The sequence below is a fragment of the Bradyrhizobium sp. KZN70725 genome (genome assembly GCF_055264925.1).
Genome location: NZ_JBUYWT010000013.1, coordinates 54,837 through 109,489, shown reverse-complemented (window position 1 = coordinate 109,489; position 54,653 = coordinate 54,837). Strand labels below are relative to the sequence as shown.

Sequence of the window (54,653 nt, the reverse complement as noted above, 5' to 3'; positions counted from 1 at the left end):
CGACGGATTTACGGATATGGATTGGGACAAGCTGAAGGTCTTTCACGCGGCGGCGGAGGCGGGCAGCTTCACGCATGCCGGCGAACAGCTTGGCCTGTCGCAATCGGCAGTCTCCCGCCAGGTCAGCGCGCTGGAGCAGGAGCTCTCGGTGTCGTTGTTTCACCGCCACGCCCGCGGCCTAATCCTCACCGAGCAGGGCGACCTCCTGTTCCGCACCGCGCATGACGTGTTCATGCAGCTGCAGGCGGCCCGCGCAAAGCTCACCGACAGCCGCGAGCGGCCGAGCGGCGACCTCAAGATCACGACGCCCCCGGCGCTCGGCATCAACTGGCTGATCCCGCGGCTCGACGAGTTCACCGCGCTCTATCCCGACATCCGGATTTCGCTGATCGTCACCGACGAGGATCTCGACCTCTCGATGCGCGAGGCCGACGTCGCGATCCGCACCCGCAAGCCGACCCAGCCGGACCTGATCCAGCGCAAGCTGTTCTCGATCGGCTTCCATGCCTACTGCTCGCCGGAATACATCAAGCGCTTCGGCACGCCGCGCACGCTCGATGATCTCGACTCGCACCGCATCATCATGCTCGGCGACTCGCAGGTGCCGGCGCATCTGCAGAACCGCAGCTGGCTGATCGATGCCGGCCGCAACGGCTCCGGTCCGCGCGAGCCCTACTTCAAGGTCAACAACATCCTCGGCCTCGTGCGCGCCTGCCAGCAGGGCCTCGGCATCGCCGCGCTGCCGGACTATCTGGTCGAACAGAACAACCTCGTGCAGCTGTTCGGCGAGTCCGACTCGATCGCGCTCGACACCTACTTCGTCTATCCGGAAGAGCTGAAGACGGTGGCCCGGGTGCAGGTGTTCCGCGACTTCGTGGTCAGCAAGGCGCAGCGCTGGCCGTCGTGATTAAGCCGCCCTTATAGGGCTGCTTTATAGGGATATCCGTGCTGCCCCCGGTCTCCGCATGACTGACATGCGACCTGGATAGTTGCTGCAAGCCGTCGATGGGGATCATAGTGCTTACACGCTGAGCGTTCGCGTCGCGCATATGTCCCCCTCCTCCAGTGGCGCGGAAGTTCAGTAATCCCTCTTGGAAGGTGATTGTGTCGGCCTCACGTGGCCAATACCTTAAGCCGGGCTCACTCGAGCCCGGCTTTTTTTTCATCGCCGTGCCTTTTCACCTCCATGGCATGCGCAAAACGCGCCGCACGCGCCGGTCAGCATGTGCATTGACAACAACCTCGCAGCGCAGCATCATCATCCCATGATCACGACTTCGTGCGCCGTTCTGTCGTCGAAAAAAGCTCCCCTCCCGGGGACACGAGATCGCGCGCGATAAGATCACCTTCGCATTCAGACCGATCCCGAAACCCCGCCGCCTGGACGGGGTTTTTTGTTGGTCCCGTCTCCGGCTTTGCCTTCTTAAGGAGATGGAACATGACCGATCTACATCAGCAATTGCAGGGCCTCTGGCTGCCTTTGATCACGCCATTCCGTAACGGCGAGCTCGACGTCACGTCGCTGCGGCGTCTCGTACGGCACTACGCCAATGGCCCCGTCGACGGGTTCATTCTCGGCGCAACCTCCGGCGAGGGCACGGCGCTCAGCGTGGACGAACTGGGGGGGCTGGTGAGCGTCGTGCTCGACGAGCTCAGTGCCAGCTCCCGCCATTTGCCGGTCTGTCTCGGGCTCTCCGGCGCCTCGACCGCCCGGATGAAGGAAGTGCTGGATGATACGGCCGACTGGCCGATCAACGGCTATCTGATCGCCAGCCCCTATTACATCAGGCCCTCGCAGCGCGGGCTCGTGCAGCACTTCAACGCGCTCGCCGATCACGCGTCGTGGCCGATCGTGCTTTACAACATTCCCTATCGCACGGCGGTGAACCTGACCAACGAGACGCTGCTGGCGCTCGCGGACCATCCGAACATCGCCGGCATGAAGGATTGCTGCGCCGACCGCGCGCAGTCGATCGACTTCCTCAACCGCCGGCCGGCCGGCTTTCGCGTGCTGACCGGCGAGGACGCGCAAACCTTCGATGCGCTCTCGGACGGCGCCGACGGCGCGATCCTGCTGTCCGCACATCTGGAAACAAACACCTTCGCTGCGATCCGCACGCTGCTGCAGCAGGGCCAGCGCGACGCGGCGCTGGCCGCCTGGCAGAGCGTCGTCGGCCTGACGAGGCTGCTGTTCGCCGAACCGAGCCCCGCGCCGGCCAAGCACTGGCTGTGGCGGCAGGGGCTGATCGACAGCCCCGAGGTGCGGCTGCCAATGGTCGCGGTCAGCGAGGATCTCGCAACCTGGCTCGACGCCGAGATGGAGCGCCGCGCGCAGCTGCTGCTGCCAGCGTGATCGCTCCGCTCCCTCTCCCCGTTCTTACGGGGAGAGGGCTGGGGTGAGGGGCTGCTTCCGCACAAAAGGCGAGAGACAGACTCGTGGAGAGTCCCCCTCACCCGGATCGCATTTTGCGATGCGATCCGACCTCTCCCCGCAAGCGGGGCGAGGTAAGAGACGCCTAGTCCAGCTTCACCTGCGAAAGCCGCAGCGCATTGCCGATCACGCTGACCGAAGACAGCGCCATCGCGGCGGCGCCGACCATCGGCGACAGCAAGATGCCGAACAGCGGATACAGCACGCCGGCTGCGATTGGCACGCCGGCGGCGTTGTAGACGAACGCGAACGCCAGGTTCTGGCGGATGTTGCGCATGGTCGCGACCGACAACCGCCGCGCGCGCACCAGGCCCATCAGGTCGCCGGTGAGCAGCGTGACGCCGGCGCTCTCGATCGCGACGTCGGTGCCGCCGCCCATCGCGATGCCGACATCGGCGGCGGCGAGCGCCGGTGCGTCATTGACGCCGTCGCCGGCCATCGCGACGGTGCGCCCCTCGCCGCGCAGCCGCTGCACGACCTCGCTCTTGCGCTCCGGCAGAACGCCGGCCTGGACGTCGTCGATGCCGAGCGTCTTTGCCACCGCCCGCGCGGTGGTCTCGTTGTCGCCGGTCAGCATCACGATGCGCAGGCCCTCGGCGCGCAGCGCCTGCAACGCACTGGTCGCGGACGGCTTGACCGGATCGGCAATCGCGATCACGCCGGCGATGCGGCCGTCGACCGCGACATAGATCGCCGTCGCGCCGTCCCGCCGCGCGGCCTCGGCCGCCTCGTCGAGCGCTGCCGTCGCGATCTTCAACTCGGCCATCAGCACCGCGTTGCCGAGCCCAACCTGCCTGCCCTCGACCGTGCCGGTCGCGCCCTTGCCGGAGGGCGAGGCAAAATTGCCGACGGCGGCGGATGCGAGCTTGCGCTCCCTGGCAGCCGCGATAATCGCCTGCGCCAGCGGGTGCTCGCTGCCCTGCTCGACGCTGGCAGCAACGCGCAGCAGATCGCTCTCGTCGAATCCTTCGGCGGCAATGACGCGCACGACCGTCGGCTTGCCCTCGGTGAGCGTTCCGGTCTTGTCGATGACCAGCGTATCGATCGCCTCCATCCGCTCCAGCGCCTGCGCGTCGCGGATCAGGATGCCGGAATGCGCGCCGCGACCGACGCCGACCATGATCGACATCGGCGTCGCCAATCCCAGCGCGCACGGACAGGCGATGATCAGCACCGTGACGGCGGCGACCAGCGCGAAGGTCAGGCGCGGCTCGGGGCCGAACACCGTCCAGGCGATGAAGGCGAGCACGGCAGCGGCGATCACCGCCGGCACGAACCAGCCGGCGACACGATCGGCCAGCCGCTGGATCGGCGCGCGTGAGCGCTGCGCCTTAGCCACCATGTCGACGATCCGCGACAGCATGGTGTCGCGGCCGATCTTCTCGGCGCGCATCACAAGACCGCCGCTCTGGTTGACCGTACCGCCGATCACGCTCGCGCCTTCGGCCTTCGTGACCGGCATCGACTCGCCTGTGACCATGGACTCGTCGATGACCGCACTGCCCTCGACGACGACGCCGTCGACCGGAACCTTCTCGCCCGGCCGCACGCGAAGGCGGTCGCCGACCTTGATCGCATCGATGTCGATGTCCTCGTCGCCATGATCGGTGATACGCCGCGCGGTCTTCGGCGCGAGACCGAGCAGCGCGCGGATCGCGCCCGAGGTCTGCGCGCGCGCGCGCAATTCCAGCACCTGGCCAAGCAGCACCAGCACCGTGATCACCGCCGCCGCCTCGAAATACACCGCGACCGCGCCATGCATGTCGCGGAACGCGGGCGGGAATAGCTGCGGCGCCAGCGTCGCGACCACGCTGTAGACATAGGCAACGCCGGTGCCCATCGCGATCAGCGTGAACATGTTGAGATTGCGGGTGACCAGCGACTGCCAGCCGCGCACGAAGAACGGCGCGCCGGCCCACAGCACGACCGGCGTCGCCAGCACGAGTGAGACCCAGTTCGACCAGTGCTGCGGCACCAACTGCATCAATCCGAGATGGCTGCCCATCTCGAGCACGAACACCGGCACGGTCAGCGCGAGGCCGATCCAGAACCGCCGCGTCATGTCGATCAGTTCGGGATCGGGACCGTCGTCGAGCGAGACCTGCTCGGGCTCCAGCGCCATGCCGCAGATCGGGCAGCTGCCGGGGCCGACCTGGCGCACCTCGGGATGCATCGGACAGGTGTAGATGGTGCCCGCGGGCGCCGGCGGCTCCTCCTCGCGCGGCTTGAGATACTTCTCAGGGTCGGCCTCGAAACGCTCGCGGCAGCGGCCGCTGCAGAACAGGTACTCCTCGCCCTGGTAGCTGAAGCGATGCTTGGCGGTCGCCGGGTCGACCTTCATGCCGCAGACCGGATCGATCGCGAACGCCGTCTCGGCCGGCGGCGTGTCGTGATCATGCTTGCCGCCGCAGCAGGAATGCGCGGCCGCGCCATTGTGGTGATGATCCGCGTGCGAATGGTCGTGCTTTGCGTGTGCCACGAAACTCTTCCCGGCCGGTAACCCGACCTCTTGATTTAGATACCCTAGGGGGGTATATGAGACCTATGAGAGACGAGGTCAAGACATCCTGCTTAAAACGGCTCAAACGGATCGAAGGTCAGATCCGCGGATTGGCCGCCATGGTCGAGGACGACCGCTATTGCATCGACGTGGTGACGCAGATCGCGGCCGCGCGCGCGGCGCTGCGCCGCGTCGAGGAAGAGGTGCTGCGCGATCATGTGGCGCATTGCGTCGAGCATGCGATCTCGTCCGGCGACAAGGCCGACCAGCGGCGCAAAATCGCCGAGCTGATGGACGTGATCGGCCGTGCGGATAGGTGATCTAAGCGCCACCCCATACTCGATGTCGTCCCTGCGTTCGCAGTGCGAAAGCAGGGACCCATAATCACAGGACGCCGGGACGGAGCGAGCTAGGCCACAGCTCGCTTCAACAACGCGACCCTGTGGTTATGGGTCCCGGGTCGCGCTTCGCTTGCCCGGGACGACGTGGGAAAGAGCGGCACCCGCACATTCAGCGTCGTCCCGGCCTTCGCCGGGACGACGTGGGGAAAAAGCTCTCTCGAAATCGATGCTCAGGTATTGAATCTGAAATGCATGACGTCGCCGTCGGCGACGACGTACTCCTTGCCTTCAAGCCGCAGCTTGCCGGCATCGCGCGCGCCGGCTTCGCCGTTGCCGGCGATGTAGTCGGCATAGGCGATGGTCTCGGCACGGATGAAGCCCTTCTCGAAATCGGTATGGATCACGCCGGCGGCAGCGGGCGCCTTGGTGCCGCGGTCGATGGTCCAGGCGCGGGCTTCCTTCGGGCCGACGGTGAAATAGGTGATGAGATCGAGCAGCCGGTAGCCGGCGCGGATCAGCCGATCGAGGCCGGCCTCTTCCAGACCCAGCGTCTCCAGGAAGTCAGTGCGTTCCTCACGCGACAACGTCGCGATTTCGGATTCGATCTTGGCCGAGATCACGACCGCGACCGCGCCCTCCTCCTTGGCGCGCTCGAACACTGCCTTGGAGAAATTGTTGCCGTCCTTGGCCGAGCCTTCCTCGACGTTGCAGACGTAGAGCACGGGCTTCGAGGTCAAGAGCCCGAGCATGCGGAACGCACGCTCCTCCTCCGGCTTGCGTTCCAGTCCGCGGGCAGGCTTGCCGTCGCGCAGCAACACCAGCGCGCGGTTGACCAGCTCGAGCTGCTCCTTGGCTTCCTTGTCGTTGCCCTTGGCCTTCTTCGAGAGGTTGTCGACGCGCTTCTCGAGGCTGTCGAGATCGGACAGCATCAGCTCGGTCTCGATGGTCTCGATGTCGGCGAGCGGCGCGATCTTGCCTTCGACATGGGTGATGTCGGAATCCTCGAAGCAGCGCACCACATGGGCGATGGCGTCGACCTCGCGGATGTTGGCGAGGAACTGGTTGCCGAGACCTTCGCCCTGCGACGCGCCGCGGACGAGGCCCGCGATGTCGACGAAGGTCAGCCGGGTCGGAATGATCTGCGCGGACTTCGCGACCGCCGCGAGCTTCTCCAGCCGCGGATCGGGCACCGCGACCTCGCCGACATTCGGCTCGATGGTGCAGAACGGATAGTTCGCCGCCTGGGCGGCCGCCGTCTCGGTCAGCGCATTGAACAGCGTCGACTTGCCGACGTTAGGCAGCCCGACGATCCCGCATTTGAATCCCATGTCTTCCTCGATAATCTCTGGTTCGTCATGGCGGGCTCGTGCCGATGACGGATAAGGGAGATCAGGCCGGCTTCTCGCCGCCGTTCTCACCCTTGTCGAAAAACCCCTTGGCCTGCATCGTCAGATGCACCTTGTTGGCGAACGACGCGTCGTGCCCCGCAGCCAGCAGGCCGGCATTGTCGGCGACGGCCTGGCACAGGGCCTCCACCCACGCCCGGTCGCTCTTGGCGAAGTCGGACAGCACGTGGCTGTGCACGAGCTCCTTGACGCCGGGATGACCGATCCCGAGCCGCACCCGCCGATACTCGTTGCCGATATGCGCGGAGATCGAGCGCAGGCCGTTGTGGCCGGCGATCCCGCCGCCGATCTTGACCCGCACCTTGGCGGGCGGCAGTTCGAGCTCGTCCTGGAACACGGTGATGTCGGAGGGCGCGAGCTTGAAGAAGTTCGCCGCTTCCTGCACCGCGCGCCCGGACTCGTTCATGTAGGTGGTCGGCTTCAGCAGCACGACCTTCTCGCGATCGACGACGCCCTCGGAGGTCTCGCCCTGAAAGCGACGGCGCCATGGTCCGAAACCATGACGCCGTGCAATCTCATCGACCGCCAGGAAACCGATATTGTGCCGGTTGCTGGCGTATTTCGCGCCGGGATTACCGAGACCGACAAAGAGGCGCATGGCGCGGCATCCCGCGTCGGCGCGCCATCAGACGATCGCGCGCCGACCTGATCGATTACTTCTTCTTGTCGCCACCGGCGGGAGCCTTGGCACCCGCGGCCGGAGCCGCAGCACCCGCAGCCGGAGCCGCCGCAGCGGCCGGAGCTGCAGCACCCGCGGCCGGAGCAGCGCCACCGGCAGCAGCCGCAGCCGCGGCCTTCTGCTCTTCGGCGTAGCCGGACGGCGGCACGAGGGTGACCAGGGTCGCGTCCTCGCGGGTCAGCGACTTCACGCCCTTGGGCAGCTTGATGTCGGTGAGATGCAGCGAGTGGCTGATCTCGAGGCTGCCGACGTCGGCTTCGATGTATTGCGGAATGTTGTCGACCGCGCATTCGAGTTCGAGCGCGTGGGTGACGATGTTCACGGTGCCGCCGCGCTTGACGCCGGGGGCGGTTTCGGCGTTCACGACGTGCAGCGGCACGCTGACGCGGATGGTGGCGCCTTCGCCGAGCCGCATGAAGTCGACATGGACCGGGAAGTCCTTCACCGGGTCGAGGTGGTAGTCGCGCGGAATCACGCGATGCTTCTTGCCCTCGAGATCGATGTCGAACAGCGTGGTGAGGAACCGGCCCGCCAGGATGCGCTGGCGCAGTTCACGATCGTCGACCGAGATGGTCACCGGGGGCTGGTTGTCTCCGTAGATCACTCCGGGAACTCTCCCGGCGCGACGCTCTGCCCGGGCGGCCCCCTTGCCGCTCTTCGGACGCGCGGTCGCCTTCAATTCCTTGACGGTCGCCATAGCGTTAAGTCCTTGTATTTAAAAAGTTAAAGGCCGCAGCGCGGCCCATGCTCAGGTCCACAGCAAGCCTCCAGGGGTGCGGGGGCCGCGGACGTGGCGGGCTTTTAGCCCCAAAGGGCCGAAATGACAAGGAAATGAAGGGATTTTTCTCGGGTTACCGAGCGAGGATCGTAGCCCGGATGGAGCGAAGCGAAATCCGGGACCACTGCCTCTGCGGGCCGGCCCCGGATTGCGCTTCGCTCCATCCGGGCTACGGGACTGCGCTCCGGGCCGTATCAGCCGGCCGTACCGCCGAGCTTGGCCTCCAGCGCCGCGATCCTCGCCTTCAGCGCCTCGTTCTCCTCGCGCGCCAGGCGGGCCATGTCCTTGACCGCGTCGAATTCCTCGCGCTTCACCACGTCGAGGTCGCGCAGGATCCGTTCCGCCTGGTTGCGCATGACCGTGTCGACCTCGCGCTTGACGCCCTGGGCGGCGCCCGCGGCATCGTTCATCAGACGGCCGATCTCATCGAAAAACCGGTTGCTGGTCTGGGTCATTTCGCAAAACTCTCCGCGTTCACTGCCTCGCGCCAAAGACAATGGCGATCTCAGCCATCCGGTTCAAGTCCGCCGCGAATGGCAGGCCTCCCGAGGCTTGCCTTGTCATGCTCCGGTTTCCTTGCAATCGTATGAACTCACAACAGAAATCGCACACATAACGCGAGCAGAAACGCCATGATCGACCAGACCGTCGAGATCCCGACCAAGGACGGCAAGACCACCACCTTCATCACCCATCCCGAGCGCGGCGGCCCCTTCCCCGTCGTCATCTTCTACATGGACGCGCCGGCGATCCGCGAGGAGCTGCGCGACATGGCGCGCCGGCTCGGCACGTCAGGCTATTATGTGATGCTGCCCAATATGTATTACCGCGCCGGCGTGATGGAGCTCGGCCCGATCAATCCCGATCCGGAATCGCCCGAGCGCAAGCGCATGTTCGAGCTGATGCACTCGCTCAACATCCCGCTGGTGATGGAAGACACCAAGGGCCTGCTCGCCTATGCCGAGACGCAGAAGGCCGCCAACACCAGGATCATCGGCACTGTCGGCTATTGCATGAGCGGCCGCTATGCGGTGAACGCGGCGACGCATTTCGGCGATCGCGTGAAGGCCGCCGCCTCGGTCTACGGCACGCATCTGGCGACCGACCAGCCCGACAGTCCGCATCTTGCCGCGCAAAAGACAAAGGCCGAACTCTATTTCGCCTGCGCCGAGACCGATATCTACGCGCCACAGGACATCATCGAGCAGGTGAAGGCCGGCATGAAGGGATCGAACAACGAGGTCGAGATCTATCCCGGCACGCATCACGGCTTTGCGTTCCCCAAGCGTCCGGTCTATGACCGCGACGCCGCCGAACGCCATTGGGAGCGGCTCCTCGCGCTTTACCGGCGCAACCTCGTGGGCTGAGCCTCAAGACGCACGATGCCGTTCCTGCTGATCGACTTTCCGGTGTTCAATCCCGTCGCGCTCTCGCTCGGGCCGATCGTGATCCGCTGGTATGCGCTGGCCTACATCGTCGGCATCGTGCTGGGCTGGATCTACGCCCGCTCGCTGATCAAGAAGGAGCGGCTGTGGGGCGGCCCGGCACCGATCACGCTGCCGCAGCTCGACGATTTCATCCTCTGGGTCACCATCGGCATCATCGTCGGCGGCCGCACCGGCTATGTGCTGTTCTACAATTTGCCCTTCTTCATCGCGCATCCGGGCGAAATCCTCGAATTGTGGAAGGGCGGCATGTCGTTCCACGGCGGCTTCCTCGGCTGCGTCGCCGCGGTGATGCTGTTTGCCCGCCGCAACAACATCCCGATCCTGTCGCTCGGTGACATCACCACCGCGGTCGCGCCGATCGGGCTGTTCCTCGGCCGGCTTGCCAATTTCATCAACAGCGAATTATGGGGCCGTCACGCCGATCCGAGCCTGCCCTGGGCCATGATCTTCCCTAATGGCGGGCCGCTGCCGCGGCATCCGAGCCAGCTCTACGAGGCCGGGCTCGAGGGCATCGTGCTGTTCGCGGCGCTGGCGATCATGATCCGGATGGGTGCGCTCAAGCGTCCCGGCCTGATCCTCGGCAGCTTCATCACGATCTATGGCGTTGCCCGAATCATCGGCGAGCACTTCAGGGAGCCCGACCCGCAACTCGGATTCCTGTGGGGCGGACTAACCATGGGCATGCTGCTGTCGGTGCCAATGATCATCGTGGGCGTTATCATCATCACGGCCGCCGTCCGCCGCAGGGCGAACGGTCCGGCACCGAGTTCAACCTGAACAGGTTCAATCCAAAGCAAGTGCAATCCAAGGAAGGCCGTGAACGAACCCTCCCCGCTGCTGGATGAGATCAGGAAGCTGATCAAGCTGTCCGGGCCGATGCCGGTCTGGCGCTACATGGAATTGTGCCTGATGCATCCGCGGTACGGCTACTATCTGTCGCGTGATCCGCTCGGCCGCGAGGGCGATTTCACCACGGCGCCCGAGGTCAGCCAGATGTTCGGCGAACTGCTCGGGCTGTGGAGCGCCTCGATCTGGCGCGCGATCGGCTCGCCGGAGACGTTCCGCCTGATCGAGCTCGGGCCCGGCCGCGGCACCATGATGTCCGACGCGCTGCGTGCGCTGCGCGTGCTGCCGCCGCTCTACCAGTCGCTCAGCATCCACCTCGTCGAGGTCAACCCGGTGCTGCGCGAGAAGCAGTACGCCACGCTGACGGGCGTGCGCAACATCACCTGGCACGATAGCATCGACGACGTGCCCGAGGGACCGGCGGTGATCCTCGCCAACGAATATTTCGACGTGCTGCCGATCCACCAGATGGTCCGCCGCGAGACCGGCTGGCACGAGCGGACGGTCGGGATGGATGCCAATGGCAACCTGTATTTCGCGCCCGCGCCCGAGCCGACACCGCATTTCGAGGTGCTGCTGCCGCCGCTGGTGCGCGCCGCGCCACTCGGGGCAGTGTTCGAATGGCGGCCCGACAACGAGATCATGAAGCTCGCCACGCGGCTGCGCGACCAGGACGGCGCCGCGCTGATCATCGATTACGGCCATCTGCGCAGCGACGCCGGCGACACCTTCCAGGCGATCGCGCGCCACAGCTTCGCCGACCCGCTGAAGAACCCCGGACAGGCCGACGTGACCGCGCATGTCGATTTCCAGGCCCTGGCGCGGGCCGCCGAGGATGTCGGCGCGCGCGTCCACGGACCGGCGACGCAGGGCGACTTCCTCAAGCGTCTCGGCGTCGAGGCCCGTGCCGCCGGGCTGATGGCGAAAGCAAGCCCCGAAGTCTCCGCCGACGTTGCCGGTGCGCTGAAGCGGCTGACCGATTCCGGGCGCGGCGGGATGGGCTCGATGTTCAAGGTCATGGCCATCTCCGACCCGCGCCTCACCTCGATCGCCGGATTGAGCGATCAGCCTGACGAGACCGAACAATGACATTGGGATCACCGCTGCTGTCGGCCATTCCGGGCCTGCGCCATGCCTTCTTCTCGCGCGAGGGCGGCGTGTCGGAGGGCATCTATGCCGCGCTGAATGGCGGGCTCGGCTCGCGTGACGATCCAGCCAAGGTCGCGGAGAACCGGCGGCGGATGGCGGCGCAGCTCGGCGTGCCGCTCGATCACCTCGTCAGCGTGCATCAGGTTCACTCGCCTGACGTCGTGGCCGTGACCGGTCCATGGAATGGCGCCGCGCGCCCGAAGGCGGACGCGCTCGTCACCCGCACCGAGGGCCTTGCGATATCGGTCACGACGGCCGACTGCGGCCCAATCCTGTTCGTCGATCCCAATGCGCGGGTGATCGGCGCGGCGCATGCCGGCTGGAAGGGCGCGCTGACCGGCGTGCTGGAATCGACCATCGACGCGATGGAGAAGCTCGGCGCCGAGCGCGGCGGCATCGTCGCCGCCATCGGCCCGCTGATCCGCAAGGAATCCTACGAGGTCGGCAACGAATTCGTCGAACGCTTCATCGAGGCCGATGCGGAGAACGGCATGTTCTTCATGCCCGCCGAACGCGACGGACACGCGATGTTTGATCTTGCCGGCTTCATCCGCATGCGGCTGGAAAATGCCGGCGTGCTGATGATCGACGATCTCGGCATCGACACCTATTCCGACGAGCGCTGCTTCAGCTACCGCCGCTCCGTGCACCGCAAGGAAGCCGATTACGGACGACTCGTTCACGCCATCGCGCTGGAAGGCTGACGCCGGGCATCCAACGCGTTTTCCCGCGAAGTGGATACCGGTTCGCGGTGAAGAAAACGCGTCAAGATAAAATCTGGCGATTTTTGTGCGACAAGCGTCTTGACTCTCCACCTGCTGGAGACCGGACAAGCGGCGCATGACACAACGCACCTACAGCATCGGCGAGGCGGCACGGCTCAGCGGAATTTCCGTCCGCAAGCTCCGCTTCTATTCGGACCAGGGGTTGCTGCCGCCGGCCGGCCGCACCGCGAGCGGCTATCGCGTCTTCACCGACGACGAACTGGTTCGCCTCGACCTGATCCGCTGTCTGCGCGATGCGGGGCTCGGTCTCGATGCTATCCGCGAGGTCCTGACCAAGGAACTCTCGCTGGTCGAGGCGCTGCAGCTTCGCCTCGAGACGCTGGAAGCGGAGATCGCGGCACAGCGCCGCGTCGCCTCGGCCCTGCGGGCTGCGTTGCGTTCACCGCAACTCACCGAAGCAGACTTGAGGAGATTTTTGACCATGACGCAGCTGTCCCGCGCCGAGCGCCGCAACGTCGTCGAACGCTTTTTCGAGAAGGTGTCCGACGGTATCAACATCGACCGGAAATGGATCCGGCAGATGATCGAGACCAGCGTGCCCGAATTGCCCGACGAGCCGACGCCCGAGCAGTGCGATGCCTGGATCGAGCTTTCGGAGATGCTCAACGACCCTTCCCTCGTCGCCAACATCCGCGCCAACGCGGAGGACGTCTGGAATCACCACGTGCTGGATCTCACCGCCTGGCAAGCGGCCAACGAAACCGTGCTGGCGAGAGCCAAGGAGATTATCGCGACCGACCTCGGCCCGACGTCGGAGGTGGGCCAGGCGCTGGCCCGCGACTGGCTGGAAACATCGGCGCGATTGCAGCGAAAACCTGATCTGGAATTCCGCAACTGGATCCGCGGCAAATATGCCCTGCACGACGCCCGTGCGGCGCGCTATTGGGAGCTCGTCGCCATCATGCGCGGGCAATCGCCGGACGCGAGCCCGAACCGCGAATGGGCCTGGATCACTGCAGCCATGCGGCACCATCTCTCTGACTGAGCAGGGAAATCCGAAACCTCGCGGCGCGCCGCCCGGATCGGTTAAGCGCTGTGGCCGTCCTGCCCTAGACGTTAAGCCGTTTTAACGATATCGCAGGACGCAATGAGGGAAGCGTCGAACCGCCAGTTTCAAACTGGGACAGCCGTGCGTGCCGCGATCGCATGCTCGTGGCTCGCGATCGCGTGCGCGCTTGGCGGCTGCGCGGCCGGCGGCAACGTGGCCGATTCCTACGCCATGGCCACGCCGGCAAGCAGCGGCGCAACGGTTGCGTTCGAATCGATCGACGGCCCGCCGCCCCAGGTGTTCGACCGCATGGTCGGCGTGCTCGACAGCGAGTCCAAGCTGCGCAGCCTGTCGATCGTGTCGCGCCAGGGCGCTGCCGCCTATCGCGTGCGCAGCTATCTGTCGGCTCAGGTGGTGCGCGGCCGCACCATGATCGCGTGGGTGTGGGACGTCTACGACAGCAACCAGCAACGCGCGCTGCGGCTCTCCGGCGAGGAGCCCGCCGGCAAGGCCGGCCGCGACGCGTGGGCCGCCGCCGACGACCTGGTGCTGCGCAAGATCGCCAAGGCCGGCCTCAGCGGCCTGTCCGGCATGATCAATGGCGGCCCGGCGGACGGCCCCGCGCCCGCCCCGGCACCGGACCTCCGCGGGCCCACGGTGGCAAGCGCCCCGGCCGCCGCCGCGCCCGAGACCGTGGCGCTCGGCTATTCCGCCGACTAAACCCCGTTATCGCCCGGGGAAATGCGTTTTTTGCCCAGGAAAACGGCGGCCAAGCCCGGCTAATGGGTTGCCATCGGATGCGCCTGCCTGATATTCCCTCGCGCACCGAAAACCCGCCGGTTCTGTAAGGACTTGAGATGCTGAACGTCGTATCCAGCAAGGCGCGGGGGGAAGCATCGATGTCGGCAAAGAACGGATCAATCAAACTCGTCGCCGGCAACTCCAATCCTGCGCTGGCGCAGGACATCGCCAAGGGACTTGGCATCGAACTGACCAAGGCCGTGGTCCGGCGCTTCGCCGACATGGAGATCTTCGTCGAGATCCAGGAGAACGTCCGCGGCTCGGACATGTTCATCCTGCAGTCGACGTCGTTTCCGGCCAACGACAATCTGATGGAACTGTTGATCATCACCGACGCGCTGCGCCGCTCCTCGGCGCGCCGCATCACCGCGGTGGTGCCCTATTTCGGTTATGCCAGGCAGGATCGCAGGTCCGGCTCGCGTACGCCGATCTCGGCCAAGCTGGTCGCCAACCTGATCTCGCACGCCGGCGTCGACCGCGTCATGACGCTCGACCTGCATGCCGGCCAGATCCAGGGCTTCTTCGACATCCCGACCGACAACCTGTTCGCGGCGCCCCTGATGGTGCGCGACATCAAAGAAAAGTTCGACCTCGCCAAGGTGATGGTGGTGTCGCCCGACGTCGGCGGCGTGGCGCGTGCCCGCGGCCTCGCCAAGCGCATCAACACCCCGCTCGCCATCGTCGACAAGCGCCGCGAGCGCCCCGGCGAGTCCGAGGTGATGAACGTGATCGGCGACGTCGCCGGCTACAACTGCATCCTGGTCGACGACATCGTCGATTCCGGCGGCACTCTGGTGAATGCGGCCGAGGCGCTGATCGCGCACGGCGCCAAGGAAGTCTCGGCCTACATCACCCACGGCGTGCTGTCCGGCGGCGCCGCCGCGCGCATCGCCTCGTCGCGTCTGAAGGAACTGGTCATCACTGACTCGATCCTGCCGACGGAAGCCGTCAACAAGGCACCGAACATCCGCCAGATCTCGATCGCCGGACTGATTGCCGAAGCGATCGGCCGCACCGCGGCGGAAGAGTCGGTTTCCAGCCTGTTCGATTAAGCCCCACTGTCGTCCCGGCGAAAGCCGGGACCCATAACCACAGGCCTCCATTGTGGAGAGCCACTGTGGCCCCAGCTTTCGTGACAACAAACATTCGTGGTTATGGGTCCCTGCCTTCGCATGGACGACACCAAGTATGTGGCGCCAGACGCGTTAGAACCCCGGCCGTGGAACGTGGCTCATCAGCGTCCGCGCATAGCCGCCATCGACGATGATCTCCTCACCATTGACGTATGACGAGCGGTCGCTGGCTAGGAACAGGGTCGCGTCCGCCATGTCCTGCGGTGCTCCGATCCGGCGCATCGGCACCACGGCGGTGCGCCGCTCGGTGACCCCTGGCGTGTCGTAGAAGGCCTGGCTCATCGGCGTCACGACAAGGCCGGGGCTCACCACATTGCTGCGGATGCCATGCGGCCCCCATTCGGCGGCGAGTTGCTGCGAGAGCATGACGACCGCGGCCTTGCTGACGCTGTAGGCGCCGCTCTGCCCCTGCGCATTGCTGGCAGCGATCGAGGCGACGTGGATGAGGCTGCCGCGTCCGGCCTTGCGCATCTGGCGGCCGAACGCCTGGGCGCAGATGAAATAGCCGGTGAGATTGACCGCCAGCACCGCATTCCACTCCGCGAGCGGCAGCGTGTCGAGCCCGCCCGGGCGCAGCACCGCCGCGGTGTTGACGAGGATGTCGCAAGCGCCGAGCGTGCGCGCGACGGCGTCGGCGGCTGCCGCGACATTGTCCTCGCTGGTCGTGTCGCAGGTCGCGACGAGATGACCGTCGCCGAACTCGCCAAGCTTTGCCTTGGTCTCCGCGAGGGAGCGCTCGTCGCGATCGAGCGCGGCGACGCTGGCGCCGGCCCGCGCGAAACTGACCGCGGTAGCGCGGCCGATACCGCCGCCTCCGCCGGTGACGACGGCAACGCGGCCCGACAGGCCGAGCCAGTCGGAGGAATGTTGTTCGGTCATGGGGCGCCTCCCGCGCGTTTTGGTTTTATGCCGCAAGCATAACCGAACGCGCCGCGGGCGAGAGCGATCCCGGCACGCATGCCGGAATCGCTTTTCCGCCGATGCTAGCCGGGAATCCCCGCCGCGACCTGGCCGCGCAGACGCTCGAGGCTGAGCAGCGTGTTGGCGCAGGCTTCCGCGACCTCGATCCCCTTGATGACGAAGTGCTTGCGGAAGAACTCGTAATGCACCTCGGTCTCGTGGAATTGCTGCGGCGTCAGCACCGCCGAGAACACCGGCACCTCGGTGCGCAATTGCACATCCATCAACGCCTTGATCACGGTGTCGGCGACGAATTCGTGGCGGTAGATGCCGCCATCGACGACGAGCCCGGCCGCGACGATCGCGGTGTAGCGGCGGGTCTTCGCCAGCAGCTGGGCATGCAGCGGGATCTCGAACGAGCCCGGCACCTCGAACACATCGACATTGGTGATGTGCCTCGCCTCGATCTCCTTCAGGAAGGAGATGCGGCACTCTTCCACCACGTCCCGATGCCAGGACGACCGTACGAAGGCAACACGCTGCGGCTTTGCGAAGTGCGGATGCTCCGGCGTCGGCGGAATGGCCGGCGTATCGGGAGCGCTTTCTGCCTGGGGGGTTTGGACTTGAGAAGCTTGAACGTCTTGGTCTTGCAACATCTGATTCATGGCTTTCCTCTTTCAGGACCAGAATCAGGGCACACGGACAACGACACGAGCCCACGCGAAAATCGCGTTGGCTGCCGCAACCGTTCTCTTTCATCCGGACTGTAACCGTCGGCTTCGGAATTGCACCGAATCTGCTGACCCTTCTCCCGGCTTCGCGGAGGAAGGCGCTCGCGGGCTTGGGCTCATCACCCTTACCGCCGGTGGGGATTTTCACCCCGCCCTGAGAACTCGGCACGCCCGGGATGGACGTGCCTGAGCAGAAATATGACCAAAGCGCGACAGCCGGGCAAGGCCTTTGGCATGGGGAAACGGCATGTCCCCATGAGCGCGTTGCGGCTCTGCAAGGTTGATGCGAGGGCCCGACGGCTGATTCACGGGCGCGGCGAAGCGCCGGCAAATGGTTAACAAAGCGTTACGCGAACGCTTAGATTCCGATTTGTTCTCAAAATCACAGATGTGGCGGAGATCAGCTGTGGACGATGCGCGCTTTGGCTGTGGACGGACTCGGCGTGCGGTTGCGCGGATTCCGCAAATCACATCACTTCATCGGCGTCAGGTCCAGGGGCATCCGGAAGCCCGGTCAAGGAACTGCACTCGGCCACGACGCAGTATGTCGCAAGTGCCGGCTTCCGTGTGCGTATCAAGCGATCATAAGAACAAGGTCCGAGACGGCATGTCCCTCCTCGAAAGCATTATCGATTCCCGGAATAACCCGCTTGCGGTGGTCGAAGATATCGCCACCGACAACAACTGGGCGTTCGAGCGTTCCGGCGAAGACGAGGTGACGATCGTCTCCAAGGGAGACTGGATCGATTATCAGCTCTCGTTCACCTGGATGGGCGAGATCGAGGCGCTGCATCTCGCCTGCGCCTTCGACATGAAGATGCCGCAGGCGCGCCGCGCCGAGGTGCAGCGGCTGGTCGCCGCGATCAACGAACAATTGTGGGTCGGCCATTTCGATCTGTGGACCCACACCGGCATGGTGATGCATCGTCAGGCGCTGGTGCTGCCCGGCGGCCTCACCGCCTCCACCGCGCAGTGCGAGGCCATGGTGGTCAACGCGATCCACGCCTGCGAGCGCTACTACCCGGCGTTCCAGTTCGTGGTGTGGGCCGGCAAGTCGACCGCCGAGGCGATGGCCGCGGCGATGTTCGATACCGAGGGCGAGGCGTAAGGATTTCGCTCCAGCGCTCCCACACGCTCGGCGTCGTCCCGGCGAAGGCCGGGACCCATACTCCGCGGCCCCTGGGCTTAAGCAAACTGCTTGTGGCTGATCGCGTGCCTCACTAGAACCGCCTGTGGTTATGGGTCCCGGCCTTCGCCGGGACGACGTGAGAGTTTGCGGAGTCACCTGTGAGCACATCCAGCAGCGCACTGACGAATACTTCCGGCACCATCGCGCTCGCGGGCGCGGGCAAGATGGGCGGCGCCATGCTGACCGGCTGGCTCGCGCAGGGCCTTGCACCCGAGCGCGTCGCGGTGATCGACCCGCATCTCTCGCCGGAGATTTCCGCGCTTGCCGCAAAGGGCGTGCGGCTCAATCCGCAAGCGAAGGATCTCGGCACGGTCGACACACTTGTCGTCGCGGTGAAGCCGCAATCGTTCCGCGACGCCGGCGCCGCACTGAAATCCTTCGTCGGTCCCTCGACACTCGTCGTCTCGATCATGGCCGGCACGACCATGTCAGCGCTGGAAGAGGTTGTCGGCGGCGCGGTGGTGCGCGCGATGCCGAACACGCCGGCAGCGATCGGCCGCGGCATCACCGTCGCTGTACCGTCGAAGCGCGTCACCGCCGCGCAGCGCGCGATGACCGATGCGCTGCTGAAAGCGACCGGGCTCGTCGAATGGGTCGACGATGAGAGCCTGATGGACGCGGTGACCGCGGTCTCCGGCTCGGGCCCTGCCTATGTGTTCCTGCTCGCCGAGGAGCTGGCGCGCGCCGGCGTTGCGGCCGGCCTGCCCGAGCAGCTTGCGACCACGCTGGCGCGGGCGACCATCGCCGGCTCCGGCGAATTGCTGCATCGCTCGGATCTGCCGTCGGCGACCCTGCGGCAGAACGTCACCTCGCCCGGCGGCACCACCGCCGCGGCGCTCGAGGTGCTGATGGCCAATGACGGCATGCAGCCACTGATGACCCGCGCGATTGCCGCCGCGGCAAGGCGCTCAAGGGAATTGGCGAAGTAGCGCATGCACCGTCATTGCCGGGCTTGACCCGGCAATCCATCGAACAAGGACGCTTTCTTCCTTGATGGATGCGCGGGTCAGGCCCGCGCATGACGAGTTCGCCGGACCAACGACACAGGCCGCCTACTGCGCCGAACCCGACGTCCCGGCCAGCCGCTTGTTGAAGCTTTCGACATTGATCAGACCGCGGGCGTGGCGGCCTTCGCCGAGCTTGCGCGTGCCCTCAAAGGCCTCGACCTCGAAGCGGATCACGCGGCGCTCGACCGCGATCACTTTGGAGGTCGTCCGCACGGTGGCGCCGACCAGCGCGGCGGCGAGATGGCGGATATCGACCTCGGTCCCGACCGTGACCCAGCCGGGCTGCAGCGCGGCGCGAATGGCATCGCCCGACGCCATCTCCATTTCGAGGATCATCATCGGCGTCGCATAGACCATCGGCATGCCCGGCACGAAGTGACCGACGGTGCGCTCCGGCGGCACCACGAGCATGCGCTCGGCGCTCATGCCGATCCTGATGAAATCGCGTGCGTCCATGGATGCCTTGCTCGTCATTCCGGGGCACGCGAAGCGTGAACCTCAGGTGCGCAATCGCGCATCGGGGAATCTGGAGATTTTGATCGAGATCCCCGGCTCGCGCTAATGCGCGCCCCGGGATGACGCGCTTTCGCGCGTCACTTCTTCGCCGCAGCCGCGCGCTCGACGAACGACTTGCCGCCCTTCATCTTGTGATGCAGCGGCGCTTCGTTGATCTGGATCACGACCGCGTCGGCATCGACGCCGAGATTCTTCACCAGTGCCTGGGTGATGTCGCGCATCATGCCGAGCTTCTGCTCGTCGGTGCGGCCGGCGGCCATGCTCACGGTGATCTCAGGCATTGTTGCTCTCCCTCTTGTTGTCGCCATGGCCGGGCTCCTCCCGGCCATTCACGTCGCCGCGCATCAAACAAGAGGTGGATGCCCGGCACAAGGCCGGGCATGACGTCACAAGCGAATGGCTATCCCCACGCCACGTCATGCCGCGCCAGGACCTCGCGGACCCTGGCGACCAGATCGGCCTCCGCGCAGGAGAACTGCGCCGGACGCGTCTCACGCCATTCTTGGTTGGAGGCGATCGCAGCTGCGGCCTTGGCGCCTTCGATCAAATCCTTGATCTGCACCTCGCCGCGCGCCTTCTCGTCCGAGCCCTGGATGATCACGCAGGGCGAGTTGCGGCGATCGGCATATTTGAGCTGGTTGCCCATGTTCTTCGGATTGCCGAGATAGAGCTCGGCGCGGATGCCGGCCTGGCGCAACTGCGCGACCATCTTCTGGTAGTCGGCGACACGATCGCGGTCGAACACGGTGACGACGACAGGGCCGAACTCGGCCCGCGTGTCGAGCTCGCCGAGCATCGTCAGCGCCGCCTGCAGGCGCGACACCCCGATCGAGAAGCCCGTTGCCGGCACCGGCTCGCCGCGGAAGCGCGAGACCAGGCCGTCATAGCGGCCACCGCCACCGACCGAGCCGAATCGCACCGGGCGCCCCTTCTCGTCCTTGGTGTCGAGCAGCAGCTCAACCTCGTAGACCGGGCCGGTGTAGTATTCGAGGCCGCGAACAACGGTGGGATCGATGCGGATGCGATCCGCGCCATAGCCGGACGCCGCGACCAGCTTGGCGATCTCCTCGAGCTCGCTCACGCCGGCCTGACCAACTTCGCTCTTCGCCAGATAGGTCTCCGCCGCAGCAATCGCCTCTCGCCAATCGTCGCGCTGCTGCGTGACGGCCAGGACGATATCGGCATCCGCGGGGCTCAGGTCGGCGCCCTTGGTAAAGTCGCCCTTGCCTTCTTCGCCGCCATCCCATCGTCCGGGACCAAGCAGCTTGCGAACCTCGTCGGCGGGAAATTTGTCCAGCTTGTCGATCGCGCGCAGCACCGTGAGACGGCGGCCCGCATTCTCCTCACCGCCGAGGCCGATCGCCTCGAGCACGCCGTCGAGCACCTTGCGGTTGTTCACCTTCACGACATAGGAGCCGCGCGGAATGCCGAGCGCTTCCATCGTGTCGGCCGCCATCATGCAAATCTCGGCGTCGGCCGCCGGCGTCGCCGAGCCGACCGTGTCGGCGTCGAACTGCATGAACTGGCGGAAGCGGCCGGGACCGGGCTTCTCGTTGCGGAAGACATAGCCGAACCGATACGACCGATAAGGCTTCGGCAGCGCGTCGAAGTTTTCCGCGACATAGCGCGCCAGCGGCGCGGTGAGGTCGTAGCGCAGCGATATCCACTGCTCGTCATCGTCCTGGAACGAGAACACGCCCTCATTGGGCCGGTCCTGGTCGGGCAGGAACTTGCCGAGCGCGTCGGTGTATTCCATCGCCGGCGTCTCCACCGGCTCGAAGCCGTAGAGCTCGTAGACGGCGCGGATCTTCTCGACCATCGCCCGCGTGGCATTGATCGCGGCCGGGCCGCGATCTTCCAGCCCGCGCGGCAGGCGCGCCTTCAGTTTCTGGGGTTTCTTGGGTTTCTCGGCCATGTCATGCGCTGCAAGGTCTGTAAGCCGCGGTAGCTTACAAATAGAACGCCGGGTTACCAGCCGAGGCGGCGCGGAGCAAGGTATCCGGCCGCTCTTACCTCGCCCCGCTTGCGGGGAGAGGTCGGAATTCAAGTGTAGCTTGAATTCCGGGTGAGGGGGACTCTCCGCGAGCCGTGCTCTTACCATGTTTGCGCAAGCAGCCCCTCACCCCACCCTCTCCCCGCAAGAGCGGGGCGAGGGAGCGAGAGAGAGTGCCTACCGTACAGCCCGCGCGTCAGGCGACGTTCCTGATCCAGTTATGCGGGTCGTTGGTGCGACCGTACTGGATGTCGACCAGCTTCTTGCGCAGGCCCATGGCGACCGGGCCGGCCACGCCGCCGCTGATCTGGAAATCGCCGCTCGCCGAGCACACCTTGCCGATCGGCGAGATGACGGCCGCGGTGCCGCAGGCGAACGCCTCCTTCAGCTTGCCGCTGGCGGCGTCAGCGCGCCATTGCTGGATCGTATAGGGCTCCTCGCGCACACGCGTGCCGGCATCCTTGGCAAGCGCGATGATCGAGTCGCGGGTGATGCCGGGCAGGATGGTGCCGAGCGGCGGCGTCAGCAGCGAGCCGTCGTCGAACGCGAAGAACACGTTCATGCCGCCGAGCTCCTCAATGTAGCGGCGCTCGACCGCATCGAGGAACACGACCTGGTCGCAGCCCCGTTCGATCGCCTCGGCCTGCGCGCGCAGGCTGGCGGCGTAGTTGCCGCCGCATTTGACGGCGCCGGTGCCGCCGATTGCGGCGCGCGTGTAATTCTCCGACACCCAGATCGACACCGGCGCAGGGCCGCCCTTGAAATAGGAACCGACCGGCGAGGCGATGACCGAGAAGATGTATTCGGCCGACGGCTTCACGCCGAGGAAGACCTCGCTCGCGATCATGAAGGGCCGCAGATAGAGACTGCCCTCGCCGCCCGGGATCCAGGCGCGATCGATCCGCACCAACTGCTCGACCGCATCGATGAACAAATCCTCGGGCAACGGCGCCATCGCCATGCGCTCGGCCGAATCATGGAAGCGGCGGGCGTTGGCGTCCGGCCGAAACAGGTTCACGCCGCCGTCGTCGCGCTTGTAGGCCTTGAGGCCTTCGAAAATTTCCTGGGCGTAGTGCAGCACCGCGCCGGCCGGATCGAGCGGAAAATTGGCGCGGGCCTCGACGCGGGCGCTGTGCCAGCCCTTGCCCTGGCTGTAGCGGACGATCGCCATGTGATCGGTAAAGACCCGGCCGAAGCCGGGGTCCACGAGCTTCGCCGCGCGATCCTTGTCGGACGTCGCATTCGGCGAAGGCTGGATGTCAAATTTCAAAGTCATTTTTCTTGCTTTCCGCTGTCGGAACCGGCGCGATACCCGGCGCCGGCCTGTTTCCCCCGGAGCCATCAGGCTCGGCTGGCCCGAACTTCACCACCGCCGGCCACGCCGCCGGCTTCCATCGCCAACATGCCGTTTAGACATGCTTTTGCGGAATGCTGAAGTCCAGTATGTTTGCCGAAATGCCGCTCGACAATCGCACGGTAGTCCAATTTGCGGCCCAAACCGCCTCACAGGCTCGTTCAGGCCGCCTTAAACGCTGTCGAGGACAAAACGACCTAATGTTTCGTCGTGACCGGCAGTTTTGTAACATTGAACCCAAGATACGTCAATATGACTGACATAAATTTCTCAGGCATGGCTGCCAAGCCCGATTCGCAGGGAGACGACAACGCCCCGGCGGCGGGGGCGCGCGACCTGCGCTGGGATATCATCGAGCTGTTGTTCTTCGCCTACCGCGACTTTGTCGGCGATGCCGACCAGGAGCTGGAGGCGTTCGGCTTCGGCCGCGCCCACCACCGCGTCATCCACTTCGTGACCCGCTATCCGGGGCTGAAGGTCGCCGACCTGCTCGACGTCCTGCGCATCACCAAGCAGTCGCTCGGGCGCGTGCTCAAGCAGCTCCTGGACGAGGGCTATATCGTGCAGAAGACCGGCAACAACGACCGCCGGCAGCGCCTGCTCTACGCCACACCGAAGGGCGAGGCGCTGGTCGCCAAGCTCGCGGGGCTGCAGACCGACCGCATCAACCGCGCGGTCGCCGGCATCGATCCGGCCGGCCTCGAGACGGTTCGCCAATTCCTCCGCGCGATGATCGACCGCGACGATCCCGACAAGGTGCTCGAAGCGATCTTCGGCGGCGGCAGAAAAACGAGGGAGTGAGCTGGTGCAGGCTGCAACCATGATGCGCGCGCCGGTCGAGCCGGCCGACGACGCGCCGCATCTTCTGCTGGTCGACGACGACCGCCGCATTCGCGACCTGTTGTCGCGCTTTCTCTCCGGCGAAGGCTACCGGGTCACGACGGCAATGAGCGCCACCGATGCGCGCGCCAAGCTGCTCGGGCTGCATTTCGACCTGCTGATCCTCGACGTGATGATGCCCGGCGAGAACGGCTTCGACCTCGCCCGCTTCATCCGCAGCTCCTCGACGGTGCCGATCATCATGCTGACCGCCCGCCACGAGGCGGAAGCCCGCATCGAGGGCCTGCAGATCGGCGCCGACGATTATGTCGCCAAGCCATTCGAGCCGCGCGAGCTGGTACTCCGGATCGGCAATATCCTCAAGCGCACCGCGCCGCCGCAGGTCGCGGTCGTCGAGCAGATCGCGTTCGGCCCCTATATTTTCCACATCGAGCGCAGCGAACTGCGTCAGGGCGAGGAGATCATCCACCTCACCGATCGCGAGCGCGAGATGCTGCGCATCCTCGCCAGCGCGCCCGGCGAGACCGTGCCGCGCGCCGAGTTGACCTCCGGCGGCACCGTCAACGAACGCGCGGTCGACGTGCAGATCAACCGCCTGCGCCGCAAGATCGAGCACGATCCTGCCAATCCGCTGTTTCTGCAGGCGGTGCGCGGCATCGGCTATCGCCTGGTGGCTTCGCCCTGAGCATGACCCAGAAAGTAGCCCGCATGAGCGAAGCGATATGCGGGGTTGGCAAGCCCCGGATATCGCTTCGCTCATCCGGGCTACGAAATCCCATCGCTCTATAAGTATCGAACATGAGCACGCTCGACTCCGGCCTGACCCTGATCCGCAACGCCTCGCAGCGCGTCTCGAAGGCGAACGGCTGGATGGGCAACGCGTTCAAGAGCTGGATGCCGACCGGCCTCTATGCCCGCGCGCTGTTGATCATGATCGTGCCGATGGTGATCCTGCAGACCGTGGTGGCGTTCGTGTTCATGGAGCGGCACTGGAACACGGTGACGCGGCGCCTGTCGGCCGCGGTGGTGTCCGATATCGCCGCGCTGATCGACGTCTACAAGAGCTACCCGCAGGACAAGGACCGCGCGCAGCTTCGCCGCATCGCCCAGAAACTGCAGCTGGTGGTCGATTTCCTTCCCGCCGGCGACATGCCGCCGCCGGGGCCGAAGCCGTTCTTCTCGCTGCTCGACCAGACGCTGTCGGTGCAGCTCGGCCGCCAGATCAGCCGCCCGTTCTGGATCGACACCGTCGGTAAATCCAATTTGGTCGAGATCCGCGTGCAGCTCGACGATTCGGTGATGCGGATCTTCGCCCAGCGCAGCGCGGCCTACGCCTCCAATTCGGAGATCTTCATCTTCTGGATGCTCGGCACCTCGACGATCCTCCTGATCGTCGCCGTGCTGTTCCTGCGCAATCAGATCAAGCCGATCCTGCGGCTCGCCGACGCCGCCGAAAGTTTCGGCAAGGGCCGCGAGGCACCGAACTTCCGGCCGCGCGGCGCGCGCGAGGTGCGGCGCGCGGCGCAGGCCTTCATCGAGATGAAGGCGCGCGTCGAACGTTCGATCGAGCAGCGCACCGCGATGCTCGCCGGCGTATCGCACGATCTGCGCACCATCCTGACCCGGTTCAAGCTCGAGCTTGCCCTGATCGGCGAAGGCCCCGAGATCGAGGCGATGCGCAAGGACGTCGACGAGATGTCGATGATGCTGGAGGATTATCTCGCCTTCGCGCGCGGCGATTCCGGCGAGGTCGCGCAGCCGACCGACATGGCGTTGGCGCTGGAGGAATTGCGCAGCGACGCCGAACGCCACGGCCACACCGCGACCGTTGCATTCCACGGCCTGCCCGTCGTCACGGTGAAGCCGGCCTCGTTCAAGCGCTGTCTCGCCAATCTCGTCTCCAACGCGGCGCGCCACGCCAACACCATCTCGATCACCGGCCATCGCGACCATCGCTATCTCAACGTCACGGTCGACGACGACGGGCCGGGCATCCCCGCCGACATGCGCGAGGAAGTGTTCAAGCCGTTCCTGCGGCTCGACGATGCCCGCAACCAGGACGAAGGCGGCACCGGGCTCGGGCTTGCGATCGCCCGCGACATCGCCCGCTCGCATGGCGGCGACATCATGCTCAGCGAAAGTCCGATGGGCGGCTTGCGCGCCGTCGTGCGGGTGCCGGTGTAACCTACCAGCGGTAGGACAAGGTGCCGATGACCTGCCGCCGTTCGCCGGCATAACAGTAACCGGACTGGCAGGTCTGGTAGTGCGTGTCGAACAGATTGGTCGCGTTGACGCGCATCGTGGCGCCGAGGAAGCGCCGGTCCAGCTTGCCCAGATCGTAATCGATCACCGCATCGAACAACGTCGTCGCAGCGTTCTGGAACGTGTTCTGGTCGTTACCGAAGTTCGTGCCGATATAACGCACGCCGAGACCAAGCCCGAGGCCTTCGACGGGCACGCCGGACTGGAACGTATACTTGCCGAAGGCGGCGAAGGAATTCCCCGGAATGCCGGAGAGCTCATTGCCGGTCGTATCGGGATTGCCCTGCGTGATCACGACGTTGAGATGGGTGTAGGCGGCGGTGAGATCAAATCCCTGCTTGAGCGCGAGCTTCGCCTCGAGTTCCACACCCTTGGATTCGACCTGCCCGGTCGCTGCCTGGAATGCCATGTTGTTCGGATCGGTACGCAGCACATTGTCCTGCGTGATGTCGAACACCGCGGCGGTCAACAGCACCGGAACGTTCGGCATCTGGTACTTGATGCCCACTTCCTTCTGCTCGCCGGTGGTCGGCCTGAACGGCAATCCGGATGCGTCGACGCCGACCTGCGGGGCGAATGCCGTCGCGTAGCTGATATAGGGCGCAATGCCGTTGTCGAAGACGTAGCTCAGGCCCGCACGGCCCGTGAAGGCGGTCGCCTTCTGCGTTGACGGCACGCCGTCGAGACCCGCGGTCGTGGTCTGCGACACCCAGCTCTGGCGGCCGTTGAGCGTCAGAATAAAGCCTCCGAGCTTGGCCTGCTCCTGCGCATAGACACCGACCTCGTCGGTCGACTGCTTGTTGAAGATCGAGAATGCCGGCGTCGCGATGGCCTGGGCGCCGTAGTTCATGGTCAGGAGATTGAGATCGGGCGCCGGGCCGTAACCGATCTTGTCGTTGTAGTAGGAGTGACCGTAGTCGACGCCGAACAGCACGGTATTCTTGATCGCGCCGAGCATGAACTTGGCCTCGGCCTGATTGTCGAGCGTCACCGTGTTGAAGCTGTCCAGGATCCGCCACGCGGACCGCGACGCCAGATTGGTGCTGCTGTCGATTGAATCGATCTGGGTGTATTTCGCGTCGACGTCGACCTGGTAGAAGCGGAAGTTCTGCCGCACCGTCCACACATCGTCGACATTGTGCTCGAACGCGTAGCCGATGCGATATTGCTTCTGATCCATGGCGCTGAACGCCGGATCATTCGAGTAGATGTTGGTCAATTGTCCGTCGGGCGTGCGGAAGTTGCCGATGCTTGCGGCGGTTCGGCTGCTTTGATATTCGCTCAGGATGGTGAAGGACGTGTCGGCGTCGGGCCGCCAGGTCAGCGCCGGCGCGATATAGGCGCGATCGTCGTCGTTGCCCGGATACCAGGTCTTTGCGTCGCGAAGCAGACCCGTCAGCCGGTAGTACAGCTGATCGCTGCCGGGCACCGGACCACCGACATCGAAACTGCCCTGGTAACGGTCGTAGGTGCCGCCCTGCAGCTGCACCTCACCGAATGCCGTCAACGGCGGCCGCTTGGTCGTGACATCCACGATGCCTCCCGGAGAGCCGAGGCCATAGAGGCCCGAGGCTGGACCGCGGAGGATCGACACGCTGTCGAGACCGTAAGGTTCGATCTTGGGAATTGCGAAGTTGCCGCCGCCCTGGCGCAGGCCGTCGCGATAGATCCCTGTATAGGTCGCGTCGAAGCCACGGATGTAGAAACTATCGAACCTTGGATCATAGCCGAACGCCGTGGTCGTCACGCCCGGCGTGTAGCTGACGGCGTCCTTGAGCGTCTGAACGTTGCGATCCCTTAGCTCCTTTTGCGTGACGACCGAAAGCGACTGCGGCGTCTCGATCAGCGCCGTGCTGGTCTTGGTGCCGGCAGTGCTGGCGGTCGCGACGTAACCCGTCGTCGTACCGATCGCGCCACCTGTGCCTTGCGACCGCGGAGCCTGACTCTGGGCGGACGCCGAGGCACTGCGGCGCCGGTTCGCCGCGACCGCGCGCGAAGTCCTGGTATTCTGACTTGAAACGACGGCACCGCGCTTTTTTGCGGCGCCAGGTTCATCCACCGTCACTGCGGGAAGTTCGCTGACATTGTTCTGCGGAGGACTTGTCTGCGCCTGAGCGGTGGCGACGTCTGTGCCCATTGGCACAAGTATGACCGAACCGAGCAGCGCCGCATTAATCGCAGCCGTTGATGCGAGCAAGCCGCGCTTGCTCCGCAACGAAGCCATTCCCACCGAACAAATCCCCACATTGCCTTACGCCGACATCGATCGAGCCGCGTTTGCGACAAGGCCGGCATCGATTGGGGCTGACTTCTATCGGCGGGATGATCGAAATTCCACACGCGCAAAATAGAATCGATGGAAGCAGAAACGAAGCGCAACACTGGAGTGATTCAAGATGCGCAACGCTGGAACGATTCAAAACGACATGTTGGCGCGTCAGGCTTTCGACACAACGAATGCGAATGCGATGCGCGTCGTCTCTCGCAGAGAGTCTCGAACGCGGGAGCACGCGGCGATCATTCGATGATGTTGCATCCCGTCGACGTCATCGCGCGCCAAGGAGCGCACGAACGCGGTGAACCGTCATCTCCGCGCAAAGGCTTCGCCTTTGCGCGGGGATGACGGGGAGGGATCGGATGGATTGCACATCGCCTCCGCGCAAGATTGCTTTGCAATTTTGTCGCGAGCTACTCGAAATGATGGTGCGGCAAGCGGCGCAGCCTCTCAGCGTGCGAGGCGATGCATTCAGGCGCGCGGCAACAGCCGGATGCGCTGCGCGCTACTTCTGCTTGGGCAGGAGGCCCTTCAGCTTTTCCATGTCCTTGACGTTCATCTTCATGCCGCCGGGCATGATGATGTCGCCGGCCTTCTGGTCGCTCTTGCAGGCGCCGAGCCATTTCGCCTCGATGGTCATCGTGGTGTCGCGCGAGCCGGCCGCGCCGCCCTCGGCATGCGAGGTGCTCTTCACCGTGTAGGCGGAATTAAAATCGCCGACGATCTCGGCATGGCTCTGCATCGTCATGCCGGCGACGCTGCAGACGCTGTCGCTGACATAGCCGGTCGCGGTCTTCTGGATATCCTGCTTCGAGCAGACTTCCTTGGCCATCGGCGAGGCCGCCGCGCTCATCTCCTTGTCGGTGGTCTCGTCGGTGCAGTGCTGCATGGTGATTTCGGGCATCGGCCCGCCGGTGCGCACCATCTTCATCTCCCACAGACCGGCCTTGCGGATCGGCAGGTCGACGGCACTTGCGGCGCCAGCGGACAGGACAAGGCACACAGCCGAACCAAGCAAGGCAAGCTGTCGGGTCATGCGGTCGGCTCCCGGCTGAACGATCGAAATATCCGGTGCGCGCTCAGTAGAGCGTGCGCAGCGGCCTCTGGGCTGCGCCATAGGGCACCCAGCGACAGGCGAAAGAGATGTAGCCGCCCGGATAGTTCTGCATCGCAAGGAACTTAACCACCTTGCCGTAGGAGGCGCAGTGATCGACTGCGAGTTGCCGGGCGTCGCTCTGGGTCGCCAGCGTATAGGCGATGATACCGCCGGTATCATTGCCCTTGAACGGCGGTACCGGCTGCATCCAATCCGCCCGCGCCGGCACAACGGCCAGCATCCCGCAAACGGCAACCAAGCACGCGGCCAATTTCCTTCGCATCGCAGACTCCATTTCGCTTCGAGCCAACATAGAGTGCGCCGGCGACCGTGAAAAGAACGAGCCGGCTCCCCAAAGTGGACTTCTCCGCAGGTGTTGCCGCCCTGCACTTGACCTTGCCGGGGCTTCGCGGCACCGTCCGCGGCATCGGATAATCGGGTGGATTCCCATGCGCAACCTGTTCAACTCCCGCAATAAACTCGGCCGCAAGCTCGGCCTCGGCGCCGCACTCGTGGTCGGCCTGCTGGCTTTCGGGGGTACGGCCCAAGCCGCCAATCCGCTCGAAATGAACTTCTGGCTGTCCGGCCCGCGCTATGACGGCAATGTGGCCCCATGCGAGAAGGCCCTGACGGTCATCAGCACGCAATTCCAGGAAAAGGAAGCCACCTTCTGGAATTCGCCGCTCGTGATCACCGGCTTCAACGGGATTCACGAAACCGCCTTCCGCCCCTGGCAGTCCGACAATATCCCGCGCCGTTATTGCACGGGCGAGGCGATGCTGAGCGACGGCAAAGTGCGCAAGGTGCACTATTCGATCATCGAGGACGGCGGCTTTGCCAGCATCAATCAGGGCGTCGAATGGTGCGTCGCGGGGCTCGACCGCAACTGGACCTATAACCCGTCCTGCAAGGCCGCGCGGCCCTGATCTCCGACCAGATTGCTAAAGCAGGAGCCGCCGCCATTTGGACGGCGGCTTTTTGTTCTTGAAATGTTCTCGCGGCCTGCTAGGCTCTGGGCGGTCGAGTGAGGGAGCGTTTTGATGCCTCGGTTGGACACGATTTCCCGATTTTTGATTTCGGTTGCCATTATTCTGTGCGGTGCGGTCGGGGCGTCGGCCCAGGATCGCCGCCAGAATGCGCCCGGTGAGTTCGATTTCTATGTGCTGTCGCTGTCGTGGTCGCCCTCGTTCTGCGAGGCGGCGAGCGAGCGCGGCAACAACGGCCGCGGCACGCAGGCGCAATGCGGCGGACGGCCATATTCCTTCGTGGTGCACGGCCTGTGGCCGCAATATGAGCGGGGCTTTCCGGAATACTGCCAGCGGCCTTCGCCGCGACTCGCCCGCAGCATCATGAGCTCGATGCTCGACCTGATGCCGGCGCCCGGGCTGATCTACAACGAGTGGGACAAGCACGGCACCTGCTCCGGTCTCGGCGAGCGCGCCTATTTCGAAGCCATCCGCAAGGCCCGCGCCACGGTGAAGATCCCCGAGGAATTCCTGCAATTGTCGGAGCCGAAGACGGTCGCGCCCGACGAGCTGGAGACGGCATTCATCAAGGTCAATCCGGGCCTCAGCAACTCCGCGATCTCGGTGACCTGCGACAGCAAGCGGCTCAGCGAGGTGCGGATCTGCCTCAGCAAGGATCTGCAATTCCGCTCCTGCGAGGAAATCGACCGCCGCGCCTGCCGCCGCGATCAGGTGCTGATGCCGCCGGTTCGCGGCGGCTGAAACTCTGGGTCATGGCCGGCAGACCCGCGCTGCGCGTCGTCGCGCAGCATGTCCCGGCCACCTGCGCCATCGCGAAACAAGCAAGATAAGGCGCAGATGCCCGGGAGCCGGCTACGCCAAGGCTTCGCCGAGCTCGGACGTTACCCCCGCCGAAGCTTTAGCGAAGGCCGGGACAAGCCCGGGCATGACGAGTACAACATGCGCACCCTTTGGGAGCGCAGCACGATCATCACATGAACTACCGTCACGCCTTTCATGCCGGCAGCTTTGCCGACGTCATCAAGCACATCGTGCTGGTGCGCATGCTCACCTATCTGCAGGACAAGCCGGCGCCGTTCCGCGTCATCGACACCCATGCCGGCGCCGGTCTCTATGATTTGACGTCGAGCGAAGCGCAGCGCGGCGGCGAATGGCTCACCGGCATCGCGCGGCTGATGCAGGCGCGGCTCTCCGACCAGGCATTGCCGCTGATCGCGCCCTATCTCGACATCGTCAGAGCATTCAATCCGAAAGGCGAGCTGAAAGCCTATCCTGGTTCGCCGTTGATCGCGCGGGCGCTGCTGCGTCCGCAAGATCGCCTCACCGCCTGCGAGATCGAACCGACGGCGCGCAAACAACTGATCGACGCGCTGCGACGCGACGCGCAAGCGCGCGTCGTCGATCTCGACGGCTGGATGGCGCTGCCCGCATTCGTGCCGCCGAACGAACGGCGCGGCCTGGTGCTGATCGATCCGCCGTTCGAAGCGAAGGACGAGTTCGAGCGGCTGGCCAGTGCTTTCACGGAAGCGTACGCGAAGTGGCCGACCGGCTCGTATCTTTTGTGGTACCCCGTAAAAACCCGGAGAGCCACCGATGAGCTAACGCGCAGTGTGGCTGCTGCAGCAGCAAGCAGCCGGCCCGCCGGCAAATGCCTGCGATTGGAATTCAGTGTGGCACCGCAAGAAGCAGGCGCAGGCCTCGTTTCCACAGGGCTTTTGCTGGTGAATCCGCCGTGGACGCTGGCGAATGAGTTGAAGATCATCCTGCCCGAACTCGAGAAGCCGCTCGGTCAAGGCGGCGCGGGACGCTTCAGACTCGAGACGCCTAAACCATGATCGACAACCTCCTACTGAAAAGTTCAATTTTGAGCATAGGCAATTTGCGCGGAACCGTATTATGCTCATCCTGTTACGACTGGCTTTACGTTCCGCTTCCGCGAATGGTTGCGGCGGAGTGACAAGGCCGAAATAAATCCAGGCAGACCGGCGGCGTGACGCCGGCCTGTTCAGGTGGCCAAGCTTCCGACAAGCGAATGTCGGTCAACCGCTACGCGGCGTGCGCGTAGCGGTGGAGCAATACGGGGGAGGAGTTTCCCGATGGCCATGACTGGGACAGTCAAGTTCTTCAACGGAGAGCGTGGCTACGGCTTCATCAAGCCTGATGATGGCGGCCGCGATGTGTTCGTTCACATCACAGCTGTCGAGCGTGCAGGATTGAAGGACCTGACTGAAGGACAACGCATTACGTTCGAGGTTGAGCCCGACAAGAAGGGCAAGGGCCCGAAGGCGGTCAACCTGGTGGTCTCATGACGAGCGCTCGCGATGCGCGGCTCGGAATGAACACCGAATGAGGCGTTGCGTGTGAGTTGGCTGCCGAGCGCGTGGCTGGCGCTCGCTGGATGACCACCTGCATGATGCGGACGCGACCGGCGGAGCCGCATATCCCACACGTGCGGCCCACCGATTGGATTCGCGCACGCCGCGGCATGCATGTCGCATGCGCGACGTTGAGATCATCAACACAAAGAAAAACCCGGCCGCGCTAGGCGCGGCCGGGAGTTGATGGTCGACGTTTTCTTGTTCTCAGAAGTGATAGTTGATGCCGGCGCGAACCAGGCTGAAGCTGTAGCCGTTCGACACGCCACCGGTGATCGTGAAATTGCTGTTGGCAAGGTCGACGTAGAGATACTCGATCTTGGCGCTCCAGTGCGGGGCAAAGCCCATTTCGGCGCCGGCACCGACGGTGAAGCCCGCATTGGTGTGGCTCTCCGTGATGCCGAACGTCTCGCCGCGCAGCTCGCCGAAGGCGAGACCGCCGGTCGCGTAGAACAGCACGTTATTGACCGCATAGCCGGCGCGGCCGCGCACCGTGCCGAACCACGGGTTGGAGAACTTCCACGGCGCGAACCGGTCGTCGGCTGTGGTGCCCTGGATATCGGCCTCGATACCGAACACCCAGGGGGAGCCGTTCTGGAAGTTGTAGCCGGCCTGTACACCGCCGACGAAACCGGACGGCTTGGTCGGGTTGTTCTCCACCGAGCCCCAGCCATAGCCGACATTGCCGCCGAGATAGGGCCCGGCCCAGCTATAGGCATTGAGCGGCTGATAGACGGTATAGGGCGATCCGTAATTGAGGTCGGCCGACGCGGCCGAGGTCGTCCAGCCTGCAACGATCAGTGCCAGCGCACGCGCAACAAACCGGGTCATTGGTACTCTCCAGAACGCAACTGCCGCCGCCCGCCGGCGAGGGCCGGCGTGGTTACGGAATTCCACTTTTTTCGCTAAGGTTTATCGAGAGTTTTAAGTTAAAGGGCTGTTAAGCCCGGTTACCGGCCCGCTCATCAGTCTTAACAAGGTGTTACGCACCCCTTCCCGGCGCCCGTGCGGGGCCGGTAACCTCCTGCAATCGAGGTGCTTTTTGTAGGTGCCGTCAACGCTGGCGACCGCTCGCCCAAGCACTTAGTTTACGGCCCATGGTTCACGATTCTCCCGAGCGCCCGACGCCGGCCCCCACGGTTGACTCCAAGGTTGACTCCAAGGCTGCCCCCAAACCACGGCGCGGTTCGAAGTCCGACCTGCCGCAGGACGATCTGACGCTCGATACAAGTGACGTCGATCCCGAAACCTCCGCCGCCGAGGAGGAGGACGAGGCGCGCCTGCCCGAGACTTCGGAGGACGCCGCCGAGGCGGTCGCCGAGGGCACGCTCTCGGTCGGGCATGCCGCGATCGAGAACGCGGTCCGCCTCGCCCCGACCTCGCCCGGCGTCTACCGCATGCTCAACGCCGCCAACGACGTGCTCTATGTCGGCAAGGCGAAGAACGTCAAAAAGCGGCTGTCGTCCTATGCGCGGGCCAACGCGCCGCTGCCGGCGCGGATCCTGCGCATGATCGCGGCGACCACGCAGGTCGAGATCGTCTCGACCATGACCGAGACCGAGGCGCTGCTGCTCGAAGCCAATCTGATCAAGCAGCTCCGTCCGCGCTTCAATGTGCAGCTGCGCGACGACAAGTCGTTTCCCTATATTCTGATCACCGGCGACCATTGGGCGCCGCAGATCCTCAAGCATCGCGGCGCGCAGTCGCGGCCCGGGCGCTATTTCGGCCCGTTCGCCAACGCAGGCGCAGTCAACCGCACCATCACGGCGCTGCAGCGCGCGTTTCTGATCCGCTCCTGCACCGACGGCTTCTTCGAAAGCCGCAGCCGGCCCTGCCTGCTCTATCAGATCAAGCGCTGCGCCGGTCCCTGCACGCGCGAGATCGACTTCCCCGGCTATAGCGAACTGGTGCGCGAGGCGACCGAATTCCTCTCCGGCCGCAGCCACGCCGTGAAGGAGCTGCTCGCGGCCGAGATGGAGAAGGCCTCCGGCGAGCTCGAGTTCGAAACCGCAGCGCTGTACCGCGACCGTCTCGCGGCGCTGTCGGCGATCCAGTCGCAGCAGGGCATCAATCCGCGCACGGTCGAAGAGGCCGATGTGTTCGCAATCCACCAGGAGGGCGGCTACTCCTGCGTCGAGGTGTTCTTCTTCCGCACCGGCCAGAACTGGGGCAACCGCGCCTATTTCCCGAAGGCCGAGAAGAGCTTCACGCCCGAGGAGGTGCTGTCCTCGTTCCTCGCGCAATTCTACGACGACAAGCCGCCGCCGAAGCTGATCCTGCTCTCGCACGAGATCGAGGAAAGCGCGTTGCTCGCCGACGCGCTGTCGGTCAAGGCCGGATCCAAGGTCGAGGTCACCGTGCCGAAGCGCGGCGAGAAGAAGGAGCTGATCGGCCACGCCCTCACCAACGCGCGCGAGGCGCTCGGCCGCAAGCTCGCCGATACCGCGACGCAAAGCCGGCTGCTGGAGGGCATGGTCTCGACGCTCGGCCTGCCGCACACACCCAAGCGGATCGAGGTCTACGACAACAGCCACATCCAGGGCACCAACGCGGTCGGCGCGATGATCGTGGCGGGACCCGACGGGTTCATGAAGAACCAGTACCGCAAGTTCAACATCAAGTCCGAAGGGCTGACGCCGGGCGACGATTACGGAATGATGCGCGAGGTGCTGGAACGCCGCTTCAAGCGGTTGCTGAAGCCGCCGGAGGGCGAGGCCGCAGCCAAGACGAAAGCGGATGACGATTCGTTCCCGCAATGGCCCGACCTCGTCATCATCGACGGCGGCCGCGGCCAGCTCAACGCGGTCCGGGAGATCTTCCAGAATCTCGGGCTGACCGAGGTCTCGCTGATGGCGGTGGCCAAGGGTCCGGAGCGCGATGCCGGGCGCGAAACCTTGTTCATGCCCGACCGCGAGGCCATCAAGCTGGAGCCCCGCGACCCGGTGCTGTATTTCATCCAGCGGCTGCGCGACGAGGCCCACCGCTTCGTGATCGGCTCGCACCGCAAGCTGCGCAAGAAGGACATCCGCGAGGCCGGACTGCAGGAGATCCCGGGCATCGGCCCGTCCCGCAAGCGTGCCTTGCTGCACCACTTCGGTACGCTCAAGGAGATCGAGCGGGCCTCGATCGCCGACCTCGGCAAGGTTCCCGGCGTCAGCGCCGAGAGCGCCCGCAAGATTTTCGAGTTTTTCCACGCCCAGCCGGGTTAAACCAAAGGCGAGTCATCAGGGCGTCGCCTGCGACAGGGCATCTAGGGCATGATGCGGAAAAGTGTGAGGCAGTTATCCGAAAAGATCATGCTTAAACAACGAGCTAAGGCGCTACGACGATGCAGCGCAATCTGGTCGCGCTTGACGCCTCCGCACGGTTGACCTTCTCGCTTCAGCGGTATTGGTAGAACGGATGAACATCGCCACGACCCGGGGACAGACCAAGACCATGTCCCTCCCGAATATCCTGACCTACGCCCGGATCGCCGCGATCCCGGTGGTGATCGGCTGCGTCTACTGGCAATCGATCCTGGACGGCCCGTTGTGGCTGCGCTGGGTGGCGCTGGCCGTGTTCATTGCGGCGGGAATCACCGACTATCTCGACGGCTATTATGCCCGGATCTGGGACCAGCAGTCCGCCTTCGGCCGGATGCTCGATCCGATCGCCGACAAACTCCTGGTCGCCTCCAGCCTCTTGATGCTGGCCGCCGACAATTCGATCCATGGCTGGACGCTGTGGGCGGCGATCGTGATCCTGTGCCGTGAGATCCTGGTCTCGGGCCTGCGCGAATATCTCGCAGGGCTCAGGGTCAGCGTTCCCGTGACCAAGCTGGCGAAATGGAAGACGACGATCCAGCTGGTGGCGATCGGCTTTCTGATTGCCGGCGAAGCGGGCGAGCAGGTCTTCCCTGCCACCACCTTGATCGGCATCGTGTTGCTCTGGATGTCGGCGATCTTCACGATCTACACCGGCTGGGATTATTTCCGGGCCGGCATCCATCACCTCATCAAGGAGGATGAGGGATGAAGCTGAAATATTTCGCATGGGTGCGTGAACGCGTCGGCAAGGCTGAAGAGATCGTCGAGCCGCCGGCTGAGGTGCGCACCGTCGGCGACCTGATCGGCTGGCTTGCGGCGCGCGACGATGCCTACGCCTATGCCTTCGAGAAGCCGACGGTGATCCGCGCCGCGATCGACCACGCCCATGTCAAATCGGACGCGGCGATCTCCGGCGCCCGTGAGATCGCGTTCTTTCCGCCAATGACCGGCGGCTAGGATAGCGTTTTCGAGCGAAGTGGGTACCGGTTCGCGTGAAGAAAACGCGTCAAGCAAAGAAGTCCACATGACCGTCGCAGCGACCATCCGTATCCAGCAGGCCGACTTCGACGTCGCGCAGGAGATCGCGGCCTTGAGCCGAGACCGCATCGATGTCGGCGCGGTCGTCAGCTTCAGCGGCATCTGCCGCGGCAGCGAACAGGGCGAGCCGATCGCGGCGCTGACGCTCGAACATTATCCTGAAATGGCGGAAGCAGAGATTGGACGCCACGCCGACGAGGCGCTGGCGCGCTGGCCGTTGCAGGGCCTCACCATCATCCATCGTTTCGGCCGCATCGCGCCGGGCGAGAACATCGTGCTGGTCGTGACCGCCTCGGCGCACCGGCAGGCCGCGTTCGAGGCCGCCGAGTTCCTGATGGACTATCTGAAGACCAACGCACCGTTCTGGAAGCGCGAGGAAAGCGCGCGCGGCGCGAGCTGGATCGAGGCGCAGGGCCATGACGACGCGGCCGCCGCGCGCTGGACCAAATCCTGATGGCCAAGCGCAGCAAAGTGTCGGCCAAACGCAGCCTCGCCGTGCCGAAAGCGCCGAAAGTCGGCGCCGGCGAGCTGCACACCCTGTTCGATTTCCTGCGCTATGCCATGAGCCGCTTCAACGCGGCCAAGCTCGTGTTCGCGCACGGCACCACCGATCCGGTGGCCGAGGCCGCGTTCCTGATCTGCGAAACGCTGCACCTGCATCCCGATCAGTTCGAGAACTTTGCCACCGCGCGCGTCACGATTGCCGAGGGCAAGCAGATCCTCGACCTGATCGAGCGCCGGATCGCGACGCGGAAGCCGGCCGCCTATCTCGTCAACAAGGTCTATATGCGCGGCCTGCCGTTCTATGTCGATGAGCGCACAATCGTGCCGCGCTCCTTCATCGGCGAATTGCTGGATTCGCATTTCGGCGGCGACGAGGACGGCACCTCGCTGCTCGGCGATCCCGAGGAGGTCGAACGCGTGCTCGACCTCTGCACCGGCTCCGGCTGCCTCGCGATCCTGGCCGCCCGGCATTTCCCCAACGCCGCAGTCGATGCCGTCGATATTTCAAAGGATGCGCTCGAGGTCGCCGCGCGCAACGTCGCCGACCACGGCCTCGACCATCGCCTGACGCTCCATCGCGGCGACCTGTTCAAGCCGCTCGGCGGCAGCAGATACGATCTCATCATCTCGAACCCGCCCTATGTCGACGCCGAAGGCATGGCGGCGTTGCCGCGCGAGTGCCGTGCCGAGCCGAAGATCGCGTTCGATGGCGGCGCCGACGGGCTCGACATCGTCCGCCGCCTGCTCGATGAGGCGAGGCAACATCTGACCCCGCAGGGCGGGCTGCTCTGCGAGATCGGCCGCGGCCGCGACAATCTCGAGGCCGCCTATCCGAACCTGCCGCTGCTCTGGCTCGACACCGAGGACTCCGAGGGCGAGGTGTTCTGGATCGCTGCCGCGGACCTCTGACCGGCGTGGCGCCGCCGGCTCCGGCGATTTACGGAGCCCGATCCGGGCGAAGCGAAAATCGTGTGCAGTTCCAGCCGGTTCCGAAGATCGCTGGCCCGTCGAATCAACAATGGTGCTAAGGTCGCGGTCCGGGGACGTTCGGACAGAGGGCGCGGGCGCGCGACATGATTCGCATTTCGACGATCTTCATCGCCATCTGCATGGTGCTGGTCGCAGCCTCGCTCGGCTTCGTGCTGTATTCGGTGGCGGGCATCAGCGGATCGGAATCGGCGATCGTGGCGCTCACCGCCCTCACCTGCCTGATCCTCTACAACGCGGTCTCGATGCGGCTGCGTGACCGCAGCGACGTCGGCGGCCAGATCGCGGATCTGTCGCGCGGCACCGCCGACCTTGCCCGCCAGGTCGCCGAATTCGGCCGCCGGCTGGCCGCGGTCGAAGGCCGCGTCGCCTCGGCCAACTCCACCGGCGCCGACCGGATGCAGGGCATGGCCGGCGAGATCAGCGAACTCGGCGGACTGGTGCGGCAGCTCGCGGCATCCGTCGCGCATCATGAGGATCTGCTGGCGGCGGCTCCGGCGATGCAGCCGGTCGCGTCCCCGCGTGACGATGTGCTGCAACGGGTTGCGACGGCGCCGACCGTCGTGGTTGCGCCTCCGCCGCCACCTGCGGCTCCGCCGGAGGTCTCGCGCAGCCAGACCCAGCTGATCGGCGCGATCAAGCAGGCCATCGACGAGAACCGCCTCGACATCTACCTGCAGCCGATGGTGACGCTGCCGCAGCGCAAGGTGCGCTACTACGAGGCGGTGACGCGGCTGCGCGACGAGCGCGACCAGGTGCTGGCCGCCGAGGATTTCATCGAGGCGGCCGAGGCCGGCGGCCTGATCGGCCGCATCGATCACATGGTGATGCTTCGCTGCGTCCACGTGCTGCGCCGCCTGATGATCCGCAGCAAGGATGTCGGCGTGTTCTGCAACGTCTCGGCGGCGACGCTGTCCAACCAGGCGCATTTCACCCAGTGTCTCGACTTCCTCGAGGCCAACCGCGCGCTGGCGCCGTCCTTCGTGCTCGAGTTCAAGCAGGCGACCTTCCGCAATCTCGGCGGGACCGAGAGCGAAAACCTCGCGGCGCTGGCACAGCGCGGCTACCGGTTCTCGATCGACCATGTCAGCGACCTTCGCCTCGAGCCGCGGGAGCTCGCCGATCGCGGCGTCCGCTTCATCAAGGTGCCGGCGGCGCTGCTGCTCGACGCCAGGCAGATCGCGAGCACCGATATCCATCCGTCCGATCTGTCCGACCTGCTCGGCCGCTACGGCATCGACCTGATCGCCGAACGGATCGAGGGCGAACGCTCGGTGGTCGATCTGCTCGACTACGATGTCCGGTTCGGCCAGGGGTTCCTGTTCGCGCCGCCGCGGCCGTTGCGGCCGGAGGGGGCATCTGCTACCGCCGAGGCTCCGCAGACCAACCCCCAGGATCTTAATGGCGCCAGCACTTCAGCCCCTGTCTCCAGCCCCGCAGCTCCGCCACGCGCAACCGGCAGCGCCGCGCTGGCGCGCCGCGCCCTCGGTCCAAATTAGCCGGCAATTTGCATCATGACCTCACTGCGTTTCGTGGAGCAGCTGCGCGACCTCGTCAGCGGCGTCGATGTGGTGCTGTCGGACATCTGGGGCGTCGTGCACAACGGGCTCGAGTCCTTTCCCGAGGCCTGCGAGGCACTGCACACCTTCCGCCAGCAGGGCGGCACGGTCATCCTGATCACCAACGCGCCGCGGCCGGCCGATTCCGTGCAGCGCCAGCTGCGCAAGCTCGGCGTCGCCGACGAGACCTATGATGCGATCGTCTCCTCGGGCGACCTGACGCGCCACTTCGTCGCCGATCATCCCGGCCAGAAGATCTTCTGGATCGGCCCGGAGCGCGACAGCTCGATCCACCGCGGCCTCGACGCCACGCTGGTACCGCTGGAGCAGGCCGACTACATCATCTGCACCGGCCTGTTCGACGACGAGACCGAGTCGGCCGAAGACTATCGCGACACGCTGCTGAAGGCGCTCGAGCGCAAGCTCACACTGGTGTGCGCCAATCCCGATATCGTGGTCGAGCGCGGCGACCGGCTGATCTATTGCGCCGGGGCGGTCGCCGAACTCTATCGCGAGCTCGGCGGCGAGGTGATCTTCTACGGCAAGCCGCACCGGCCGATCTATGAGCGCGCCATGGCTCTGGCCACCGAACGCCGCGGGCGTCCGACCGAGCTCAGCCGGGTGCTCGCGATCGGCGATTCCGTGCGCACCGATCTCACCGGCGCCCTTGGCTTCGGCATCGATCTGTTGTTCGTTACGCGCGGCATCCATTCCGAACAGTTCGAGGGCATCGAGCAGCTCGATGCGGCCTCGATCAAGGAATTGTTCGGCCATCCGCCCCGCGCGCTGATGCGCGAGCTGAAGTGGTAGCGGCAAGCGACGCTGTCCCTCGCCCCGTTCTTCACCGGGTCGAGACGAGCGAAGCTCGCTCTTGGAGGGTTGGGTGAGCGGCTGCCTCCCCAGGCGCCGGATGCCGAGAGACCTTACCCCCTCACCCGGATTGCATCTCTCGATGCAATCCGACCTCTCCCCGCAAGCGGGGCGAGGTGAAGGGGCGCGCCGCCAAAATATCGAAAACAACCCCATGCAAAGTAGCGCGTGGCGCGCGGGGTTCGACCAGTCGCCTTGACACGTCGGGCAACTCAGCGATACTCTTCTAATATTCCGAAATCGTGCAGCCGCCCTCCCCCTCGTGTTGCACAAGCGGGGCGGGTAAAGGGAAGCGTGATCAAATGCAAATGCCCGGGACATCTAGCGCGAAGACGCGCTTCTGCCCGGGCATGCGTGAATTTCAGCCGATGCGATCGATGTCGGGCGGTTATGCCGTCGCCATGTCCGGGAACACCGCCTCGATCTTGGTCTTCAGCGTGGCCGCATTGAACGGCTTGACGATGTAGTTGTTCACGCCGGCCTTCTTGGCCGCGATCACGTTCTCGGTCTTGGATTCCGCCGTGATCATGATGAAGGGCGTGGTCGCGAGGTTGGGATCGGCGCGGACTTCCTTGAGCAGGTCGTAGCCGGTCATCGGCTCCATGTTCCAGTCGGAAATCACCAGGCCATACTTCTTGCCGCGCATCTTGTTCAGCGCTGCGGAGCCGTCGGAGGCATCGTCGATATTTTCAAATCCAAGCTGCTTGAGAAGATTCCGGATGATGCGGATCATGGTGCTGTAATCATCAACCACCAGAACCGGCATGGACAAATCAACCGCCATCTTTCCCCCCAAAACACAAACGCAACTTGGCTTCTGCACAAACGCAGCTTTCCGCCAACGACTAACAGCAGCCGTTAAACAGCGCGTTAACCGGCTGAATCCGGATTGTTACGGATTTGACGCGATTTTCGTTAGCCTTGACTTCCACGCCGCCGCCGCGTCACGGTCCGGCCCGCACCAATCATGCTTAAGAATCCTTGAAGAATACCGCTCATGAGCACCGGCTTTACCGTTATCCGCGACAACACCCCCGCAAGCGCCATTCCGAAAGGCGCCGTGGTCGCGATGGGGAATTTCGATGGCGTCCATCTCGGTCACCGCGCCGTGATCGGCGCGGCGCTTGCGATGGGCAGAGCGCGCGGCGTGCCCGCGCTCGCCGTGACCTTCGAGCCGCATCCGCGCAGCTTCTTCAGCCCGAACACTCCGCAATTCCGTCTCACGGACGAGACCAACAAGCTGCGGCTGCTCGCGGCCACCGGCCTCGCGGGCGCCGTCGTCATGACGTTCGACAAGGCGCGCGCCGGTACCACGGCACAGGATTTCATTCACCATGACCTGATCGGCCGGCTCGGCATCAGCGGGATCGCGGTCGGCTACGACTTCCATTTCGGCAAGGGCCGGGTCGGCTCGCCGAGCCTGCTGGTCAGCGAAGCGCCGCGGCTCGGCATCGAGGTCGATGTGCAGGCCCATGTCGACATCGAGGAGCGCCCGGTCTCCTCCAGCGCGATCCGCATGGCGCTCGCCGAAGGCGAGATCGCGGATGCGACCACGATGCTGGGCGGACCGTGGTTCGTCACCGGCAAGGTGGTCCACGGCGAGAAGCGCGGCCGAGATCTCGGTTACCCCACCGCCAATATCCGCCTCGACAAGCATTGCGGCTTGAAGCACGGCATCTACGCGGTGCGGGTCGGCAAGGGCTCGCAACGGTTCGACGGTGTCGCAAGCTTCGGGCGCCGGCCGACCTTCGACAACGGCGCGCCGCTGCTCGAGGTGTTCCTGTTCGACTTCAAGGGCGATCTGTACGACGCGGTCCTTGATGTCGCATTCATCGGTTTCATTCGCGAAGAGCTGAAATTCGACACCATCGAGGCGTTGATACGCCAGATGGATGACGACAGCGCCAAGGCGCGCGCGGTGCTGGCCGCGGCGCCCGACGCGTTCCCGCAGCTCGGAGTGATTGGTTGAACCGGACTGAAAAGCAAAAAATGCTGGCGGGCGAGCTGTATCGCCCGGATGCAGAGCTCGCCGCCGAGCATACGGCGGCGGAACAATGGATGGCACGCTACAATGCGTCGGGCGCGTCGTCCGCGGCCGAGTTGCACGCGCTGCTCGGCGAGCGCTTCCGCAAGGTCGGCAGGGATGCCGTGATACGCCCGCCGTTCTTCTGCGATTACGGCAGCAATATCAGCCTCGGCGACGGCGTGTTCCTCAACTTCAATTGCGTCATCCTCGACGTCGTCGAGGTCGCGATCGGCGATCGGACCCAGATCGGACCCGCGGTGCAGATCTATACCGCCGACCACCCGCGCGATGCCGAAACCCGCCGCGCCGGGCTGGAATTCGGCCGCCCGATCCGGATCGGCAGCGACGTCTGGATCGGCGGGGGTGCCATCATTCTGCCCGGCATCACGATCGGCGACGGCGCCCTGGTCGGGGCCGGCAGCGTGGTCACACGGAACGTCGCCCCCGGCGCGATCGTGGCGGGAAATCCGGCCCGGGCACGGCCGGCCTGAACCGCGCCATGCGCGGCCCTGCGAGCCACCGGGGGCTTTGCGATTTCCCCGTCCGGCTGCTATGGAAACCCCATGTTTTCGCGGCGCATCATACGGATTAGCGGCCCGGCTTCCGCCTGAGCCTGAAGGCTCGGCGCAAGACCGGGACTTCGCCGTTTCACCCGCGATTGATCGCGTATCCGCGCCCGCACCTGCCAAATCAGAGCTTTCATGTCCGACAAGCCGCAAAAGACCGACGCCCAAAAGACTGACGTTAGGGACTATTCCAAGACCCTTTACCTGCCGCAGACGGATTTCCCGATGCGCGCCGGCCTGCCCCAGCGCGAGCCGGAAATCCTGAAATACTGGAACGACATCGGCCTCTACGACAAGCTCCGCCGGGAAGCCGAGGGCCGCGCCAAATTCGTGCTGCATGACGGCCCGCCCTACGCCAACGGCAACATCCATATCGGGCACGCGCTGAACAAGATCCTCAAGGACGTCGTGACCAAGAGCCAGCAGATGCTCGGCTTCGACTCCAACTACGTGCCGGGCTGGGACTGCCACGGCCTGCCGATCGAATGGAAGATCGAGGAGGAGAACTACCGCTCCAAGGGCAAGCAGAAGCCCGACTTCCGCGACTCGGCGGCGATGGTCGCGTTCCGCAAGGAATGCCGTGCCTATGCGACGCACTGGATCAACGTGCAGCGCGAGGAGTTCAAGCGGCTCGGCATCATCGGCGACTGGGACCATCCCTACCAGACGATGAGCTATCCGGCCGAGGCCCAGATCGCCCGCGAGCTGATGAAGTTCGCCGCCAACGGCACGCTCTATCGCGGCTCCAAGCCGGTGATGTGGAGCGTGGTCGAGAAGACCGCGCTGGCCGAAGCCGAGGTCGAATACGAGGACTACACCTCCGACATGGTGTGGGTGAAATTCCCGGTCACCTCGCCGGCGCATGGCGCGCTGGCCAATGCCTCGGTCGTGATCTGGACCACCACGCCGTGGACGCTGCCCGGCAACCGCGCCGTCTCGTTTTCGCCGAAGATCGCCTATGGCCTCTACAAGGTGACGGATGCGCCGGCGGACAATTGGGCCAAGACCGGCGATCTCCTGATCCTGGCCGACGCGCTTGCCGCCGAGGTGTTCAAGCAGGCCCGCGTCACGTCCTATGAGAAGGTCCGCGATATTCCCGGCGACACGCTGGACGCCGTGGAATGCGCCCATCCGCTGCGCGGCTTCGGTGGCGGCTACGAATTCATCGTGCCGCTGCTGGCCGGCGAGCATGTCACCGACGACACCGGCACCGGCTTCGTGCACACCGCGCCGAGCCACGGCCGCGAGGACTTCGACGTCTGGACGGCCAACACCCGCGAGCTCGATGCGCGCGGCATCCCGACGGCGATCCCGTATACGGTCGACGAGAACGGCGCCTACACCGCGCAGGCGCCGGGCTTCACCGGCAAACGCGTGCTCAACGACAAGGGCGAGAAGGGCGATGCCAACGAGGCCGTGATCAAGGCGCTGATCGAGGCCGGCAAGCTGCTCGCGCGCGGCCGCCTCAAGCACCAGTATCCGCACTCCTGGCGCTCCAAGAAGCCGGTGATCTTCCGCAACACGCCGCAATGGTTCATCGCGATGGACAAGCCCATCGCCGAGAACGGCCATGCCAGGAAGGGCGACACGCTGCGCGCCCGCGCGCTGCACGCGATCTCGGTCACGCAATGGGTGCCGCCGGCAGGCGAGAACCGCATCAACGGCATGATCGCCAACCGTCCCGACTGGGTGATCTCGCGGCAGCGCGCCTGGGGCGTGCCGATCGCCGTGTTCGTGACGGAGAACAGCGACGGCTCGGCCGAGATCCTGCAGGACGAGGTCGTCAACCAGCGCATCACCGAGGCGTTCATGGAGGAAGGCGCCGACGCCTGGTACATGGACGGCGCCCGCGAGCGCTTCCTTGGCAGCCGCGCGTCCGAGAACTGGAAGAAGGTCGACGACATCTGCGACGTCTGGTTCGATTCCGGCTCCACGCACGCCTTCGTGCTGGAAGACCGCCAGAACTTCCCGCAGCTCGGCAACATCGTCCGCAAGGTCGATGGCGGCAACGACACCGTGATGTATCTCGAAGGCAGCGACCAGCATCGCGGCTGGTTCCACTCGTCGCTGCTGGAAAGCGCCGGCACGCGCGGCCGCGCGCCTTATGACATCGTGCTGACCCACGGCTTCACGCTCGACGAGAACGGCCGCAAGATGTCGAAGTCGCTCGGCAACACCGTCGAGCCGCAGAAGGTGATCAAGGATTCCGGCGCGGACATCCTGCGCCTGTGGGTCTGCGCCACCGACTATGCCGACGACCAGCGCATCGGCCCGGAGATCCTCAAGAACACCATCGAGACCTACCGCAAGCTGCGCAACTCGATCCGCTGGATGCTCGGCACGCTGCATCATTTCAAGCCGAGCGAGAAGGTCGCCTTTGCCGAGATGCCCGAACTCGAGCGGCTGATGCTGCACGAGCTCGCCGGCCACACCGAGACCATCCGCAAGGCCTATGCCCACTTCGACTACAAGACCGTGGTCGCAAGCCTCGCGGCCTTCATGAACTCCGAGCTGTCGGCGTTCTACTTCGACATCCGAAAGGACACGCTGTATTGCGATCCGCCGTCCTCGGTGGCGCGCAAGGCGGCGCTGACCACGATCGATCTGCTCTGCGACGCGATCCTGAAATGGCTGGCGCCGATCCTCAGCTTCACCACCGACGAAGCCTGGCGGATGTATCGGCCGAACGCCGAGCCTTCGGTGCATCTGACGCTGTTTCCCGAAGGTCTCGAGCAGTTCCAAGACGACGCGCTTGCCGCGAAGTGGGAGATGGTCCGCAACGTCCGCCGCGTCGTCACCGGCGCGCTCGAACTCGAACGCGCCGCCAAGCGGATCGGCTCCTCGCTCGAGGCATCGCCGGTGATCTACGTCGCTGACAGGGAGATGCTGGCCACGCTGTTCGATATCGATCTCGCCGAAGTCTGCATCACCTCGAACTACGAGGTGCGCGAGGGCGAGGCGCCGGCGAACGCCTTCCGCCTCGACGCCGTGCCTGGCGTTGCCGTCGTGGTCGAGAAGGCGGTCGGCACCAAATGCGCCCGTTCGTGGAAGATCCTTCCGACGGTGGGCGAGGACGGCGAATATCCCGACGTCTCGCCGCGCGACGCGCAAGCGCTGCGCGAATGGAAGGCGCTGGAGGTCAGCATCTCCTAACTGTCCGTCGTCCCGGCGAAGGCCGGGACCCATAACCACTGCTGTCTCGAATGGACGAAGGTTGATGACCCCGAGTCATTCAAACGATACCCGACACGGCGTATGGGTCCCGGCCTTCGCCGGGACGACACCTTTGGTGGGCTGGCAATGAGCCCACCCGTGCGCGCCGGTGTGCTTGCGGCGGTCATCACCCTGATCGCCGACCAGGCCTCCAAGCTCTGGCTGCTCCACGTCCTCGACATCGTGCATCACGCCCCGGTGCGGGTAACGCCGTTCTTCGACCTGGTGCTCGCCTGGAATCCCGGGATCAGCTTCGGCTGGTTCCAGAGCGAGACCCCGACGGCCCAGATCCTGCTGATGGTGATCAAGGCCGCGGCCGTGATCGCGCTGGCGATCTGGATGGCGCGGTCGCGGACCTGGCTCGCGACGGTGTCGCTCGGCCTGATCATCGGCGGTGCCATCGGGAACGGCATCGACCGCTTCGCCTATGGCGCGGTGGTCGATTTTGCCCTGCTTCATGCCGAGATCGGGGGAAAAACCTTCAATTGGTACATCTTCAACCTTGCCGACGTGGCCATCGTTGCTGGCGTGGCAGCCCTATTGTATGATTCCGTGGTGGGGACCCCCGCCGTAAAAGCGCCCTGATCCCGGCCGATACGAGCCGGTCAGCGGCCCACACCTGTATCAAGCGGAACTGTGCCTAAGCCAGTGATCGCTTTGGCGAATTTTGAGATGGGAATGGCGCAATGCGCAACACCAAAGCCCGCGGTTACCTGATCGAGACGTCCCGGCTGTCGCTGATGCGCGGCCTGCGCCTGGCGTTCGTCGCAGCCGGGATCGGCCTTGTCATGACGGCCGGCCCGGTGCGCGCCGGCGACGATGAAGATGACGGCGACGACGGCCTGACCTTCGAAGAGCGGATCGTCGACAATCTGATGACCGGGCTCGGCGCCAAGAGCGCGGCCAGCAAGGGCATCGACTACCGCGAGCGCTCGCCGCTGGTGGTGCCGCCGAAGCTGGATTTGCCCCCGCCGGCATCGACCGCCCAGGTCAACGCGCCGAACTGGCCGAAGGACCCTGATATTGCGGCGCGCAAGGCTGCGATCGCGGCGCGCAAGAAGGAAGTCAAGAAGGAGCCCTGGCAGTCGGCGGTAGCGTTGACGCCGGCCGAGATCGAGGCGGGCCGCAAGCAGCAGACCGCCACCGATGGGCGCAAGGAGCCGCTGGAGCCCGGCGTGAGCACCAATCCATCGCTGATGCCGAGCCAGCTCGGTTACAACGGCGGCCTGCTCGGCATGTTCAAGGGGAACAGCAGCGAGTCCAAACCGTTCAAGGGTGAGCCGACGCGCGAATCCCTGACCGAGCCGCCGCCGGGCTACCAGACGCCGTCCGGGGGCTATGCCTACGGCACCGGCCCGCAGGCGCCGAAGGCGAAAGAAGGCCAGTACGACGTCATGACCGGAAAACCGGTGCAGTGATCGCCTGGCCTGCGCGGGCGAAGGCTGACATGAGCAAAGCTTAATGCGGGGCGGCGGGTGTCTCTCCGCTTCGTGACCATCGGCACGGGAACGACCGCGTACGATGGCTTGCTTTCGCGCCCCGGCCGGTGTCCGGGCTTTCATAAGGACCATGATGCGCTCTCGCCGATCGATCGCCCTGTTCGCTGCCGCATTCGTTTCCACCATCCCGCTGCCGGGTGCCAGCCTCCGCGCCCAGACCACCGTCACCTCGGAACGCCCCGCCAGTTTCACGCTCGACAACGGCCTGCAGGTCGTGGTGATCCCCGACCACCGCACGCCCGTGGTCACGCAGATGATCTGGTACAAGGTCGGCTCGGCCGACGAGACGCCCGGCAAATCGGGCCTCGCGCATTTCCTCGAGCATCTGATGTTCAAGGGCACCGCCAAGCATCCGGCGGGCGAGTTCTCGCAGACCGTGCTGCGCGTCGGCGGCAATGAGAACGCCTTCACCTCGGTCGACTACACCGGCTACTTCCAGCGCGTGCCGCGCGAGCAGCTGCCCACCATGATGGAGTTCGAGGCCGACCGCATGACCGGCCTGATCCTCAAGGACGAGAACGTGCTGCCGGAGCGCGATGTCGTGCTGGAGGAGTTCAACATGCGGGTTGCCAACAACCCGGATGCAAGGCTGACCGAGCAGATCATGGCCGCGCTTTATCTCAACCATCCCTATGGCCGGCCGGTGATCGGCTGGCATCAGGAGATCGAGAAGCTCGACCGCGAGGATGCGCTCGCCTTCTACCGGCGCTTCTACGCGCCGAACAACGCCATCCTGGTCATCGCCGGCGACGTCGACGTCAAGGATATCCGCCCGCTGGTCGAGAAGAACTTCGGCCCGATCCCGGCGCAGCATGCGATCCCCGAGAAGCGGGTCAGGCCGCAGGAGCCGACACCGGCCGCGCCGCGCACCGTGACGCTGTCGGATCCGCGCGTCGAGCAGCCGAGCCTGCGCCGCTATTACCTGGTGCCGTCGGCGACGACGGCGGCAGCGGGCGAGAGCCAGGCGCTCGATGTGCTCGCGCAGTTGATGGGCGGCGGCGCCAATTCCTATCTCTATCGCTCGCTGGTGATCGACAAGGGCCTCGCGATCTCCGCCGGCGCCGGCTACCAGGGCACCTCGCTCGATCCGTCGCAATTCTCGATCTCGGTGACGCCGAAACCCGGCGTCGAGTTCGCGCAGATCGAGGACGCGATCGACAAGGTGATCGCCGACCTCGCGCAGAACCCGGCGCGCGCCGAGGATCTCGAACGGGTCAAGACCCAGCTCATCGCGGAGGCGATCTACGCCCAGGATAACCAGGCGACACTGGCACGCTGGTATGGCGGCGCGCTGACCACCGGGCTCAGCATCGAGGATATCCGCAGCTGGCCGGATCGCATTCGCGCCGTCACTGCCGAGCAGGTGCGCACTGCTGCCGCCAGCTGGCTCGACAAGAAGCGGTCGGTGACCGGCTATCTGATCAAGGACACTGCGCCGAAACGCGAGGAGAAGCGCTCGTGATCTATTCCCTCACCCGTCGTGCGGCGCTGATCGGCGGCGCCTGCGCCGCGCTGTTGACGCTGACGTCGGCGCCCTCGCAGGCCGCGGCCAAGATCCAGCGGCTGGTGTCGCCGGGCGGCATCGAGGCGTGGTTCGTGCAGGACGCGACCGTGCCGTTGATCGCAATGGAATATTCCTTCAGCGGCGGCGCCAGCCAGGATCCGCCCGGCAAGCCCGGCGTCGGCAATCTGGTCGCCGACCTGCTCGACGAGGGTTCCGGCGATCTCGATTCCAAGACCTATCACGAGCGGCTCGAGCGCCGCGCCATCGAGCTCAGTTTCCAGTCGAACCGCGATCAGTTCCGCGGCTCGCTGCGCATGCTCAAGGACAACAAGGACGAAGCCTACGACCTGTTGCGGATGGCGCTGACCTCGCCGCACTTCGAGCCGAAGGACGTCGAACGGATCCGCGCCCAGGTGATCGCCAATCTGCGCCGCGAATCGACCAATCCGTCCTCGCTCGCCGGCCGCAAGTTCCTCGAGCTCGCATTCGGCGATCATCCCTATGCCAGGACGGCCACCGGCACGCTCGACAGCGTGCCGACCATCCAGATCCCGGATCTCAAGGACTATACCCGCCGCATCATCGCCAAGGATACGCTGCGCGTTGCCGTGGTCGGCGACGTCGATCCCGATACGCTCGGCAAGCTACTGGACAAGACCTTTGGTGGCCTGCCGGCGAAAGCCGAATTGACGCCCGTCCCCGACGTCGTGGCGACCAGGCCGCCGCAGCGCGCCTTCGTCCCGCTCGACGTGCCGCAGACCGTCGTCACCTTCGGCGGCCCCGGCATTGCCAGGCATGACCCGGACTTCATGGCGACCTATGTGGTGAACCACATTCTCGGCGGCGGCGGATTGTCGTCGCGGCTCTACAAGGAAGTGCGCGAGAAGCGCGGGCTGGCCTACTCGATCTATGAAGCGCTGGTCTGGATGGATCACTCCGCGCTGTTCATCGGCAATACCGGCACCCGCGCCGACCGCGCCGGCGAGACCGTCGATGCGATCGAAGCGGAAGTGCGCCGCATCGCCGAGGAAGGTCCGACGCAGAAGGAGCTCGACGAGGCGAAGTCCTACCTGAAGGGCTCGCAGATGCTGGCGCTCGACACCTCCTCCAAGCTCGCGCAGGCGATGCTGCAATACCAGCTCGACAAGCTGCCGATCGATTACATCGAGAAGCGCAACGCCATCGTCGACGCGGTGACGCTCGACGATGCCAAGCGGGTCGCCAAAAAGCTCTGGGGCAACGGCCTACTCACCGCAATCGTCGGCCGCGCCCCGCAAGCCGCGGCGCAGCCGGTGTCGGCGCCGCCGAAGGCGAACTGACGTTTCGGCGGGCCACCTTCCCTCTCCAACCCCGAGAGCGAGCTTCGCTCGCCTCGGACCCCCGCAAGGGGGGAGAAGGGGGAGCCGCGCACTCGGACGCCGACGTAACAACCACTGCATCAACACCACCCAAGCAGATCCAAACCCGCTATCCTGCGGCCTGCCGATTCTTCCCTCCACGGGTGATGTCATGCTGCGGGTGTCCCGCGACCTTACGATCGATGAGAACGACATTGAGATCGTCTTTGTCCGCGCCTCCGGCCCGGGCGGACAGAATGTCAACAAGGTCTCGACCGCAGCGCAGCTTCGCTTCGACACCAACAAGATTGCATTGCCGGCAGACGCCGCGCAGCGGCTGGCGCGGCTCGCCGGCAGCCGCATGACCAAGGAAGGCGTGATCGTAATCCACGCCTTCCGCTTTCGCACCCAGGAACGCAATCGCGCTGATGCGATCGAGCGGCTGCTCGAGATGTTGAGGGAGGCGATGATGCGGCCGACACCGCGGCGGCCGACCAAGCCGACGCTCGGCTCCAAGCAGCGCCGGCTCGAGGGCAAGAAGCGCCGCAGCGACATCAAGGCGGGGCGCGGCGCCCGCCGTTTCGACGATTAGATCATAATGCGTTTCCACGGAATCGCATCATGATCTCATCTCCTTGTTTGAGCATGATCTTTTCGGAAAACCGGTTTCCACTTTTCCGGATCATGCTCCAGGGAACGCCGGACGCAGCGCGCGCGGCACTGCATCCGGGATCCGGTCAGCGTAACCAGAAGCGTTTTCGCGCGAAGCGGATGTCGGTTCGCGCGAAGGAACGCGTCAGAACAAGAAGCCTGAGCCTTGGTTCCGATTGATCAGAACCGCGAAGGCCCTCGTGCTTCAGTACTTCTTGGTTGCGGGCGCCATCTCGGAACCACCCGACTTCGGTGCCGTGCGTCCGCTGCCGACCGTTCCCTTGCTGCCCGACTTGGCGGCGGCGCCGCTCTTCTGCGTCGTCGCGCCAGGTTGCGCCGTCATTTCCTCATCGCCGCTGCCGGACATGCCGCCGCCCTGCTGCATGGTACCTCTGCCCTGCGCACCGCCGCGGGTATCCGGTGCAGTCGTTCCCTGTGCCAGGACGGGGCCGGCCATCGCGGCCGAGATGGCAAGGGCGAGCACGCTGGTTTTTGCAAACGTCATCCATTTCTCCTGGGACTTTAATTGACGATGGAGGAGCGGCGCAGGTGGTGCGCCGTTTGCAGCGCCGACCCTGAACCCCATCGCGCAAGACTGCATTTTCCGCAAACGGCGCACGCGAGATGCAAGCTGCGTCGTGTGGTGATCGTGCAGGGATTTCGCGGTCATTTTGCGAAATTGTCGTCCGCATATGCGGCAACCACCGGTTCCGCGCCAGATCACCGCCCAGCTTTGTTCTGCTGTGAAACAGCCCGCTACTACCAACGGCGGATTTCAGCCTCCTACAGTCACCGCACAGAGGCGGTGATGTAGATGACAAAGCTGCGCGCAAGGTGGTCGTTGGGGCTGGGATTTTGCAGCGCAATGCTTGCAGTGCAAATGACGGCTGCGCAGATGCCCCTGCCCGCCGCCAGGCCGCCCGATGGGGCGACGCTGTTCAAGCAGCAATGCGCGACCTGCCACACCACCAACATGTCGGATGCCGTCCGGCAAGGACCGTCGCTCTATAAGGTCGTCGGCCGCCACGCCGGCAAGGCCGACCGCTTCAAATATTCCGCGGGCTTCAGCAAGGCCGACTTCGTCTGGGACGACGCCAGGCTCGACGCCTGGCTGACCAATCCGCAGGAGGTGATCCCCGGCGCCGTGATGGCCTACCGGCAGGCCAAGCCGGAAACCCGCGCCATGATCATCGCCTATCTGAAGGAGCTGAACTGAATGGCGAAACCCGTGCATTCGATGATCCGCGTGTTCGACGAAGGAAAAGCGCTCGACTTCTACCAGCGCGCGTTTGGCCTGGAGATCGCGGACAACCTGAGATTTCCCGATTTCGCGCTGATCTATCTGCGCCATCCCTCCTCGCCGTTCGAGGTCGAGCTCACGGTCAACTTCGATCGCAAGGAGCCCTACACGCTCGGCGACGGCTACGGCCATCTCGCCGTCATCGTCGATGACGTCGATGCCGAGCACGCGCGCTTCGAGAAGGAGAAACTGTCGCCCGGGCCGCTGCGCGACTTCAAGCACGAGGGCAAGACGCTGGCGCGCTTCTTCTTCGTCTCCGATCCCGACGGCTACAAGATCGAGGTGATCCAGCGCGGCGGGCGCTTCGGCTAGAGCATGCTCAGACAACAAGGCAATTGCACAAATAAAAATTGACGGAGGAACCCATGAGAGAAATCGATCGACGCAGCAAATATGACCGGCGTGTCTTTCTCAAAGGCGCGGCCGTGACCGCACCCGCAGTCGCGATTGCGACCTCGACGGGGCTCGGCATCACCGATGCGTGGGCCGAAGGCGCCACGACGCTGACGCCGGCCACGATGAAGACGTTGCTGAAGATGGCGCGCGACATCTATCCGCACGATTTCCTCGGCGACAGCTACTACATAGCAGCGGTCAAGCCGTATGACGAGAAGTCCGCGAAGGATCCGGCGGTCAAGTCGCTGATCAATGACGGCGTCACGAGGCTCGATCAGGCGGCCAACGACCGCCACAAGATGCCTTATGTCGAGGTCGCCTGGGAAAACGATCGCGTCGCGCTGCTGCAACAGATCGAACCGAGCGCCTTCTTCCAGAAGATCCGCGGCGACCTCATCGTCTCCATCTACAACAACAAGGAGGTGTGGCCGCGGTTCGGCTACGAGGGCTCCTCGGCCGAGCATGGCGGCTACATCAAGCGCGGCTTCGCCGATATCGACTGGCTGCCGAAGGTCTAACGGGTCGGGAGGAAACAATGGCAAAATTCGATCTGAATGACAGCGGCGTTGTGGTGATCGTCGGCTCCGGTGCCGGCGGCGGAACGCTCGGCAATGAACTGGCGCAGAAGGGCGTCAAGGTCGTGATCCTCGAGGCCGGCCCGCGCATCGAGAACCAGGACTTCATCAACGATGAATGGGACAGTTTTACCCAGCTCGCCTGGTCCGACGCGCGCTCGACCTCGGGCAGCTGGCGCGTCCACCAGGACTTTCCGGGCCTGCCGGCCTGGATCGTGAAGGCGGTCGGCGGCTCGACCACGCACTGGGCGGGCGCCTCGCTGCGCTTCGACGAGCACGAGTTCAAGATCAAGTCGGCCTATGGCACCATTCCCGGCGCCAACCTGATCGACTGGCCGATCACGCTCGCCGAGATGGAGCCGTGGTACGCCAAGGCCGAGGACAAGATGGGCGTCACCCGCACCAACGGCATCCCAGGGCTGCCCGGCAACAATAACTTCAAGGTGATGGAAGCCGGCGCCAGGAAGCTCGGCTACAAGGAGGTGCACACCGGGCGGATGGCGATCAACAG

The 54,653-nt window shown here is 65.0% G+C and carries 56 protein-coding genes and 1 riboswitch (2 of these 57 cut by a window edge); of the genes, 39 read left to right on the top strand and 17 right to left on the bottom strand.

Annotated elements, in window-relative coordinates:
• Together ACZBJS_RS15240 and ACZBJS_RS15235 are read left to right on the top strand one after the other, a co-directional pair.
• A protein-coding gene (locus tag ACZBJS_RS15240; RefSeq protein ID WP_026192264.1) for a LysR family transcriptional regulator crosses the window boundary here: on the top strand, positions 1–907 show its 3' portion. The gene continues 14 nt to the left of window position 1, outside the view; only the last 907 of its 921 coding nucleotides appear in the window; the start codon falls outside the window, past its left edge; the stop codon is at positions 905–907.
• 531 nt (positions 908–1,438) lie between these two features.
• Positions 1,439–2,353 (top strand): 4-hydroxy-tetrahydrodipicolinate synthase family protein, encoded by a 915-nt coding sequence (locus ACZBJS_RS15235; protein WP_316395539.1) that lies wholly within the window; start codon positions 1,439–1,441, stop codon positions 2,351–2,353.
• A 163-nt stretch (positions 2,354–2,516) separates the two neighbouring features.
• Here the strand turns inward: ACZBJS_RS15235 and ACZBJS_RS15230 are convergent, their stop codons facing one another.
• On the bottom strand, positions 2,517–4,910 hold the full coding sequence (locus tag ACZBJS_RS15230) for a heavy metal translocating P-type ATPase (RefSeq protein ID WP_316395537.1): 2,394 nt from the start codon (positions 4,908–4,910) through the stop codon (positions 2,517–2,519).
• Positions 4,911–4,975: 65 nt separating this feature from the next.
• Here ACZBJS_RS15230 and ACZBJS_RS15225 point away from each other — a divergent pair, with 65 nt between their 5' ends.
• Positions 4,976–5,251, top strand: coding sequence for a metal-sensitive transcriptional regulator (locus ACZBJS_RS15225; protein ID WP_018269815.1), 276 nt, complete (start codon positions 4,976–4,978; stop codon positions 5,249–5,251).
• A gap of 251 nt (positions 5,252–5,502) precedes the next feature.
• Here the strand turns inward: ACZBJS_RS15225 and ychF are convergent, their stop codons facing one another.
• From ychF to ACZBJS_RS15205, 4 genes are all read right to left on the bottom strand, one after another.
• Positions 5,503–6,600 carry a redox-regulated ATPase YchF gene (gene ychF / locus ACZBJS_RS15220; protein WP_057016605.1) on the bottom strand — a complete coding sequence of 366 codons (1,098 nt, stop codon included), beginning with the start codon at positions 6,598–6,600 and terminating at the stop codon, positions 5,503–5,505.
• 61 nt (positions 6,601–6,661) lie between these two features.
• Complete coding sequence (gene pth / locus ACZBJS_RS15215) at positions 6,662–7,276, bottom strand: aminoacyl-tRNA hydrolase (RefSeq protein WP_057016606.1); 615 nt, start codon at positions 7,274–7,276, stop codon at positions 6,662–6,664.
• A 55-nt stretch (positions 7,277–7,331) separates the two neighbouring features.
• The gene (locus tag ACZBJS_RS15210) at positions 7,332–8,054 is read right to left on the bottom strand and encodes a 50S ribosomal protein L25/general stress protein Ctc (protein WP_168856580.1); all 723 of its coding nucleotides are present in this window, start codon (positions 8,052–8,054) and stop codon (positions 7,332–7,334) included.
• Positions 8,055–8,329: 275 nt separating this feature from the next.
• Positions 8,330–8,590, bottom strand: a complete 261-nt coding sequence (locus ACZBJS_RS15205) for an accessory factor UbiK family protein (RefSeq protein WP_050384261.1) — start codon at positions 8,588–8,590, stop codon at positions 8,330–8,332.
• 177 nt (positions 8,591–8,767) lie between these two features.
• On the opposite strand from ACZBJS_RS15205, the gene ACZBJS_RS15200 reads away from it, so the two are divergent.
• The 7 genes from ACZBJS_RS15200 (at position 8,768) to ACZBJS_RS15170 (ending at position 15,204) form a co-directional block, all read left to right on the top strand.
• Complete coding sequence (locus ACZBJS_RS15200) at positions 8,768–9,502, top strand: dienelactone hydrolase family protein (protein ID WP_057016608.1); 735 nt, start codon at positions 8,768–8,770, stop codon at positions 9,500–9,502.
• A 15-nt stretch (positions 9,503–9,517) separates the two neighbouring features.
• Entirely contained in the window at positions 9,518–10,360 is an 843-nt protein-coding gene (gene lgt, locus ACZBJS_RS15195) for a prolipoprotein diacylglyceryl transferase (protein ID WP_316395535.1), read from the top strand.
• Between the two features lie 99 nt (positions 10,361–10,459).
• Positions 10,460–11,518: a class I SAM-dependent methyltransferase gene (locus ACZBJS_RS15190; RefSeq protein WP_168856587.1), complete on the top strand. Its 1,059-nt coding sequence runs from the start codon at positions 10,460–10,462 to the stop codon at positions 11,516–11,518.
• A complete protein-coding gene (gene pgeF, locus ACZBJS_RS15185) occupies positions 11,515–12,282 on the top strand; it encodes a peptidoglycan editing factor PgeF (RefSeq protein ID WP_076825521.1) in 768 nt (255 codons plus the stop codon). Before ACZBJS_RS15190 ends, pgeF begins: the two co-directional genes overlap by 4 nt.
• A 136-nt stretch (positions 12,283–12,418) precedes the next feature.
• Complete coding sequence (locus tag ACZBJS_RS15180) at positions 12,419–13,348, top strand: MerR family transcriptional regulator (protein WP_316395533.1); 930 nt, start codon at positions 12,419–12,421, stop codon at positions 13,346–13,348.
• Positions 13,349–13,450: 102 nt separating this feature from the next.
• Positions 13,451–14,071, top strand: coding sequence for a hypothetical protein (locus ACZBJS_RS15175; protein WP_316395532.1), 621 nt, complete (start codon positions 13,451–13,453; stop codon positions 14,069–14,071).
• Positions 14,072–14,250: 179 nt separating this feature from the next.
• Positions 14,251–15,204 (top strand): ribose-phosphate pyrophosphokinase, encoded by a 954-nt coding sequence (locus tag ACZBJS_RS15170; protein ID WP_028344316.1) that lies wholly within the window; start codon positions 14,251–14,253, stop codon positions 15,202–15,204.
• A 153-nt stretch (positions 15,205–15,357) separates the two neighbouring features.
• Here ACZBJS_RS15170 and ACZBJS_RS15165 read toward each other — a convergent pair whose 3' ends face one another.
• Positions 15,358–16,164, bottom strand: a complete 807-nt coding sequence (locus tag ACZBJS_RS15165; protein ID WP_316395530.1) for an SDR family NAD(P)-dependent oxidoreductase — start codon at positions 16,162–16,164, stop codon at positions 15,358–15,360.
• 104 nt (positions 16,165–16,268) lie between these two features.
• Positions 16,269–16,850 carry a 6,7-dimethyl-8-ribityllumazine synthase gene (locus tag ACZBJS_RS15160; RefSeq protein ID WP_316395529.1) on the bottom strand — a complete coding sequence of 194 codons (582 nt, stop codon included), beginning with the start codon at positions 16,848–16,850 and terminating at the stop codon, positions 16,269–16,271.
• Positions 16,851–16,928: 78 nt separating this feature from the next.
• A riboswitch (FMN riboswitch) is annotated at positions 16,929–17,082 on the bottom strand.
• 441 nt (positions 17,083–17,523) lie between these two features.
• On the opposite strand from ACZBJS_RS15160, the gene ACZBJS_RS15155 reads away from it, so the two are divergent.
• Both ACZBJS_RS15155 and proC read left to right on the top strand, forming a co-directional pair.
• Positions 17,524–18,024 carry a type III secretion system chaperone family protein gene (locus ACZBJS_RS15155; RefSeq protein ID WP_016844492.1) on the top strand — a complete coding sequence of 167 codons (501 nt, stop codon included), beginning with the start codon at positions 17,524–17,526 and terminating at the stop codon, positions 18,022–18,024.
• 179 nt (positions 18,025–18,203) lie between these two features.
• The gene (gene proC / locus ACZBJS_RS15150; RefSeq protein ID WP_057016615.1) at positions 18,204–19,034 is read left to right on the top strand and encodes a pyrroline-5-carboxylate reductase; all 831 of its coding nucleotides are present in this window, start codon (positions 18,204–18,206) and stop codon (positions 19,032–19,034) included.
• Between the two features lie 123 nt (positions 19,035–19,157).
• Here the strand turns inward: proC and ACZBJS_RS15145 are convergent, their stop codons facing one another.
• The 4 genes from ACZBJS_RS15145 to ACZBJS_RS15130 all read right to left on the bottom strand — a co-directional run bounded on the left by ACZBJS_RS15145 (position 19,158) and on the right by ACZBJS_RS15130 (position 22,897).
• Positions 19,158–19,568, bottom strand: a complete 411-nt coding sequence (locus ACZBJS_RS15145; RefSeq protein WP_057016658.1) for a thioesterase family protein — start codon at positions 19,566–19,568, stop codon at positions 19,158–19,160.
• A gap of 137 nt (positions 19,569–19,705) precedes the next feature.
• Positions 19,706–19,909, bottom strand: a complete 204-nt coding sequence (locus tag ACZBJS_RS15140; RefSeq protein ID WP_018269806.1) for a tautomerase family protein — start codon at positions 19,907–19,909, stop codon at positions 19,706–19,708.
• 119 nt (positions 19,910–20,028) lie between these two features.
• Entirely contained in the window at positions 20,029–21,543 is a 1,515-nt protein-coding gene (gene hisS / locus ACZBJS_RS15135; RefSeq protein ID WP_076825529.1) for a histidine--tRNA ligase, read from the bottom strand.
• A gap of 274 nt (positions 21,544–21,817) precedes the next feature.
• Positions 21,818–22,897 carry a branched-chain amino acid aminotransferase gene (locus ACZBJS_RS15130; RefSeq protein WP_225645612.1) on the bottom strand — a complete coding sequence of 360 codons (1,080 nt, stop codon included), beginning with the start codon at positions 22,895–22,897 and terminating at the stop codon, positions 21,818–21,820.
• A gap of 330 nt (positions 22,898–23,227) precedes the next feature.
• On the opposite strand from ACZBJS_RS15130, the gene ACZBJS_RS15125 reads away from it, so the two are divergent.
• The 3 genes from ACZBJS_RS15125 (at position 23,228) to ACZBJS_RS15115 (ending at position 25,999) form a co-directional block, all read left to right on the top strand.
• A complete protein-coding gene (locus ACZBJS_RS15125) occupies positions 23,228–23,776 on the top strand; it encodes a MarR family winged helix-turn-helix transcriptional regulator (protein ID WP_410469710.1) in 549 nt (182 codons plus the stop codon).
• A gap of 19 nt (positions 23,777–23,795) precedes the next feature.
• Positions 23,796–24,500 carry a response regulator gene (locus ACZBJS_RS15120; protein WP_038377300.1) on the top strand — a complete coding sequence of 235 codons (705 nt, stop codon included), beginning with the start codon at positions 23,796–23,798 and terminating at the stop codon, positions 24,498–24,500.
• Between the two features lie 113 nt (positions 24,501–24,613).
• Positions 24,614–25,999 (top strand): ATP-binding protein, encoded by a 1,386-nt coding sequence (locus tag ACZBJS_RS15115; protein ID WP_057016618.1) that lies wholly within the window; start codon positions 24,614–24,616, stop codon positions 25,997–25,999.
• Position 26,000: 1 nt separating this feature from the next.
• Here the strand turns inward: ACZBJS_RS15115 and ACZBJS_RS15110 are convergent, their stop codons facing one another.
• Positions 26,001–28,214, bottom strand: a complete 2,214-nt coding sequence (locus ACZBJS_RS15110; RefSeq protein WP_316395527.1) for a TonB-dependent siderophore receptor — start codon at positions 28,212–28,214, stop codon at positions 26,001–26,003.
• A 219-nt stretch (positions 28,215–28,433) separates the two neighbouring features.
• Between ACZBJS_RS15110 and ACZBJS_RS15105 the strand changes: the two genes are divergently transcribed.
• Complete coding sequence (locus ACZBJS_RS15105; RefSeq protein ID WP_316395526.1) at positions 28,434–28,700, top strand: hypothetical protein; 267 nt, start codon at positions 28,434–28,436, stop codon at positions 28,698–28,700.
• Positions 28,701–28,857: 157 nt separating this feature from the next.
• On the opposite strand, the gene ACZBJS_RS15100 is transcribed toward ACZBJS_RS15105, so the two are convergent.
• Together ACZBJS_RS15100 and ACZBJS_RS15095 are read right to left on the bottom strand one after the other, a co-directional pair.
• On the bottom strand, positions 28,858–29,388 hold the full coding sequence (locus ACZBJS_RS15100) for a DUF3617 domain-containing protein (protein ID WP_018269802.1): 531 nt from the start codon (positions 29,386–29,388) through the stop codon (positions 28,858–28,860).
• A 43-nt stretch (positions 29,389–29,431) separates the two neighbouring features.
• A complete protein-coding gene (locus ACZBJS_RS15095) occupies positions 29,432–29,731 on the bottom strand; it encodes a hypothetical protein (protein ID WP_028341043.1) in 300 nt (99 codons plus the stop codon).
• 166 nt (positions 29,732–29,897) lie between these two features.
• Between ACZBJS_RS15095 and ACZBJS_RS15090 the strand changes: the two genes are divergently transcribed.
• From ACZBJS_RS15090 to ACZBJS_RS15075, 4 genes are all read left to right on the top strand, one after another.
• Complete coding sequence (locus tag ACZBJS_RS15090; protein WP_057016620.1) at positions 29,898–30,374, top strand: hypothetical protein; 477 nt, start codon at positions 29,898–29,900, stop codon at positions 30,372–30,374.
• Positions 30,375–30,488: 114 nt separating this feature from the next.
• On the top strand, positions 30,489–31,175 hold the full coding sequence (locus tag ACZBJS_RS15085) for a ribonuclease T2 family protein (protein ID WP_057016621.1): 687 nt from the start codon (positions 30,489–30,491) through the stop codon (positions 31,173–31,175).
• 233 nt (positions 31,176–31,408) lie between these two features.
• On the top strand, positions 31,409–32,269 hold the full coding sequence (locus tag ACZBJS_RS15080; protein ID WP_057016622.1) for a 23S rRNA (adenine(2030)-N(6))-methyltransferase RlmJ: 861 nt from the start codon (positions 31,409–31,411) through the stop codon (positions 32,267–32,269).
• A gap of 261 nt (positions 32,270–32,530) precedes the next feature.
• The gene (locus tag ACZBJS_RS15075; RefSeq protein ID WP_016844477.1) at positions 32,531–32,743 is read left to right on the top strand and encodes a cold-shock protein; all 213 of its coding nucleotides are present in this window, start codon (positions 32,531–32,533) and stop codon (positions 32,741–32,743) included.
• A 273-nt stretch (positions 32,744–33,016) separates the two neighbouring features.
• Here the strand turns inward: ACZBJS_RS15075 and ACZBJS_RS15070 are convergent, their stop codons facing one another.
• Positions 33,017–33,640: an outer membrane protein gene (locus ACZBJS_RS15070; RefSeq protein ID WP_016844476.1), complete on the bottom strand. Its 624-nt coding sequence runs from the start codon at positions 33,638–33,640 to the stop codon at positions 33,017–33,019.
• Between the two features lie 266 nt (positions 33,641–33,906).
• On the opposite strand from ACZBJS_RS15070, the gene uvrC reads away from it, so the two are divergent.
• From uvrC to ACZBJS_RS15035, 7 genes are all read left to right on the top strand, one after another.
• Positions 33,907–36,018, top strand: a complete 2,112-nt coding sequence (gene uvrC, locus ACZBJS_RS15065) for an excinuclease ABC subunit UvrC (RefSeq protein WP_463438854.1) — start codon at positions 33,907–33,909, stop codon at positions 36,016–36,018.
• Between the two features lie 193 nt (positions 36,019–36,211).
• A complete protein-coding gene (pgsA, locus tag ACZBJS_RS15060; protein ID WP_057016624.1) occupies positions 36,212–36,826 on the top strand; it encodes a CDP-diacylglycerol--glycerol-3-phosphate 3-phosphatidyltransferase in 615 nt (204 codons plus the stop codon).
• Entirely contained in the window at positions 36,823–37,074 is a 252-nt protein-coding gene (gene moaD, locus ACZBJS_RS15055) for a molybdopterin converting factor subunit 1 (protein ID WP_028333074.1), read from the top strand. Before pgsA ends, moaD begins: the two co-directional genes overlap by 4 nt.
• A gap of 67 nt (positions 37,075–37,141) precedes the next feature.
• Entirely contained in the window at positions 37,142–37,609 is a 468-nt protein-coding gene (locus ACZBJS_RS15050; protein WP_316395524.1) for a molybdenum cofactor biosynthesis protein MoaE, read from the top strand.
• Positions 37,609–38,568: a 50S ribosomal protein L3 N(5)-glutamine methyltransferase gene (prmB, locus tag ACZBJS_RS15045; RefSeq protein WP_316395523.1), complete on the top strand. Its 960-nt coding sequence runs from the start codon at positions 37,609–37,611 to the stop codon at positions 38,566–38,568. Before ACZBJS_RS15050 ends, prmB begins: the two co-directional genes overlap by 1 nt.
• 164 nt (positions 38,569–38,732) lie before the next feature.
• Complete coding sequence (locus ACZBJS_RS15040; protein WP_316395522.1) at positions 38,733–40,145, top strand: EAL domain-containing protein; 1,413 nt, start codon at positions 38,733–38,735, stop codon at positions 40,143–40,145.
• Between the two features lie 15 nt (positions 40,146–40,160).
• Positions 40,161–41,015, top strand: a complete 855-nt coding sequence (locus tag ACZBJS_RS15035) for a TIGR01459 family HAD-type hydrolase (RefSeq protein WP_463438853.1) — start codon at positions 40,161–40,163, stop codon at positions 41,013–41,015.
• Between the two features lie 448 nt (positions 41,016–41,463).
• On the opposite strand, the gene ACZBJS_RS15030 is transcribed toward ACZBJS_RS15035, so the two are convergent.
• Complete coding sequence (locus ACZBJS_RS15030; RefSeq protein ID WP_016844467.1) at positions 41,464–41,859, bottom strand: response regulator; 396 nt, start codon at positions 41,857–41,859, stop codon at positions 41,464–41,466.
• 213 nt (positions 41,860–42,072) lie between these two features.
• Between ACZBJS_RS15030 and ACZBJS_RS15025 the strand changes: the two genes are divergently transcribed.
• From ACZBJS_RS15025 to arfB, 8 genes are all read left to right on the top strand, one after another.
• Positions 42,073–43,044 (top strand): bifunctional riboflavin kinase/FAD synthetase, encoded by a 972-nt coding sequence (locus tag ACZBJS_RS15025; protein ID WP_076825550.1) that lies wholly within the window; start codon positions 42,073–42,075, stop codon positions 43,042–43,044.
• Positions 43,041–43,592 carry a sugar O-acetyltransferase gene (locus tag ACZBJS_RS15020; RefSeq protein ID WP_168856566.1) on the top strand — a complete coding sequence of 184 codons (552 nt, stop codon included), beginning with the start codon at positions 43,041–43,043 and terminating at the stop codon, positions 43,590–43,592. The genes ACZBJS_RS15025 and ACZBJS_RS15020 overlap by 4 nt, the downstream gene beginning before the upstream one ends.
• 210 nt (positions 43,593–43,802) lie before the next feature.
• Positions 43,803–46,820, top strand: a complete 3,018-nt coding sequence (ileS, locus tag ACZBJS_RS15015; RefSeq protein ID WP_316395520.1) for an isoleucine--tRNA ligase — start codon at positions 43,803–43,805, stop codon at positions 46,818–46,820.
• A 147-nt stretch (positions 46,821–46,967) separates the two neighbouring features.
• A complete protein-coding gene (gene lspA / locus ACZBJS_RS15010; protein WP_463438860.1) occupies positions 46,968–47,465 on the top strand; it encodes a signal peptidase II in 498 nt (165 codons plus the stop codon).
• A 101-nt stretch (positions 47,466–47,566) separates the two neighbouring features.
• The gene (locus tag ACZBJS_RS15005) at positions 47,567–48,298 is read left to right on the top strand and encodes a hypothetical protein (RefSeq protein ID WP_076825555.1); all 732 of its coding nucleotides are present in this window, start codon (positions 47,567–47,569) and stop codon (positions 48,296–48,298) included.
• Between the two features lie 151 nt (positions 48,299–48,449).
• Positions 48,450–49,841 carry a M16 family metallopeptidase gene (locus ACZBJS_RS15000; protein ID WP_194295318.1) on the top strand — a complete coding sequence of 464 codons (1,392 nt, stop codon included), beginning with the start codon at positions 48,450–48,452 and terminating at the stop codon, positions 49,839–49,841.
• The gene (locus ACZBJS_RS14995) at positions 49,838–51,202 is read left to right on the top strand and encodes a M16 family metallopeptidase (RefSeq protein WP_410469709.1); all 1,365 of its coding nucleotides are present in this window, start codon (positions 49,838–49,840) and stop codon (positions 51,200–51,202) included. The genes ACZBJS_RS15000 and ACZBJS_RS14995 overlap by 4 nt, the downstream gene beginning before the upstream one ends.
• Before the next feature lie 190 nt (positions 51,203–51,392).
• Positions 51,393–51,812 carry an alternative ribosome rescue aminoacyl-tRNA hydrolase ArfB gene (gene arfB / locus ACZBJS_RS14990; RefSeq protein ID WP_057016633.1) on the top strand — a complete coding sequence of 140 codons (420 nt, stop codon included), beginning with the start codon at positions 51,393–51,395 and terminating at the stop codon, positions 51,810–51,812.
• Positions 51,813–52,076: 264 nt separating this feature from the next.
• Here arfB and ACZBJS_RS14985 read toward each other — a convergent pair whose 3' ends face one another.
• On the bottom strand, positions 52,077–52,376 hold the full coding sequence (locus ACZBJS_RS14985; protein ID WP_057016634.1) for a hypothetical protein: 300 nt from the start codon (positions 52,374–52,376) through the stop codon (positions 52,077–52,079).
• A 390-nt stretch (positions 52,377–52,766) separates the two neighbouring features.
• Here ACZBJS_RS14985 and ACZBJS_RS14980 point away from each other — a divergent pair, with 390 nt between their 5' ends.
• The 4 genes in view from ACZBJS_RS14980 to ACZBJS_RS14965 are tightly spaced (at most 53 nt apart) and all read left to right on the top strand, a layout consistent with a single transcriptional unit that may run on beyond the window.
• Positions 52,767–53,087 (top strand): c-type cytochrome, encoded by a 321-nt coding sequence (locus ACZBJS_RS14980; RefSeq protein WP_316395578.1) that lies wholly within the window; start codon positions 52,767–52,769, stop codon positions 53,085–53,087.
• A complete protein-coding gene (locus ACZBJS_RS14975) occupies positions 53,088–53,483 on the top strand; it encodes a VOC family protein (protein ID WP_253624900.1) in 396 nt (131 codons plus the stop codon). It abuts the gene before it with no gap.
• Positions 53,484–53,536: 53 nt separating this feature from the next.
• On the top strand, positions 53,537–54,085 hold the full coding sequence (locus tag ACZBJS_RS14970) for a gluconate 2-dehydrogenase subunit 3 family protein (RefSeq protein WP_316395519.1): 549 nt from the start codon (positions 53,537–53,539) through the stop codon (positions 54,083–54,085).
• Between the two features lie 17 nt (positions 54,086–54,102).
• A protein-coding gene (locus ACZBJS_RS14965) for a GMC family oxidoreductase (protein WP_316395518.1) crosses the window boundary here: on the top strand, positions 54,103–54,653 show its 5' portion. 1,018 nt of this gene lie beyond the right edge of the window; only the first 551 of its 1,569 coding nucleotides appear in the window; the start codon lies at positions 54,103–54,105; its stop codon lies off the right edge, out of view.

What these genes read in the sequence shown, in the direction of transcription:
- ACZBJS_RS15090 (WP_057016620.1), top strand. Translation starts at nt 29,898, where the DNA reads ATGCGCAACCTGTTCAACTCCCGCAATAAACTCGGCCGCAAGCTCGGC.
- ACZBJS_RS15180 (WP_316395533.1), top strand. Translation starts at nt 12,419, where the DNA reads ATGACACAACGCACCTACAGCATCGGCGAGGCGGCACGGCTCAGCGGA.
- ACZBJS_RS15030 (WP_016844467.1), bottom strand. Translation starts at nt 41,859, where the DNA reads ATGGCGGTTGATTTGTCCATGCCGGTTCTGGTGGTTGATGATTACAGC.
- ACZBJS_RS14975 (WP_253624900.1), top strand. Translation starts at nt 53,088, where the DNA reads ATGGCGAAACCCGTGCATTCGATGATCCGCGTGTTCGACGAAGGAAAA.
- ACZBJS_RS15235 (WP_316395539.1), top strand. Translation starts at nt 1,439, where the DNA reads ATGACCGATCTACATCAGCAATTGCAGGGCCTCTGGCTGCCTTTGATC.
- ACZBJS_RS15140 (WP_018269806.1), bottom strand. Translation starts at nt 19,909, where the DNA reads ATGCCTGAGATCACCGTGAGCATGGCCGCCGGCCGCACCGACGAGCAG.
- ACZBJS_RS15105 (WP_316395526.1), top strand. Translation starts at nt 28,434, where the DNA reads ATGGAAGCAGAAACGAAGCGCAACACTGGAGTGATTCAAGATGCGCAA.
- ileS (WP_316395520.1), top strand. Translation starts at nt 43,803, where the DNA reads ATGTCCGACAAGCCGCAAAAGACCGACGCCCAAAAGACTGACGTTAGG.
- ACZBJS_RS15110 (WP_316395527.1), bottom strand. Translation starts at nt 28,214, where the DNA reads ATGGGCACAGACGTCGCCACCGCTCAGGCGCAGACAAGTCCTCCGCAG.
- ACZBJS_RS15155 (WP_016844492.1), top strand. Translation starts at nt 17,524, where the DNA reads ATGTCCCTCCTCGAAAGCATTATCGATTCCCGGAATAACCCGCTTGCG.
- moaD (WP_028333074.1), top strand. Translation starts at nt 36,823, where the DNA reads ATGAAGCTGAAATATTTCGCATGGGTGCGTGAACGCGTCGGCAAGGCT.
- ACZBJS_RS15100 (WP_018269802.1), bottom strand. Translation starts at nt 29,388, where the DNA reads ATGACCCGACAGCTTGCCTTGCTTGGTTCGGCTGTGTGCCTTGTCCTG.
- ACZBJS_RS14970 (WP_316395519.1), top strand. Translation starts at nt 53,537, where the DNA reads ATGAGAGAAATCGATCGACGCAGCAAATATGACCGGCGTGTCTTTCTC.
- ACZBJS_RS15085 (WP_057016621.1), top strand. Translation starts at nt 30,489, where the DNA reads ATGCCTCGGTTGGACACGATTTCCCGATTTTTGATTTCGGTTGCCATT.
- ACZBJS_RS15175 (WP_316395532.1), top strand. Translation starts at nt 13,451, where the DNA reads ATGAGGGAAGCGTCGAACCGCCAGTTTCAAACTGGGACAGCCGTGCGT.
- ACZBJS_RS15165 (WP_316395530.1), bottom strand. Translation starts at nt 16,164, where the DNA reads ATGACCGAACAACATTCCTCCGACTGGCTCGGCCTGTCGGGCCGCGTT.
- arfB (WP_057016633.1), top strand. Translation starts at nt 51,393, where the DNA reads ATGCTGCGGGTGTCCCGCGACCTTACGATCGATGAGAACGACATTGAG.
- ACZBJS_RS15025 (WP_076825550.1), top strand. Translation starts at nt 42,073, where the DNA reads ATGAGCACCGGCTTTACCGTTATCCGCGACAACACCCCCGCAAGCGCC.
- ACZBJS_RS15225 (WP_018269815.1), top strand. Translation starts at nt 4,976, where the DNA reads ATGAGAGACGAGGTCAAGACATCCTGCTTAAAACGGCTCAAACGGATC.
- ACZBJS_RS15145 (WP_057016658.1), bottom strand. Translation starts at nt 19,568, where the DNA reads ATGGACGCACGCGATTTCATCAGGATCGGCATGAGCGCCGAGCGCATG.
- ACZBJS_RS15200 (WP_057016608.1), top strand. Translation starts at nt 8,768, where the DNA reads ATGATCGACCAGACCGTCGAGATCCCGACCAAGGACGGCAAGACCACC.
- pth (WP_057016606.1), bottom strand. Translation starts at nt 7,276, where the DNA reads ATGCGCCTCTTTGTCGGTCTCGGTAATCCCGGCGCGAAATACGCCAGC.
- uvrC (WP_463438854.1), top strand. Translation starts at nt 33,907, where the DNA reads ATGGTTCACGATTCTCCCGAGCGCCCGACGCCGGCCCCCACGGTTGAC.
- ACZBJS_RS15210 (WP_168856580.1), bottom strand. Translation starts at nt 8,054, where the DNA reads ATGGCGACCGTCAAGGAATTGAAGGCGACCGCGCGTCCGAAGAGCGGC.
- ACZBJS_RS15005 (WP_076825555.1), top strand. Translation starts at nt 47,567, where the DNA reads ATGCGCAACACCAAAGCCCGCGGTTACCTGATCGAGACGTCCCGGCTG.
- ACZBJS_RS15095 (WP_028341043.1), bottom strand. Translation starts at nt 29,731, where the DNA reads ATGCGAAGGAAATTGGCCGCGTGCTTGGTTGCCGTTTGCGGGATGCTG.
- ACZBJS_RS15070 (WP_016844476.1), bottom strand. Translation starts at nt 33,640, where the DNA reads ATGACCCGGTTTGTTGCGCGTGCGCTGGCACTGATCGTTGCAGGCTGG.
- ACZBJS_RS14980 (WP_316395578.1), top strand. Translation starts at nt 52,767, where the DNA reads ATGCCCCTGCCCGCCGCCAGGCCGCCCGATGGGGCGACGCTGTTCAAG.
- ACZBJS_RS15125 (WP_410469710.1), top strand. Translation starts at nt 23,228, where the DNA reads ATGACTGACATAAATTTCTCAGGCATGGCTGCCAAGCCCGATTCGCAG.
- ACZBJS_RS15120 (WP_038377300.1), top strand. Translation starts at nt 23,796, where the DNA reads ATGATGCGCGCGCCGGTCGAGCCGGCCGACGACGCGCCGCATCTTCTG.
- ACZBJS_RS15040 (WP_316395522.1), top strand. Translation starts at nt 38,733, where the DNA reads ATGATTCGCATTTCGACGATCTTCATCGCCATCTGCATGGTGCTGGTC.
- ACZBJS_RS15205 (WP_050384261.1), bottom strand. Translation starts at nt 8,590, where the DNA reads ATGACCCAGACCAGCAACCGGTTTTTCGATGAGATCGGCCGTCTGATG.
- ACZBJS_RS15170 (WP_028344316.1), top strand. Translation starts at nt 14,251, where the DNA reads ATGTCGGCAAAGAACGGATCAATCAAACTCGTCGCCGGCAACTCCAAT.
- ACZBJS_RS15000 (WP_194295318.1), top strand. Translation starts at nt 48,450, where the DNA reads ATGATGCGCTCTCGCCGATCGATCGCCCTGTTCGCTGCCGCATTCGTT.
- prmB (WP_316395523.1), top strand. Translation starts at nt 37,609, where the DNA reads ATGGCCAAGCGCAGCAAAGTGTCGGCCAAACGCAGCCTCGCCGTGCCG.
- ACZBJS_RS15130 (WP_225645612.1), bottom strand. Translation starts at nt 22,897, where the DNA reads ATGACTTTGAAATTTGACATCCAGCCTTCGCCGAATGCGACGTCCGAC.
- ACZBJS_RS15035 (WP_463438853.1), top strand. Translation starts at nt 40,161, where the DNA reads ATGACCTCACTGCGTTTCGTGGAGCAGCTGCGCGACCTCGTCAGCGGC.
- hisS (WP_076825529.1), bottom strand. Translation starts at nt 21,543, where the DNA reads ATGGCCGAGAAACCCAAGAAACCCCAGAAACTGAAGGCGCGCCTGCCG.
- ACZBJS_RS15160 (WP_316395529.1), bottom strand. Translation starts at nt 16,850, where the DNA reads ATGAATCAGATGTTGCAAGACCAAGACGTTCAAGCTTCTCAAGTCCAA.
- pgeF (WP_076825521.1), top strand. Translation starts at nt 11,515, where the DNA reads ATGACATTGGGATCACCGCTGCTGTCGGCCATTCCGGGCCTGCGCCAT.
- ychF (WP_057016605.1), bottom strand. Translation starts at nt 6,600, where the DNA reads ATGGGATTCAAATGCGGGATCGTCGGGCTGCCTAACGTCGGCAAGTCG.
- ACZBJS_RS15115 (WP_057016618.1), top strand. Translation starts at nt 24,614, where the DNA reads ATGAGCACGCTCGACTCCGGCCTGACCCTGATCCGCAACGCCTCGCAG.
- lspA (WP_463438860.1), top strand. Translation starts at nt 46,968, where the DNA reads ATGAGCCCACCCGTGCGCGCCGGTGTGCTTGCGGCGGTCATCACCCTG.
- ACZBJS_RS15050 (WP_316395524.1), top strand. Translation starts at nt 37,142, where the DNA reads ATGACCGTCGCAGCGACCATCCGTATCCAGCAGGCCGACTTCGACGTC.
- ACZBJS_RS15080 (WP_057016622.1), top strand. Translation starts at nt 31,409, where the DNA reads ATGAACTACCGTCACGCCTTTCATGCCGGCAGCTTTGCCGACGTCATC.
- ACZBJS_RS14985 (WP_057016634.1), bottom strand. Translation starts at nt 52,376, where the DNA reads ATGACGTTTGCAAAAACCAGCGTGCTCGCCCTTGCCATCTCGGCCGCG.
- pgsA (WP_057016624.1), top strand. Translation starts at nt 36,212, where the DNA reads ATGAACATCGCCACGACCCGGGGACAGACCAAGACCATGTCCCTCCCG.
- ACZBJS_RS15075 (WP_016844477.1), top strand. Translation starts at nt 32,531, where the DNA reads ATGGCCATGACTGGGACAGTCAAGTTCTTCAACGGAGAGCGTGGCTAC.
- ACZBJS_RS15190 (WP_168856587.1), top strand. Translation starts at nt 10,460, where the DNA reads ATGCCGGTCTGGCGCTACATGGAATTGTGCCTGATGCATCCGCGGTAC.
- lgt (WP_316395535.1), top strand. Translation starts at nt 9,518, where the DNA reads ATGCCGTTCCTGCTGATCGACTTTCCGGTGTTCAATCCCGTCGCGCTC.